This is a genomic window from Microbacterium sp. ARD31 (assembly GCF_031844425.1).
The window spans coordinates 507622-562991 of the sequence record NZ_JAUZVE010000001.1 but is presented as its reverse complement, the minus strand read 5'-3'; the positions used below and the strand labels follow the sequence as shown (position 1 = coordinate 562991).

Annotated in this window: 57 protein-coding genes and 2 tRNA genes (2 of these 59 only partly in view); 43 read left to right on the top strand and 16 right to left on the bottom strand. The window is 70.4% G+C overall.

Annotated elements, in window-relative coordinates; genetic code table 11:
* The 6 genes from Q9S36_RS02850 to serA all read left to right on the top strand — a co-directional run.
* Positions 1-1786, top strand: partial view of an acetolactate synthase large subunit gene (locus tag Q9S36_RS02850; protein WP_064001910.1) — the 3' portion only. 8 nt of this gene lie to the left of the window's left edge; 1786 of the gene's 1794 nt are visible here — the last part of the coding sequence; its start codon lies beyond the left edge, outside the window; its stop codon occupies positions 1784-1786.
* Positions 1787-1788: 2 nt separating this feature from the next.
* Positions 1789-2298 carry an acetolactate synthase small subunit gene (gene ilvN / locus Q9S36_RS02845; RefSeq protein ID WP_217530089.1) on the top strand — a complete coding sequence of 170 codons (510 nt, stop codon included), beginning with the start codon at positions 1789-1791 and terminating at the stop codon, positions 2296-2298.
* A 45-nt stretch (positions 2299-2343) separates the two neighbouring features.
* Complete coding sequence (ilvC, locus tag Q9S36_RS02840; RefSeq protein WP_311283849.1) at positions 2344-3369, top strand: ketol-acid reductoisomerase; 1026 nt, start codon at positions 2344-2346, stop codon at positions 3367-3369.
* A 107-nt stretch (positions 3370-3476) separates the two neighbouring features.
* Entirely contained in the window at positions 3477-3959 is a 483-nt protein-coding gene (locus Q9S36_RS02835; protein ID WP_311283848.1) for a DNA polymerase III subunit gamma/tau, read from the top strand.
* A 2-nt stretch (positions 3960-3961) separates the two neighbouring features.
* Positions 3962-4306, top strand: coding sequence for a hypothetical protein (locus Q9S36_RS02830; RefSeq protein ID WP_311283847.1), 345 nt, complete (start codon positions 3962-3964; stop codon positions 4304-4306).
* Positions 4307-4428: 122 nt separating this feature from the next.
* Positions 4429-6033, top strand: coding sequence for a phosphoglycerate dehydrogenase (serA, locus tag Q9S36_RS02825; RefSeq protein ID WP_311283846.1), 1605 nt, complete (start codon positions 4429-4431; stop codon positions 6031-6033).
* A gap of 77 nt (positions 6034-6110) precedes the next feature.
* Here serA and Q9S36_RS02820 read toward each other — a convergent pair whose 3' ends face one another.
* Complete coding sequence (locus tag Q9S36_RS02820) at positions 6111-6653, bottom strand: TetR family transcriptional regulator (protein WP_311283845.1); 543 nt, start codon at positions 6651-6653, stop codon at positions 6111-6113.
* 62 nt (positions 6654-6715) lie between these two features.
* Here Q9S36_RS02820 and Q9S36_RS02815 point away from each other — a divergent pair, with 62 nt between their 5' ends.
* From Q9S36_RS02815 to Q9S36_RS02780, 8 genes are all read left to right on the top strand, one after another.
* Positions 6716-8266 (top strand): MFS transporter, encoded by a 1551-nt coding sequence (locus Q9S36_RS02815; RefSeq protein WP_396653715.1) that lies wholly within the window; start codon positions 6716-6718, stop codon positions 8264-8266.
* Between the two features lie 32 nt (positions 8267-8298).
* Positions 8299-9351, top strand: a complete 1053-nt coding sequence (locus Q9S36_RS02810) for a 3-isopropylmalate dehydrogenase (RefSeq protein ID WP_311283843.1) — start codon at positions 8299-8301, stop codon at positions 9349-9351.
* Between the two features lie 49 nt (positions 9352-9400).
* Positions 9401-10495, top strand: coding sequence for a branched-chain amino acid aminotransferase (locus Q9S36_RS02805; RefSeq protein WP_311283842.1), 1095 nt, complete (start codon positions 9401-9403; stop codon positions 10493-10495).
* 3 nt (positions 10496-10498) lie between these two features.
* Positions 10499-11266 carry a fumarylacetoacetate hydrolase family protein gene (locus tag Q9S36_RS02800; protein WP_064001919.1) on the top strand — a complete coding sequence of 256 codons (768 nt, stop codon included), beginning with the start codon at positions 10499-10501 and terminating at the stop codon, positions 11264-11266.
* On the top strand, positions 11259-12494 hold the full coding sequence (locus Q9S36_RS02795) for an MFS transporter (protein ID WP_311283841.1): 1236 nt from the start codon (positions 11259-11261) through the stop codon (positions 12492-12494). Before Q9S36_RS02800 ends, Q9S36_RS02795 begins: the two co-directional genes overlap by 8 nt.
* Before the next feature lie 42 nt (positions 12495-12536).
* Positions 12537-14051: a glutamate--tRNA ligase gene (gene gltX / locus Q9S36_RS02790; RefSeq protein ID WP_311283840.1), complete on the top strand. Its 1515-nt coding sequence runs from the start codon at positions 12537-12539 to the stop codon at positions 14049-14051.
* A 91-nt stretch (positions 14052-14142) separates the two neighbouring features.
* Positions 14143-14214: transfer RNA gene (locus Q9S36_RS02785), tRNA-Gln, on the top strand.
* An 83-nt stretch (positions 14215-14297) separates the two neighbouring features.
* Positions 14298-14513 (top strand): hypothetical protein, encoded by a 216-nt coding sequence (locus tag Q9S36_RS02780; protein ID WP_217530051.1) that lies wholly within the window; start codon positions 14298-14300, stop codon positions 14511-14513.
* Positions 14514-14519: 6 nt separating this feature from the next.
* Here the strand turns inward: Q9S36_RS02780 and Q9S36_RS02775 are convergent, their stop codons facing one another.
* Positions 14520-16532 (bottom strand): DUF262 domain-containing protein, encoded by a 2013-nt coding sequence (locus tag Q9S36_RS02775; protein WP_311283839.1) that lies wholly within the window; start codon positions 16530-16532, stop codon positions 14520-14522.
* A gap of 122 nt (positions 16533-16654) precedes the next feature.
* Here Q9S36_RS02775 and Q9S36_RS02770 point away from each other — a divergent pair, with 122 nt between their 5' ends.
* The 5 genes from Q9S36_RS02770 (at position 16655) to Q9S36_RS02750 (ending at position 21663) form a co-directional block, all read left to right on the top strand.
* Positions 16655-17428 (top strand): hypothetical protein, encoded by a 774-nt coding sequence (locus Q9S36_RS02770; protein WP_311283838.1) that lies wholly within the window; start codon positions 16655-16657, stop codon positions 17426-17428.
* 115 nt (positions 17429-17543) lie between these two features.
* Entirely contained in the window at positions 17544-18326 is a 783-nt protein-coding gene (locus Q9S36_RS02765) for a DeoR/GlpR family DNA-binding transcription regulator (RefSeq protein ID WP_253034246.1), read from the top strand.
* A complete protein-coding gene (locus Q9S36_RS02760; protein ID WP_311283837.1) occupies positions 18323-19303 on the top strand; it encodes a 1-phosphofructokinase family hexose kinase in 981 nt (326 codons plus the stop codon). Before Q9S36_RS02765 ends, Q9S36_RS02760 begins: the two co-directional genes overlap by 4 nt.
* The gene (locus tag Q9S36_RS02755; RefSeq protein WP_311283836.1) at positions 19296-21359 is read left to right on the top strand and encodes a fructose-specific PTS transporter subunit EIIC; all 2064 of its coding nucleotides are present in this window, start codon (positions 19296-19298) and stop codon (positions 21357-21359) included. Before Q9S36_RS02760 ends, Q9S36_RS02755 begins: the two co-directional genes overlap by 8 nt.
* Positions 21360-21393: 34 nt before the next feature.
* Positions 21394-21663, top strand: a complete 270-nt coding sequence (locus Q9S36_RS02750) for an HPr family phosphocarrier protein (RefSeq protein ID WP_064001929.1) — start codon at positions 21394-21396, stop codon at positions 21661-21663.
* Positions 21664-21735: 72 nt separating this feature from the next.
* Here Q9S36_RS02750 and Q9S36_RS02745 read toward each other — a convergent pair whose 3' ends face one another.
* Positions 21736-22374 carry an MBL fold metallo-hydrolase gene (locus Q9S36_RS02745; protein ID WP_311283835.1) on the bottom strand — a complete coding sequence of 213 codons (639 nt, stop codon included), beginning with the start codon at positions 22372-22374 and terminating at the stop codon, positions 21736-21738.
* Between the two features lie 113 nt (positions 22375-22487).
* On the opposite strand from Q9S36_RS02745, the gene Q9S36_RS02740 reads away from it, so the two are divergent.
* Positions 22488-22563, top strand: a tRNA-Glu gene (locus Q9S36_RS02740).
* Between the two features lie 61 nt (positions 22564-22624).
* Here the strand turns inward: Q9S36_RS02740 and Q9S36_RS02735 are convergent.
* The gene (locus Q9S36_RS02735) at positions 22625-23683 is read right to left on the bottom strand and encodes a DUF4349 domain-containing protein (protein ID WP_311283834.1); all 1059 of its coding nucleotides are present in this window, start codon (positions 23681-23683) and stop codon (positions 22625-22627) included.
* On the bottom strand, positions 23680-24240 hold the full coding sequence (locus Q9S36_RS02730) for an RNA polymerase sigma factor (RefSeq protein WP_064001932.1): 561 nt from the start codon (positions 24238-24240) through the stop codon (positions 23680-23682). The genes Q9S36_RS02735 and Q9S36_RS02730 overlap by 4 nt, the downstream gene beginning before the upstream one ends.
* Positions 24241-24344: 104 nt before the next feature.
* Between Q9S36_RS02730 and Q9S36_RS02725 the strand changes: the two genes are divergently transcribed.
* On the top strand, positions 24345-25430 hold the full coding sequence (locus tag Q9S36_RS02725) for a TerC family protein (RefSeq protein ID WP_311283833.1): 1086 nt from the start codon (positions 24345-24347) through the stop codon (positions 25428-25430).
* 8 nt (positions 25431-25438) lie between these two features.
* Here the strand turns inward: Q9S36_RS02725 and Q9S36_RS02720 are convergent, their stop codons facing one another.
* Positions 25439-26749, bottom strand: a complete 1311-nt coding sequence (locus tag Q9S36_RS02720) for an LLM class flavin-dependent oxidoreductase (RefSeq protein ID WP_311283832.1) — start codon at positions 26747-26749, stop codon at positions 25439-25441.
* Positions 26746-28062 carry a PLP-dependent transferase gene (locus Q9S36_RS02715; RefSeq protein WP_311283831.1) on the bottom strand — a complete coding sequence of 439 codons (1317 nt, stop codon included), beginning with the start codon at positions 28060-28062 and terminating at the stop codon, positions 26746-26748. Before Q9S36_RS02715 ends, Q9S36_RS02720 begins: the two co-directional genes overlap by 4 nt.
* Before the next feature lie 226 nt (positions 28063-28288).
* On the opposite strand from Q9S36_RS02715, the gene leuC reads away from it, so the two are divergent.
* From leuC to Q9S36_RS02685, 6 genes are all read left to right on the top strand, one after another.
* Positions 28289-29731 (top strand): 3-isopropylmalate dehydratase large subunit, encoded by a 1443-nt coding sequence (leuC, locus tag Q9S36_RS02710; protein ID WP_311283830.1) that lies wholly within the window; start codon positions 28289-28291, stop codon positions 29729-29731.
* 1 nt (position 29732) lies between these two features.
* Positions 29733-30329 (top strand): 3-isopropylmalate dehydratase small subunit, encoded by a 597-nt coding sequence (gene leuD / locus Q9S36_RS02705; RefSeq protein WP_311283829.1) that lies wholly within the window; start codon positions 29733-29735, stop codon positions 30327-30329.
* A 65-nt stretch (positions 30330-30394) separates the two neighbouring features.
* The gene (murA, locus tag Q9S36_RS02700) at positions 30395-31759 is read left to right on the top strand and encodes a UDP-N-acetylglucosamine 1-carboxyvinyltransferase (protein WP_311283828.1); all 1365 of its coding nucleotides are present in this window, start codon (positions 30395-30397) and stop codon (positions 31757-31759) included.
* A complete protein-coding gene (locus Q9S36_RS02695; protein WP_217532066.1) occupies positions 31756-32526 on the top strand; it encodes a 1-acyl-sn-glycerol-3-phosphate acyltransferase in 771 nt (256 codons plus the stop codon). The genes murA and Q9S36_RS02695 overlap by 4 nt, the downstream gene beginning before the upstream one ends.
* Positions 32516-33658: an NAD(P)H-dependent glycerol-3-phosphate dehydrogenase gene (locus tag Q9S36_RS02690; RefSeq protein WP_311283827.1), complete on the top strand. Its 1143-nt coding sequence runs from the start codon at positions 32516-32518 to the stop codon at positions 33656-33658. Before Q9S36_RS02695 ends, Q9S36_RS02690 begins: the two co-directional genes overlap by 11 nt.
* Complete coding sequence (locus tag Q9S36_RS02685) at positions 33564-34643, top strand: D-alanine--D-alanine ligase family protein (RefSeq protein WP_311283826.1); 1080 nt, start codon at positions 33564-33566, stop codon at positions 34641-34643. Before Q9S36_RS02690 ends, Q9S36_RS02685 begins: the two co-directional genes overlap by 95 nt.
* A 6-nt stretch (positions 34644-34649) precedes the next feature.
* Here Q9S36_RS02685 and Q9S36_RS02680 read toward each other — a convergent pair whose 3' ends face one another.
* The gene (locus tag Q9S36_RS02680; protein ID WP_253035172.1) at positions 34650-35126 is read right to left on the bottom strand and encodes a DUF3515 family protein; all 477 of its coding nucleotides are present in this window, start codon (positions 35124-35126) and stop codon (positions 34650-34652) included.
* A 22-nt stretch (positions 35127-35148) separates the two neighbouring features.
* On the opposite strand from Q9S36_RS02680, the gene thiL reads away from it, so the two are divergent.
* A complete protein-coding gene (gene thiL / locus Q9S36_RS02675) occupies positions 35149-36120 on the top strand; it encodes a thiamine-phosphate kinase (RefSeq protein WP_311283825.1) in 972 nt (323 codons plus the stop codon).
* On the opposite strand, the gene rsmD is transcribed toward thiL, so the two are convergent.
* Positions 36090-36677, bottom strand: a complete 588-nt coding sequence (gene rsmD / locus Q9S36_RS02670; protein ID WP_253035174.1) for a 16S rRNA (guanine(966)-N(2))-methyltransferase RsmD — start codon at positions 36675-36677, stop codon at positions 36090-36092. The genes thiL and rsmD overlap by 31 nt on opposite strands.
* Positions 36678-36721: 44 nt before the next feature.
* On the opposite strand from rsmD, the gene Q9S36_RS02665 reads away from it, so the two are divergent.
* The 6 genes from Q9S36_RS02665 to mutM are packed head-to-tail and all read left to right on the top strand — an operon-like array spanning position 36722 to position 41846.
* Positions 36722-38869 (top strand): ATP-dependent DNA helicase RecG, encoded by a 2148-nt coding sequence (locus tag Q9S36_RS02665; RefSeq protein WP_311283824.1) that lies wholly within the window; start codon positions 36722-36724, stop codon positions 38867-38869.
* Between the two features lie 38 nt (positions 38870-38907).
* Positions 38908-39405: a pantetheine-phosphate adenylyltransferase gene (gene coaD / locus Q9S36_RS02660; protein WP_311283823.1), complete on the top strand. Its 498-nt coding sequence runs from the start codon at positions 38908-38910 to the stop codon at positions 39403-39405.
* 56 nt (positions 39406-39461) lie between these two features.
* Positions 39462-40019 (top strand): DUF177 domain-containing protein, encoded by a 558-nt coding sequence (locus Q9S36_RS02655; RefSeq protein WP_253035192.1) that lies wholly within the window; start codon positions 39462-39464, stop codon positions 40017-40019.
* A gap of 2 nt (positions 40020-40021) precedes the next feature.
* On the top strand, positions 40022-40231 hold the full coding sequence (rpmF, locus tag Q9S36_RS02650; RefSeq protein WP_018188062.1) for a 50S ribosomal protein L32: 210 nt from the start codon (positions 40022-40024) through the stop codon (positions 40229-40231).
* Between the two features lie 10 nt (positions 40232-40241).
* Positions 40242-40934, top strand: a complete 693-nt coding sequence (gene rnc, locus Q9S36_RS02645) for a ribonuclease III (protein WP_217532050.1) — start codon at positions 40242-40244, stop codon at positions 40932-40934.
* A gap of 6 nt (positions 40935-40940) precedes the next feature.
* Positions 40941-41846, top strand: a complete 906-nt coding sequence (gene mutM, locus Q9S36_RS02640; RefSeq protein ID WP_311283821.1) for a bifunctional DNA-formamidopyrimidine glycosylase/DNA-(apurinic or apyrimidinic site) lyase — start codon at positions 40941-40943, stop codon at positions 41844-41846.
* Here mutM and Q9S36_RS02635 read toward each other — a convergent pair.
* Genes Q9S36_RS02635 through Q9S36_RS02625 form a run of 3 tightly spaced genes read right to left on the bottom strand, consistent with a single transcriptional unit; the run spans position 41843 to position 43249 of the window.
* Entirely contained in the window at positions 41843-41968 is a 126-nt protein-coding gene (locus tag Q9S36_RS02635) for a hypothetical protein (protein ID WP_311283820.1), read from the bottom strand. The two genes, mutM and Q9S36_RS02635, sit on opposite strands and share 4 nt — an antisense overlap.
* Positions 41969-42000: 32 nt before the next feature.
* Positions 42001-42933, bottom strand: a complete 933-nt coding sequence (locus tag Q9S36_RS02630; RefSeq protein WP_311283819.1) for a GNAT family N-acetyltransferase — start codon at positions 42931-42933, stop codon at positions 42001-42003.
* Between the two features lie 58 nt (positions 42934-42991).
* Positions 42992-43249, bottom strand: a complete 258-nt coding sequence (locus tag Q9S36_RS02625; RefSeq protein ID WP_311283818.1) for a hypothetical protein — start codon at positions 43247-43249, stop codon at positions 42992-42994.
* A gap of 416 nt (positions 43250-43665) precedes the next feature.
* On the opposite strand from Q9S36_RS02625, the gene smc reads away from it, so the two are divergent.
* From smc to Q9S36_RS02605, 4 genes are all read left to right on the top strand, one after another.
* Positions 43666-47172 (top strand): chromosome segregation protein SMC, encoded by a 3507-nt coding sequence (gene smc, locus Q9S36_RS02620; RefSeq protein WP_311283817.1) that lies wholly within the window; start codon positions 43666-43668, stop codon positions 47170-47172.
* Between the two features lie 74 nt (positions 47173-47246).
* Positions 47247-47603, top strand: coding sequence for an excalibur calcium-binding domain-containing protein (locus Q9S36_RS02615; protein WP_311283816.1), 357 nt, complete (start codon positions 47247-47249; stop codon positions 47601-47603).
* A 22-nt stretch (positions 47604-47625) separates the two neighbouring features.
* Positions 47626-48498, top strand: a complete 873-nt coding sequence (ftsY, locus tag Q9S36_RS02610) for a signal recognition particle-docking protein FtsY (RefSeq protein ID WP_064001951.1) — start codon at positions 47626-47628, stop codon at positions 48496-48498.
* 44 nt (positions 48499-48542) lie between these two features.
* Positions 48543-49043: a DUF2004 domain-containing protein gene (locus Q9S36_RS02605; protein WP_064001952.1), complete on the top strand. Its 501-nt coding sequence runs from the start codon at positions 48543-48545 to the stop codon at positions 49041-49043.
* A 20-nt stretch (positions 49044-49063) separates the two neighbouring features.
* On the opposite strand, the gene Q9S36_RS02600 is transcribed toward Q9S36_RS02605, so the two are convergent.
* The 3 genes from Q9S36_RS02600 to lipB all read right to left on the bottom strand — a co-directional run bounded on the left by Q9S36_RS02600 (position 49064) and on the right by lipB (position 51162).
* Complete coding sequence (locus Q9S36_RS02600; RefSeq protein ID WP_311283815.1) at positions 49064-49402, bottom strand: hypothetical protein; 339 nt, start codon at positions 49400-49402, stop codon at positions 49064-49066.
* A gap of 123 nt (positions 49403-49525) precedes the next feature.
* Entirely contained in the window at positions 49526-50524 is a 999-nt protein-coding gene (gene lipA / locus Q9S36_RS02595; RefSeq protein ID WP_217532036.1) for a lipoyl synthase, read from the bottom strand.
* Positions 50521-51162, bottom strand: a complete 642-nt coding sequence (gene lipB / locus Q9S36_RS02590) for a lipoyl(octanoyl) transferase LipB (protein ID WP_217532034.1) — start codon at positions 51160-51162, stop codon at positions 50521-50523. Before lipB ends, lipA begins: the two co-directional genes overlap by 4 nt.
* Before the next feature lie 58 nt (positions 51163-51220).
* Here lipB and Q9S36_RS02585 point away from each other — a divergent pair, with 58 nt between their 5' ends.
* Both Q9S36_RS02585 and ffh read left to right on the top strand, forming a co-directional pair.
* Positions 51221-51799, top strand: a complete 579-nt coding sequence (locus Q9S36_RS02585) for a TetR/AcrR family transcriptional regulator (RefSeq protein ID WP_217532032.1) — start codon at positions 51221-51223, stop codon at positions 51797-51799.
* A gap of 12 nt (positions 51800-51811) precedes the next feature.
* Positions 51812-53362: a signal recognition particle protein gene (gene ffh, locus Q9S36_RS02580; protein ID WP_311283814.1), complete on the top strand. Its 1551-nt coding sequence runs from the start codon at positions 51812-51814 to the stop codon at positions 53360-53362.
* A gap of 4 nt (positions 53363-53366) precedes the next feature.
* Here ffh and Q9S36_RS02575 read toward each other — a convergent pair whose 3' ends face one another.
* A complete protein-coding gene (locus Q9S36_RS02575) occupies positions 53367-54524 on the bottom strand; it encodes a glutamate--cysteine ligase (protein ID WP_311283813.1) in 1158 nt (385 codons plus the stop codon).
* Between the two features lie 185 nt (positions 54525-54709).
* On the opposite strand from Q9S36_RS02575, the gene rpsP reads away from it, so the two are divergent.
* The 3 genes in view from rpsP to rimM are tightly spaced (at most 4 nt apart) and all read left to right on the top strand, a layout consistent with a single transcriptional unit that may run on beyond the window.
* Positions 54710-55123, top strand: a complete 414-nt coding sequence (gene rpsP, locus Q9S36_RS02570; RefSeq protein ID WP_064001959.1) for a 30S ribosomal protein S16 — start codon at positions 54710-54712, stop codon at positions 55121-55123.
* 4 nt (positions 55124-55127) lie between these two features.
* The gene (locus Q9S36_RS02565; protein ID WP_253035186.1) at positions 55128-55358 is read left to right on the top strand and encodes an RNA-binding protein; all 231 of its coding nucleotides are present in this window, start codon (positions 55128-55130) and stop codon (positions 55356-55358) included.
* 1 nt (position 55359) lies between these two features.
* Positions 55360-55370, top strand: the start of a protein-coding gene (rimM, locus tag Q9S36_RS02560; protein ID WP_311283812.1) for a ribosome maturation factor RimM. The gene runs 592 nt beyond the window's last position; only the first 11 of its 603 coding nucleotides appear in the window; the start codon lies at positions 55360-55362; its stop codon lies beyond the right edge, outside the window.

Genomic DNA, 55370 nt, shown 5'->3' with positions numbered 1-55370 from the left:
TGACACCGTCGCCGCTGTGCCTCGGCCCCCGGCCGGAGGCCCGTCCACGCCCGTGCTCACCGGAGCGCAGGCCGTCGTCCGCTCGCTCGAGCTCCTGGGCGTCACCGACGTCTTCGGGCTCCCGGGCGGCGCCATCATCGAGGTCTACGACCCGCTGATGGACTCGACCGACCTGCGCCACATCCTCGTGCGCCACGAGCAGGGTGCCGGTCACGCCGCCGAGGGGTACGCCGCGGCATCCGGTCGCGTCGGCGTCGCCATCGCGACGTCCGGCCCCGGCGCCACCAACCTCGTGACGGCGATCGCCGACGCCTACATGGACTCGATGCCCATCGTCTGCATCACGGGCCAGGTGTACTCGACCCTGATGGGGACGGATGCCTTCCAGGAGGCCGACATCGTGGGCATCACGATGCCGATCACCAAGCACTCGTTCCTCGTGAAGGACCCCGCCGAGATCCCGGGCGCCATCGCCGCGGCCTTCGAGATCGCCTCGACGGGCCGCCCCGGACCCGTGCTCGTGGACATCACGAAGGATGCGCAGCAGGCCAAGGCGCCGTTCGTGTGGCCGCCGAAGATCGACCTGCCCGGCTACCGGCCCGTCACCAAGGCGCACGGCAAGCAGATCCAGGCCGCGGCGCAGCTGATCTCCGAGGCCAAGAAGCCCGTCCTCTACGTGGGCGGCGGTGTGGTCCGCGCGGGAGCCGCCGGTGAGCTCCGTCGCTTCGCCGAGGCGACCGGCGCCCCCGTGGTCACGACGCTCATGGCGCGCGGCGCGTTCCCCGACTCGCACCCGCAGCAGTTGGGCATGCCCGGCATGCACGGCACGGTGCCCGCTGTGCTCGCGCTGCAGGAGTCCGACCTGATCGTCGCCCTCGGTGCCCGGTTCGACGACCGCGTGACCGGCAAGGCGGCCCTGTTCGCCCCGCACGCGAAGGTCGTGCACGTCGACATCGACCCCGCCGAGATCTCCAAGATCCGCTCCGCCGACGTCCCCATCGTGGGCGACCTGAAGGACGTGCTCGTCGATCTCGACGCGGCCTTCGCCGGTGTCGCGAAGCCCGACATCTCGGAGTGGTGGTCCTACCTCGACGGCCTCCGCACGGAGTTCCCGCTGGGAGCCGCACCGACGAGCGACGGCCTCCTCTCGCCGCAGCACGTCATCCAGCGCATCGGCGAGCTCACCGGCCCCGAAGGCGTGTTCGCCGCCGGCGTCGGCCAGCACCAGATGTGGGCCGCGCAGTACATCGGTTACGAGCGCCCGAACGCGTGGCTCAACTCCGGCGGCGCCGGCACGATGGGCTACGCCGTGCCCGCGGCCATGGGCGCGAAGGTCGCCCAGCCCGACCGCACGGTGTGGGCGATCGACGGCGATGGCTGCTTCCAGATGACCAATCAGGAACTCGCCACCTGCGCGATCAACGACATCCCGATCAAGGTCGCGATCATCAACAACTCCTCGCTCGGCATGGTGCGGCAGTGGCAGACGCTCTTCTACGACGGCCGTCACTCGAACACCGACCTCAACACGGGTCACGACACCATCCGCATCCCGGACTTCGTCAAGCTCGCCGAGGCGTACGGCTGCCTCGCGATCCGCGTCGAGAAGGAGGAGGACGTGGATGCCGCGATCCGCACCGCCCTCGAGACCAACGACCGCCCGGTCGTGATCGACTTCGTCGTGAGCGCCGACGCGATGGTGTGGCCGATGGTGCCCCAGGGTGTCAGCAACAGCTACATCCAGTACGCACGCGAGCACGCGCCGGCCTTCGAGCAGGGGGAGTGACGATGAGCAAGCACGTCCTGAGCCTCCTCGTCGAGGACAAGCCCGGTCTCCTCACCCGCGTCGCCGGCCTCTTCGCGCGCCGCGGCTTCAACATCGACTCCCTCGCCGTGGGGGTGACCGAGGTGCCCGGACTCTCGCGCATCACGGTCGTCGTCGACGTCGAGGAGCTGCCGCTCGAGCAGGTGACGAAGCAGCTGAACAAGCTCGTCAACGTCATCAAGATCGTCGAGCTCGACTACGCGACCTCCGTCCAGCGCGAGCACATGCTCGTGAAGGTCCGCGCCGACAACCAGACGCGCTCGAACGTGATCGAGGTCGTCAACCTGTTCCGCGCCTCGGTCGTCGACTACGCCACCGACGCGCTCGTCGTCGAGGTGACGGGCGACCGCGGCAAGGTCGACGCCTTCCTCAAGGCCCTCGAGCCCTTCGGCATCAAGGAGCTCGCCCAGTCCGGCATGGTCGCCATCGGCCGCGGCGGCAAGAGCATCACCGAGCGCGTCCTGCGCGGCTGACCCCACAACTTCTCTACCGACATCTACAAGGAGACACACACGAACATGGCTGAGATCCTCTACGACGCCGACGCCGACATCTCGCTCATCCAGGGCAAGAAGGTCGCCATCGTCGGGTACGGCTCGCAGGGCCACGCCCACGCCCAGAACCTCCGCGACTCCGGCGTCGAGGTCGTCATCGCCCTCAAGGAGGGCTCGAAGTCCGCGCCGAAGGCGTCGGAGGACGGCTTCGAGGTCAAGTCCGTGGCGGATGCCGCCGAGTGGGCCGACCTCATCATGATCCTCGCGCCCGACCAGCACCAGCGCGGGATCTTCAATGACGAGATCAAGCCGCACCTCGCCGCCGGCAAGACCCTCGCCTTCGCCCACGGCTTCAACGTGCGCTTCGGCTACATCGAGGTCCCCGACGACGTCGACGTCATCCTCGTCGCCCCGAAGGCCCCCGGCCACACGGTGCGCCGCGAGTTCGTCGCGGGACGCGGCATCCCCGACATCATCGCCGTCGAGAAGGACGCCTCCGGCCAGGCCTGGGACGTCGCCCTCTCGTACGCGAAGGCGATCGGCGGCACCCGCGCCGGGGTCATCAAGACCACCTTCACCGAAGAGACCGAGACCGACCTGTTCGGTGAGCAGGCCGTCCTCTGCGGTGGTGTGTCGCAGCTCGTCCAGTACGGCTTCGAGACGCTGTCCGAGGCGGGATACCAGCCCGAGATCGCCTACTTCGAGGTGCTCCACGAGCTGAAGCTCATCGTCGACCTCATGTGGGAGGGCGGCATCGCCAAGCAGCGCTGGTCGGTCTCCGACACGGCCGAGTACGGCGACTACGTGTCGGGCCCGCGCGTCATCGACCCGCGCGTCAAGGAGAACATGGCCGCCGTCCTCGCCGACATCCAGTCCGGCGCGTTCGCGAAGCGTTTCATCGACGACCAGGACAACGGCGCCGTCGAGTTCCAGGATCTCCGCTCCAAGGCCGCAGCCCACCCGATCGAGGCGGTCGGCAAGGACCTGCGCGCCCTGTTCGCGTGGAAGCAGCAGGACGCCGACTACACCGAAGGCTCCGCCGCGCGCTGACCTTCGGCATCCAGCCCTCGGCGCATCCGCCGGGACCGGCTTTTCGTGAGCCACGGAGGCCCGACCCTTACAAGGGGTCGGGCCTTCGGCGTCGGTAGACTCGGAGCGTGGCTTCCGACCCTCACGACGACGAGGACGCCTTCCGCTGGGAGGGCGACGATTCGCCGACGCGTCCCGAGCGCACCGGCGCTGCGCTCCCCGACGGCTGGCGTGCCGTCGGGAAGGGGAGTGAGACCACTCCCGGCGACGACGTCGCCCCCGCGCCGGAGGCGGTGACGACGGCGGACGAGGATGCGGAGCCGGCACCCCTCGGCAACGTCGCCCTCGTGTCTCTGGGGCTCCTCGGCGGCATCTACTTGCTCTACACCGTGGGGTGGCTGCTCGGGAGCTCGCGGCTGGCGGCGGCGACGTCGTTCTGGCTGGAGCCGGCGGCCGTCGTGCCGGCGCTGTGGGTCGCGGTCGCGGCCCCCGCCCTCTGGTTCGGCGGCGTCATGCTGCTCACCCGCGCGTCCGCCGCGTGGGTGAGGTTCGCGTGGCTGGTCGTGGGCGTGTTCCTGCTCCTGCCGTGGCCCTTCGTGATCGGAGTCTGATCGTGACGACCTCGAACCAGGCGGTGCGCCGCGGTCCGTCCTGGCTGCCCGCCGCCGTCGCCGGTGTCTTCGGCCTGTTCTACGCGTACGCGGTCTGGACGGCCGTCGCCTTCCTGCTCGCGCAGGCCACGGGCGTCGAGGGCCTCAACGGCGGCGGGTGGGCGATCCTGCTGTTCTCCGTCGTCTTCCCGATCATCGTGTTCGTCGCCGGGGTCGTCCTCGCGCGGCGACGCCCGGTACTCCACCTCGCGGTCGTCCTCCTCGTGGGGCTCGGTCTCGTCGCCGTGTTCTGGCTGAACATCCTCACCTACGCGATCACGAACGGGAACTCGCTCGTCGGATCGTGACGGGTGTCACACGGTCGGGGGCGGTCGTGGGTCTTCGCTAGGCTGGGCGTGCCGCGTACCGTCGTCGGTCACCTCTCGGCCGGCTCCGTGGCGATCCACCCCCGCGTACCCGAAGGTCTGCCGTGCCCAAGCCTGTCGTCCTCATCGCCGAAGAACTCTCTCCCGCCACGATCGAGGCCCTCGGCCCCGACTTCGAGGTCCGATCCGTCGACGGAGCCGACCGTGCGGCGCTCCTCCCGGCGCTCGCGGACGCAGACGCGGTCCTCATCCGCTCGGCCACGAAGATGGATGCCGAGGCGATCGCCGCCGCGCCGTCGCTCAAGGTCATCGCGCGCGCCGGTGTCGGCCTCGACAACGTCGACATCAAGGCGGCCACCAGCGCCGGCATGATGGTCGTCAACGCCCCGACGTCGAACATCATCTCCGCCGCCGAGCTCACCGTCGGCCACATCCTGAGCCTCGCGCGTCACATCCCGGCGGCGCACTCCTCCCTCGCCGCCGGCGCCTGGAAGCGCTCGTCGTTCACGGGCACCGAGCTGTACGAGAAGACGGTCGGCATCATCGGCCTCGGGCGCATCGGCGCTCTCATCGCGGCCCGCGTGCAGGCCTTCGGGGTCTCCGTGGTCGCCTACGACCCCTACGTCACGCCGACGCGTGCCCAGCAGCTGGGTGTGCAGCTCGTCAGCCTCGACGAGCTGCTGCGGACGAGCGACTTCGTCACGATCCACATGCCCAAGACCCCCGAGACGACGGGCATGATCGGGGCCGCGCAGTTCGAGATCATGAAGGACTCGGCCTATGTCGTGAACGTCGCCCGCGGCGGCCTCATCGACGAGGAGGCCCTGTTCACCGCGCTGACGACGGGCCAGATCGCCGGCGCCGGACTCGACGTCTTCACGAGCGAGCCGCCCGCCCAGGATGGCACGGCCTTCCCGCTGCTGTCGCTCCCGAACGTCGTCGTGACCCCGCACCTCGGGGCCTCGACGGAGGAGGCTCAGGAGAAGGCCGGCGTCTCGGTCGCCAAGTCCGTCAAGCTCGCGCTCGAGGGCGACCTCGTGCCCGACGCCGTCAACGTCGCCGGTGGCGTCATCGACCCCTTCGTGCGCCCCGGCATCGCGCTCGTCGAGCAGCTCGGCCAGATCTTCACCGGGCTCGCACCGAGCGCACTGACGAGCCTCGACATCGAGGTGCGCGGCGAACTGGCCGACTACGACGTGAGCGTCTACCGCCTGGCCGCGCTCAAGGGCATCTTCACCAACATCGTGAGCGAGAACGTCTCGTACGTGAACGCGCCGCTCTTCGCGGAGCAGCGCGGCATCGAGACCCGCCTCATCGTGGAATCCGAGAGCCCGCTGTACCGCAACATCACGATCTTGCGCGGCACGCTGTCCGACGGCACCGTCCTCACGGTCGAAGGCACCCTCGCCGGCACGCGGATGGTGCCCAAGGTCGTCGGCATCAACGGCTACGAGGTCGAGGTGCCGATCAGCCGGTACCACGTCGTCATGCGCTACGCCGACCGCCCGGGCATCGTCGCGATCTACGGCCAGAAGCTGGGCGAGGCGGGCATCAACATCGCCGGCCTGCAGGTCGCGCGACCGGACGCCAGCGGCCGAGCGCTGTCCGTGCTGACGGTCGACTCGCCGATCCCCGAGGCGATGCTCGACGAGCTGCGCGACGCCGTCGCCGCCGACCTGTTCCGGCAGATCGAGCTCAGCGAGGTCTGACCCGTCTCGGCATCCGCTCTTCCCCTGTCACGACGCGCCGCGCGCGGCGGCGGTTTGCGACGGGGGAGCGGATGCGGCTAGCGCGCGGCGCGCTCGACGAGGGCGATCAGCGCGTCGAGCTCGGCGCCGCGGGGGAGAGGGCCGGGGAGCGCGCCCGTCGCGAGCGCGCTGTTGAAGTACAGGCCGTCGCTGACGAGCAGCACGAGCTGCAGCGCGGTCTCGTCGCGGGTATGGGGGCGGAGGGCCTCCTCCCAGAGCTCCCGCACCCGACGGAGGGCGTCGGAGGCCTCGGCGTGGCCGGTCTGCGCCAGGCGGGAGGCCGCGATTATCGCGCGATCCAACGGCGACCCGGTGTGCACCGACGTCCGCACGAAGGCCGCGATGACACCTTCGGGAGCCCGCAGCATGTCCTCGACGTCAATCTCGACGAGGCGCCGCATCCGCTCCAAGAGGGCGGCTTCGAGCGCGTCCTTCGACGCGTAGTGGTAGAGCAGGCCGCCCTTGGAGACCCCGGCGGCGGCGGCGACGGCATCCATCGTCGCCCCCCGGGCGCCGCCGTCGATGAGCGCCGCCTCGAACGCGTCGAGGACGCTCTCCTTGGCTTTCGGTGGTCTGCCCATGCTCCGATCCTCTCGCGGGTGAGCGCCTGATTCTGTTACTATACCGGCTGGACGGTGTACTAATGATGACGTTGACGGAAGAGATCCGAACGGCCGACGCGGCGGGTACGAGGCAGGGATGGCGCGGGTGGGCGGCGCTGGCCGTGCTCATGCTGCCCGTGCTCCTGGTGTCGGTCGACAACACGGTGCTGAGCTTCGCGCTGCCCGAGATCGCGCGCGACCTGACCCCGACGAGCGCGCAGCAGCTGTGGATCATCGACGTCTACCCGCTCGTGCTCGCCGGCCTCCTCGTGACGATGGGATCGCTGGGCGACCGGTTCGGCCGCCGCCGCATGCTGATGATCGGCGCGACCGGGTTCGCCGCCGTCTCGGCGCTGGCCGCTTTCGCCCCCTCGGCCGAGCTCCTCATCGCCGCGCGCGCGACGATGGGCCTGTTCGGCGCCATGCTCATGCCGTCGACGATGTCGCTGCTGCGGAGCATCTTCACCGACCGCGACCAGCGGCGCCTCGCGATCGCCGTGTGGGCGTCGATGTTCTCCGCCGGATCCGCGCTGGGGCCGATCGTGGGCGGTGTGCTCCTCGAGCACTTCGCGTGGGGTTCGGTGTTCCTGCTCGCCGTGCCGGTCCTCATCCCGCTGCTGGTGCTCGCGCCCCTCCTCGTGCCCGAGAGTCGCGACCCGCACCCCGGTCGCATCGACCCCGTCAGCATCGTCCTCAGCATGGCGACGATGGTGCCGGTCGTCTACGCGATCAAGGAGGTCGCCGTCCACGGTCCGGGGCCGCTCCCGCTGGTGCTCGTGCTCGTCGGGCTGGCCTTCGGGTGGGTCTTCGTGCGCCGTCAGCTGCGCTCCGAGAGCCCGATGCTCGACATGCGCCTGTTCCGTCGCGGCGCGTTCACCGGCGCGCTCCTCGTGAACCTGCTGAGCGTGGTCGCCCTCGTCGGCTTCCTCTACTTCGTGACCCAGCATCTGCAGCTGATCGTCGGGTTGAGCCCGCTGCAGGCGGGCCTCGCCCTCGTGCCCGGCCTCGCGCTCATGATCGTGTCGGGTCTCGCCGTCGTGCCGGTCTCCCGCCGGGTGTCGCCCCGGGTGGTCGTCCCCGTCGCCCTCGCCCTGTCGGTCGCGGCGTACGTCGTGATCGCGGTGTCGACGGATGCCGCGGCCCTCGGCATCCTCATCGGCGCCTTCGCGCTGCTCGGCATCGGCATCGGTGCGGCCGAGACGGTGTCCAACGAGCTCATCCTCGCCACCGCGCCGCCCGCGAAGGCGGGAGCGGCGAGCGCCGTGTCCGAGACTGCGTACGAGCTCGGTGCCGTGCTCGGGACCGCGGTGCTCGGCGGCATCCTCACCGCCCTCTACCGTGCCGGACTCGTCCTCCCGGACGTTGTGCCGGCGGGTGCGGCTGCGGCGGCGCGCGAGACCCTCGGCGGGGCGGTCACCGTCGCGGACGGACTCCCGGGCGCCCTTGGCGACCGCGTCGTCGAGGCCGCGGCATCCGCCTTCGATGCGGGCGTGGGCGTCACCTCGATCATCGGAGCCGTCCTGGTCGTCTGCGCGGCCGTCATCGCGGCCACTACGCTGAAGGGAACCCGCACCCCTCGCGTCGAGGACTGACCGCGCGGGTTCCCCCGAGAACGAGGAGAGCGATGTCGCGCGTCGTGAAGCTGGCCGTCATCCCCGGAGACGGCATCGGTCCGGAGGTCGTCGCAGAGGCCGAGAAGGTGCTCGACGCCGTGACCGAGGGGGCCGAGGTGATGTTCGAGAAGACCCGGTTCTCCCTGGGCGCCGCCCGCTACCTCGAGACGGGTGACACCCTGACCGACGAGGACCTCGCCGCGATCGCCGCGCACGACGCCATCCTCCTCGGTGCCGTGGGCGGGATGCCGGGGGACCCCCGTCTGAAGGACGCGAACATCGAGCGGGGCCTGCTGCTGAGGCTGCGTTTCGCGCTGGACCACTACGTCAACCTCCGCCCGTCGGTCCTGTACCCGGGCGCCTCGGGTCCACTCGCGGAGCCGGGGGACATCGACTTCGTCGTGGTGCGCGAGGGCACCGAAGGCCCCTACGTGGGCAACGGCGGCTCGATCCGCACCGGCACGCTGCACGAGATCGCGAACGAGACCTCCGTGAACACGGCGTTCGGGGTCGAGCGGGTCGTCCGGTTCGCCTTCGCGCAGGCGCAGAAGCGCCGTCGGAAGCTGACCCTCGTGCACAAGACCAACGTGCTCGTCCACGCCGGCGGCATGTGGAAGCGGATCGTCGACGAGGTGGCCGCGGAGCACCCGGACGTGGCCGTAGACTACCTGCACGTCGACGCGGCGACGATCTTCCTGGTCACGAACCCGGGCCGCTTCGACGTGATCGTCACCGACAACCTCTTCGGCGACATCCTGACCGACTTGGCCGGCGCCGTCACCGGAGGCATCGGTCTCGCCGCTTCGGGGAACATCAACCCCGACGGCGCGTTCCCGTCGATGTTCGAGCCCGTGCACGGTTCCGCGCCCGACATCGCCGGACAGCAGATCGCCGATCCCACCGCTGCGATCCTCTCCGTCGCCCTGCTGCTCGACCACCTCGGACTGCAGGGTGAGGCCGAGCGCGTCACCCGCGCGGCCCGCGAGGACATCGAGAGCAGGGACGGCACCGCCCGCACGACCGCGCAGGTCGGCGACGCCATCACCGCACGCCTCCGGGCGTAATCTGAGTGGATGCGCGCCGCGCAGACGCCGCGCGAGGAACAGGACTGACATGACCCTCACCGACTCGACCGCAGCCCCCCTCACCTTCTCGGTGACGAAGAACCTGGCTGCGGCATCCCCTTCCGCCCGCGAGGAGATCCTCGCGAACCCCGGCTTCGGCACGAACTTCACCGACCACATGGTCGACATCTGCTGGTCGTCGAAGGGCGGCTGGCACCGGCCCCGCGTCTCGCCCTACGGGCCGATCTCGCTCTCGCCGGCGGCCGCTGTGCTGCACTACGGCCAGGAGATCTTCGAGGGCATCAAGGCGTACCGTCACGCGGACGGCTCGATCCACACGTTCCGGCCCGAGGAGAACGCGCGGCGCCTGCAGCGCTCCGCGCGCCGCATGGCGCTCCCCGAGCTCCCCGTCGACTACTTCCTGCAGTCGCTGCGCGAACTCATCGCCGTCGACGGCGACTGGGTGCCCGCGGGCGCCGACCAGAGCCTCTACCTGCGGCCGTTCATGTTCGCGAAGGAGGCGTTCCTCGGTGTGCGCCCGGCCGAGAAGGTCGCCTACTACCTGATCGCGAGCCCCGCGGGTGCCTACTTCAAGGGCGGCGTGACCCCCGTGAAGATCTGGCTGAGCGAGGACTATGCCCGCGCCGGCAAGGGCGGCACCGGCGCGGCCAAGACGGGCGGCAACTACGCCGCGAGCCTCCTGCCGCAGGCCGAGGCGTACGAGAAGGGCTGCGACCAGGTGGTCTTCCTCGACGAGGACGGCAACGTCGAGGAACTCGGCGGCATGAACGTCGTCTTCGTCATGAAGGACGGCACCCTCGTGACCCCCGAGTCGGAGTCGATCCTCGCCGGCATCACGCGCGACTCGATCCTCCCACTCGCCGAGGACCGCGGGCACCGCGTCGAGCGACGTGCCGTCTCCCTCGCCGAGTGGCGTGAGGGTGTCGCCTCGGGAGAGATCGTCGAGGTCTTCGCGTGCGGCACCGCCGCCGTGGTGACCCCCATCGGCGCGCTCAAGGCCTCCGGCTTCGAGGACGCGCAGCCCACAGGCACGCTCGCCCTCGAGCTGCGCCGGCACCTGACCGATATCCAGTACGGGCGTGTCGAGGACGTCCACGGCTGGCTCACCCGGCTGGACGGCTGATCCGTGCGCATCGTCCGTTACAGCCGCAACGAGGCCATCCGCTACGGGATCATCGACGAGAAGGAGGTCGTCGAGCTCGCCGGCGACCCGATGTTCACCGGGTTCGAGACGACGGGTGAGCGGATCCCGCTCGCCGAGATCACGCTCCTCGCGCCCTCGATTCCGCGCTCGAAGATCGTCTGCGTCGGCAAGAACTACCGTGATCACGCCGCCGAGATGGGTGGGGAAGCGCCCACCGAACCGCTGCTGTTCCTCAAGCCCAACACGTCCGTGATCGGCCCCGACGACGCGATCGTGCGGCCGCCGCAGTCGCAGCGCACCGATTACGAGGGCGAGCTCGCCGTCGTCATCGGGCGGGTTGCGAAGAACGTCCCCGCCGACAAGGCGCTCGACTACGTGTTCGGGTACACGATCGGCAACGACATCACGGCGCGCGACCTGCAGCGCTCGGACGGCCAGTGGTCCCGCGCCAAGGGATTCGACACGTTCTGCCCGCTCGGACCGATCATCGAGACCGAGTTCGACCTCGACGGGGGAGCGCGCATCGTGTCGCGCGTGAACGGCGAGGTCCGTCAGGACGGTCCGATCTCCGACATGGTCCACTCGGTACCGGAGATCATCGCCTACGCCTCGGCGGCGTTCACGCTGCTGCCCGGCGACGTCATCCTGACCGGGACGCCGGCCGGGATCGGCGAGTTCCACGCCGGCGACGTCCTCGAAGTGGAGATCTCGGGCCTCGGCATCCTGCGCAACACGGCGCGGAATGCCTGACGAAGGACTGCTCTCCCTCACAACGACGGATGTCGCGCGCATCCAGCGGCGCACCGTCACCGTCCTCGCGGCGGGGCAGGTCCTCGGCGGTGTCGCGTTCGGCGCGACGGTGTCGCTGGGGGCGCTCCTGGCTGCCGACCTGTCGGGCCAGGAGTCACTGTCGGGGTTCGCGACGGCATCCGTCACCCTCGGCGCCGCGCTCTGCGCGATCCCGCTCGCCCGGCTCGCGGCGGCGCAGGGGCGGCGCCGGGCGCTGAGCCTCGGCAACCTGCTCGCCCTCGTGGGGATCGCGGTCGTCATCACGGCCGCGGCGCTCCGCGCCTTCCCCCTGCTCCTGGTCGGCGTGATCCTCATCGGCGCCGGTAACGCCGGCAATCTGCAGTCCCGGTTCGCGGCGACCGACCTCGCGGGGCAGGGGCGGCGGGGGCGCGACCTCGGCACGGTCGTGTGGGCGACCACGGTCGGGGGCGTGGTCGGTCCGCTCATGCTCACACCGGGGGAGGCCGTCGGCGGATGGCTCGGAATGCCGCCCCTCACGGGTTCGTACGCGTTCTCGATCGTCGCGCAGACCCTCGCCCTGGCGCTCTACCTGGTGGCGCTGCGCCCCGACCCGCTGAAGGTCGCGCAGCAGGTCGCGCGGTCGCGCGATCCCCGGGACCCGCAGATCGACGAGCCGGACCGTCCCGTCGTCGCCCGCTACGCCGTGTTCGCGGTGGCGGGCTCGCACGTGACGATGGCCTCCGTCATGGCGATGACCCCGGTGCACCTCTCCCACCTCGACCCCCGCAACGTGACGACGATCGTCGGCGTCACGATCGCGCTCCATGTGTTCGGGATGTACGGGCTGTCGCCGGTCTTCGGCATCCTGGCCGACCGGTGGGGGCGTCTGCAGACGATCCTCCTGGGGCAGGGCATCCTCGCCGCGTCCCTCGTGACGGCGGCGGTCGCCCCGAACTCGTCCACCGCGGTCCTGATCGCTCTGCTGTTGCTCGGTCTCGGGTGGAGCGCGGCGACCGTGGGCGGCGCGGCGCTGCTGACCGAGGCGACGCCGACCGAACTGCGTCCCCGCAGGCAGGGGCGCAGCGACACGGCGATGACGCTGTCGGCGGCGATCGGATCGGTGCTCGCGGGCGGCATCCTGAGCCTCATCGGCTACGGAGGGCTCGCCCTCGTCGCCCTCGCGGTGGTCGTCGCGATCACCGTCCTCTCGCCCTACGCGCGGCGCTGAGGGCGCGGGGCGGGAGCGGCGCCGGTCGTAGACTTGACGGCGATGTCCACTGCACCGCACCCCCTCACCACGACCGCCTCCGGCTCCGACGTCCGCGTCCGGTTCTGCCCCTCGCCGACGGGGCTCCCGCACGTCGGGATGGTCCGCACCGCCCTGTTCAACTGGGCGTACGCGCGGCACACCGGCGGCAAGATGATCTTCCGCGTCGAGGACACGGATGCCGCTCGCGACAGCGAGGAGAGCTATCGTCAGCTCGTCGACGCCTTGACCTGGCTCGAGATCGACTGGGACGAGGGCGTCGAGAAGGGCGGCCCGCACGAGCCGTACCGGCAGTCGCAGCGCCACGACATCTACCGCGAGGTGCTCGACAAGCTGATCGCGACCGGCGCCGTGTACGAGTCGTACTCGACGGCCGAGGAGATCGACGCCCGCAACGAAGCCAACGGCCGCGCGAAGCAGCTCGGCTACGACAACTTCGACCGCACGCTGACGGACGAGCAGAAGGCCGCGTTCCGCGCGGAGGGGCGCGAGCCCGCCTGGCGACTGCGCGTGCCGGACGAGGACGTCACTTACGTAGACCTCATCCGCGGCGAGGTCACCTTCCCGGCCGGATCGTTCCCCGACTTCGTCGTCGTGCGCGCCGGCGGCGTGCCGCTCTACACGTTCACCAACCCCGTCGACGACGCCCTGATGGGGATCACCCATGTGCTCCGCGGCGAGGACCTCATGCCCTCCACCGCCCGTCAGCTCGCCCTCTACAGTGCGCTCATCGACGCGGGGGTGACGACCTTCGTGCCCCGCTTCGCGCACATGCCGCTCGTGCTGGGCGAGGAGGGCACGAAGAAGCTCTCCAAGCGCGACCCGAAGGCCGACCTTTTCCTGCAGCGCGAGAAGGGTTTCATCCACGAGGGGCTCCTGAACTACCTCGCCCTCCTCGGCTGGTCGATCGCGCCGGACCGCGACGTCTTCTCGCGCCAGGAGCTCATCGAGGCGTTCGACATCGTGAACGTGAACCCCAACCCCGCCCGCTTCGACCAGAAGAAGGCCGAGTCGATCAACGGTGACCACATCCGGATGCTGGAGCCCGCCGACTTCGCGTCGCGTCTGGTCCCGTACCTGGTCGGCGCCGGCGTCGTCAGCACGCCTCCCACTGACGCGCAGCGCGAGCTGCTCGCGAAGGCGGCCCCGCTCGTCCAGGAGCGGATGCAGATGCTCGGCGACGCTCCGGGGCTGCTCGGATTCCTCTTCCGAGACGTGGAGGCGTACGACGAGGACGCGGTGAAGGGACTGCCCGCGAACACCGCCGAGGTGCTCGCCGCCTCTATCGGCGCGCTGCAGGCGGTGCCCGAGGATGCCTTCACCGCCGAGCCGATCCAGGCGGCACTGGCGGCATCCCTCATCGAAGGGTTGGGCCTGAAGCCCCGCGTCGCCTACGGACCCGCGCGCGTCGCACTGAGCGGCCGGCGCGTCTCGCCGCCGCTGTTCGAGTCGATGGAGCTGCTGGGCAAGTCCGTCACGCTCGACCGTCTCGAGCGCCTGCGCGCCGAGCGGAGCTGAGACGCGACGCGCTCGGGATGCGCGTCCGGTTTGGCCGGGGCGGCACCGTGGGCTAAGCTTGATCCTCGGTACGACTCCGGTTGAAACCCGGTGGGGTATGGTGTAATTGGCAACACGGCTGATTCTGGTTCAGTTGTTCTTGGTTCGAGTCCAGGTACCCCAGCAAGGAAAAACCCCCGCTCCGGCGGGGGTTTTGCTTTGCTGGAGCCGGTGCGCGGATCAGCGCAACAGGCGCACAATGGTCGCATGGGACTCTTCACGCAGCGACCCGAAGAACCGTCGGAATGGGCAGGGCTGCCCGCCGAACCGATGGAGCCACGAAACCCCGTGGAGCGGCTGGGAGACGGGCCCGCGGTCTCGGACTGGTCTCCGGACCTGCTCTCCGTGTCGCCCGCCACGGCGACGTGGATCGAGATCCCCGTCGATCCCGCACCCGAGCCGGACGGCGCCGACGGGGACTGAGCCTGCTCAGCGCATCGCGTCGCCGATGTAGGAGTATTTGACGAAGACCTCCGAGGCCCACCCGGCCTCTTCGAGCACTCCCTGCACGGCGGTCAGCATGTACTTCGAGTCCCAACCGAGGTAGAGGTACCGTCCCTCGTCGAGGGTGTCCCACTGGCCGTTCCAGGCCATCGCCGGGTAGACCGGGCCGCCCTGGCGCGCGCTGTAGTCGACGACGCTCTGCCGCGAGTCGGCCCAGAGCCTCGCGAACACGCGGTTGAACAGGTAGCGGACGTCCCGCACGTCCCAGTGCTCGCCGCGGTACTCGACGTAGTCGAACTCGCGCTGCCAGCCGCGGGGCCAGCCGCGCCGCTTCTTGGCGTCGAGGATCGGCGTGAGGTTGTCGTCGTCGATCCCCACCACGGCGGGGCGGCGCCACGCGTCCATGAAGCGCGCGGTCAGCTGCTCGGTGCGTTCGGCGATCCGAGCCGTCGTCCAGGTCTCGGCATCCGCGATCCGACGCGTGAACTCGAGGCCGCTCGACGCGTAGGCACTCCGCTTCGCGGGGAAGGAGGCGTCGAACACCCGATCGGCGGCGTCCTCCTCGAGGAGCGTCAGGTTGCCGAGCGTGTTCACGAGGGCGCGGTGCGCGTTCTGCTCGTCGTCGCTGAGGTCGGCCCAGCGCCGGACGCCGTCGCCGGTCCACTCGTCGGAGGGCGCCACGGGGAGGACGTGCTCGAGGACGACGTCGGCGTCGTCGTCCACCCCCGCCAGGCGCGCGAGGACGAAACCCGCGTGGGGGAGTTCGCCGTAGCGCAGACCCACCCGGGTCCGCTCGTCCGAGGGCGTGATGCGGGCGATGGCGAGCACGAGCGCCTCCATCCCCTCATCTGCCGCGCGGCAGAAGCGCGCGACGAGCCGGTCGACGGACAGGCCGACGACGGTCCGGCGCAGCAGCAGGGACTCCACATGCGTCAGGGCGAGCGACAGATCGGATGCCGAGAGTTCACCGTGCAGGTGGTCCCGGTACAGCCGCATCGCGAGGGGATACATGCCGCGGCCCAGCGTGTTGATCGCGGCGAAATGGCGTGCGATGCCCGCATCCGTTGCCGAGCCCGGTTCGAGCAGGAGCCGGTAGATCTCGGACAGCTCACGCCACTCTTGCGCGCGGGCACGCAGCGTCGTCCGATCCAAGCGCGGGAACTCGTGGCGGAACGCGTCGTAGACACCGCGCTCGCCCTCGACGAGCACCTCGCGCCCCGTCAACATGACGAGGTAGTCCCGCCAGAAGGCACCGATCTGCTCGCCCGTGTTCGCCTCGATCGCGAGCCAGTACTCGTTCTCGATCTCGCTCTGCTCGGCGTGCGAGAGGCCCATCAGCACGTAGTTGTGGATCAGCTCGTGGTCGCGCAGCGGTTCGCCCGTCGAGTTGAGGCTCTCGAAGATCTGCTGCGCGTTCGCCTGCCCGCCGAGGGTGATCGACACGTGCTCCAGCTTGCGCAGGCCACGCCAGATGTCGGCGGCCTCGTCGGGCCGGATCTGGCTCCGGAAGAACGCGTAGTTGTCATCGAAGCGCGACACGCGGTCGGTGTCGGCGGGGGAGCGGCGGTCGAGCACGACGCTCTCGAAGACGTCCGCCCAGGCGCGGTGGGGACGCAGCTTCGTCCGCGCCGGCTCGCCGTGACGCACCAGCACCGCCTCGAGTTCGGCGGCGAGGCCCGGATCGTCGTCGCGGAGGGTGTGGTGGAGCGCCGCCACCAGCAGCATCAGCGTCGTGACACGCTGCTGCCCGTCGATGAGGACGAGGTGGGCGTCGTCCTCCGCCGACGTGCTGGCGGTCGAGAGGATGGAGCCGATGAAGTGCGTGTGACCGTCTTCACCTGCAGCTGCGGCGCGGATGTCACCGAGAAGCTGCTCGCACCCGCCGATGTCCCAGCGGTACTGCCGCTGATAGACCGGCACGACGATCGTGGTGTCCGAGGCGGAGAGCCAATCGATCGTGTTGACGGCGGTCGCATCGACGTTCGTGGCGCTGCTCATGTTCCTCGAATCGCTCCTCGAATTTCCCGGTCGAGTCTACTGACGCTCCCAGAACGCCTAGGTAGGCTGGCCTAAGTCGGGCCTGTAAAAACTTCGCTCGTCCGACAGAAAGGTTGATCCGCATGGGTTACATCAAGAGTGCTCTGCTCGAGGAGACCGGCTACGCCGTCCTCGACATGTACGGCAAGCACATCGATCCGAAGGAATGGCTCGACGTCGAGTACGTCGACTGGAAGTCGTCGGGGGACACCCGCTTCGCACCGCTCGCCTCGGCCAAGGGTGAGATCGAGTGCAACGGCTTCTGGAACCACCAGCCGCCGCGCACCGACAAGGACGGTGTCTGGATCCCCTCGCAGACCGAGAAGGCGCCCACGCTCACCGAGCGCGCGCTCGAGCCGGGCTCGAACGTCGGACGCTGCCGCATCATCGAGCTGCAGCCGAACACCTACGCCGACGCGCTCTACAACCTGCACCAGGACGACAACAACCGGCTGAACCCCGACGGCACCGGCTGGGTCGTCCGCAGCTTCTTCAACCTCACCGACGACAAGGACAGCTTCTTCGTCCTGCGTGACAACCGCACCGACCCGAGCGGCGAGACCCGCATCGCCCTGCCCGCCGGCGCGCAGCTCGTCATCGACACGCAGCGTCTGTGGCACGCCGCCTACCACCCCGGCGACGCCCCGCGGTACTGCCTCATCACGTCGTGGGAGTCGGGCCCCGAGCTCGACGCCTACATGGAGAAGTACAACGGCGTGAACAGGGTCGAGAGTGTTCCGCTCGACCAGGAGACCATCGACGCCGCGCAGGCCGAGCAGGAGCGGCGCATCGCCGCCCGCGCCGCCGCGCTCGCGGCTCGCGGTCAGCGCGAGGTCCTCGCGATGAGCGAGGCCTGACCCGCCTCTCCCTGACGACGCCCCCGGTCCTCGGCCCGGGGGCGTCGTCGCATGAGCGGTTCTTGTTTCGTGTGGTTTTGTGTTGTACCGTGTGGTCTTGTTCGAGGAGGACCACATGTACGCAACGGAGCGCCAGCAGCAGATCGAGCAGCTGATCGCCACGGACGGGCGCGTCGCCGTTCTCGACCTCGCGGATCGCTTCGGGGTCACCACCGAGACGGTCCGTCGCGATCTCGCCGCCCTCGAGCGTGTCGGCCTCGTCCGCCGCGTCCACGGCGGCGCCGTCCACCGGGCTCGCGCGAGCACCGCCGAGGTCTCGGTCGCCGAGCGGGCGGGACAGCGCAGCGGCGCGAAGCAGACCATCGCCCGTGCCGCCGTCGACCTGCTCGGCGCCGAGCTCGACGGCGCCCTCTACCTCGACGCCGGCACGACGACCGGGGCCATCGCCCAGCTCCTCGCGACCGGACCGCACCCCGCCGGCGACCTCGAGGTCGTCACGCACTCCATGTCGGTCGCCCACATCCTCGCCGGCGCCCCCGCCGTGGGACTGACGGCCATCGGCGGGCGGGTGCGCGGGCTCACCGCAGCCGCCGTCGGAGCGCAGACGGTGGAGGCGATCGGCCGACTCCGGCCCGACATCGCCTTCATCGGCACGAACGGCGTCTCCGCGGCATTCGGCCTCAGCACGCCGGATCCCGACGAGGCGGCCGTCAAGCGCGCCATCGTCGCGTCGGCCCGCCGCATCGTGGTCGTCGCCGACGGCGACAAGTTCGACGCCGAGCTCCTCGTCTCGTTCGCGTCGCTGACGGACGTCGACGTCCTCCTGACCGACACGGCGCCGGCGGGAGCCCTCGCCGCCGCCCTCCGCGACGCCGACGTGGAGGTGCAGGTCGGATGATCGTCACCCTCACCACCAACCCGTCCCTCGATCGCACGATCTCCCTCGCCGCGCCCCTGCAGGTGGGCGAGGTGCAGAACGCGCTCGGCGTTCGCGAGGATGCGGGCGGCAAGGGGATCAACGTCGCGCGGGTGGTCGCCGCGGCATCCCGTCCCACCCTCGCCGTCCTGCCGCTCGATCCCCGCGATCCGTTCGCGGGCGCCCTGGCGGCCACCGGCATCCCGACGCGGACCGTCGCCCACGACGGCGCCACCCGCGCGAACATCACGATCGCCGACCACGCCGGGACCACGACGAAGCTGAACCTGCCGGGCGCCGCGTTCACGGAAGAGGATGCCGCGGCCCTGACCGCCGCGGTCGTCGCCGCGTCGGAGGCCGCGTCGTGGCTGGTGCTCGCCGGATCGCTCGCGCCGGGCCTGCCCGTGGACTACTACGTGAGCGTGATCGAGGCGGTCCGTGCGGCCTGGGGACCCTCCGCTCCGCGCATCGCGGTCGACACCTCGGGGCCGGCCCTGGCCGCCGTCGTCGCCGCCGGGCGCCCCGACCTGATCAAGCCCAACGACGAGGAACTCGCCGAACTCACCGGTCGCGGCCTCGACGCGGAGCTCGAGCTCCCCGACGCCGTTGCGCGGATCGCGCGCCGGCTGGTCCCGGCATCCGTCGCCGCCGCCCTCGTGACGCTCGGGGGCGACGGAGCCGTCCTCGTCACCGCCGACGGCGCGTGGCACGGCGCACCGCCCCCGACGCGCGTGCGCAGCACGGTGGGGGCCGGCGACAGCTCGCTCGCCGGCTACCTGCTCGCCGAGACGACCGGTGCCGCACCGGAGGAGCGCCTGCGCTCCGGCATCCGCTACGGATCCGCGGCTGCGTCGCTTCCGGGCACCCAACCTCCCACCCCCCACGACCTGTCGACCGGCGCGGTGCCGGTGCGACTCCTCGCGCAGGACAACCCGACCACTGGAGGTCACCGTGACTGAGATCATCACCGCGGAACTCGTCAGTATCGACGAGCCGCTCGGCGCCGACAAGCGCGCCGTCATCGACGCCCTAGCCCAGCGCGTCGCGGCGCAGGGGAGGGCCACCGACGGCGCCCGCCTGGCCGACGACGCCTGGGCGCGCGAGGAGAAGGACGAGACCGGCCTGCCCGGCGGCATCGCCATCCCGCACGCGAAGAGCGCCGCCGTCACGCAGGCCTCTCTGGCCTTCGCGCGGCTGAACCCCGGCGTCGACTTCGGTGCCGAGGACGGCGGTGCCGACCTCGTCTTCCTCATCGCCGCTCCCGACACCGCCGCCGAGGAGCACCTCGCCGTGCTCTCCAAGCTCGCCCGCAGTCTCATGCGCGACGACTTCACGGCGGGCCTGCGCGCCGCATCGACGGCCGACGAGGTCGTCGCCATCGTCCGCGACGCCATCTCGGACGCGCCCGCCGCCGAGGCCCCCGCCTCGCGCGCCGAGGCGCGCGCCGCGGCACCGGCCGCCGCCGCCTCCGCCGACGACGCGCTCCTGATCGACGGCCGCCCCGCGCGCATCGTCGCGGTCACGGCGTGCGCCACCGGCATCGCCCATACCTTCATGGCCGCCGACGCGCTGACGGCGACGGGGCAGAAGGACGGCGTCGACCTGACCGTCGAGCCGCAGGGATCGAGCGGCTACAAGGCCATCGACCAGCGCATCATCGACGAGGCCGACGCCGTCATCTTCGCCGTCGACGTCGACGTCCGCGAGCAGGCGCGCTTCGCCGGCAAGCCGGTCGTCCGGGCCGGGGTCAAGCGCGGGATCGAGCAGCCCGCCCAGATGATCCGCGAGGCCGTCGCGGCCGCGAAGAACCCGAACGCCGCGCGCGTTCCGGCCGCGTCGGGCGCGAACGCGACCCGCGAAGCCGCACCCACCTCGCTCGGCGGCGCGATCCGCCGGGCGCTGCTGACGGGTGTCAGCTACATGATCCCGTTCGTCGCCGGCGGCGGTCTGCTGATCGCACTCGGCTTCGCTCTCGCGGGCTACCAGATCGCCTCGCCGCACGAGGGAGCCGACGTCAACAACGCCATCTACGCCCTGCAGAACTTCACGCTGTGGAACCTCCCGCCCGAGGGGCTCGGGTACTACCTCGGTGCGGTCGCCTTCCAAATCGGTGGCCTCTCCTTCGGGTTCCTCGTCCCTGCCCTGGCCGGTTACATCGCCTACGGCATCGCCGATCGCCCCGGCATCGCGCCCGGTTTCGTCGCCGGTGCCGTCGCCACCTTCATGGGTGCCGGCTTCATCGGTGCGATCGTCGGCGGTCTGCTCGCCGGTCTCGCGGCGTGGTGGCTGAACCGCCTCGACGTGCCGCGCTGGCTGCGCGGTCTGATGCCCGTCGTCATCATCCCGCTGCTCGCCTCGATCTTCGCGTCGGGTCTTCTGCTGATGGTATTCGGCGGCCCGATCGCCGCGCTCAGCGTGGCGCTGAACGAATGGCTGGGAAGCCTCACCGGCGCCGGCGTGATCCTGCTGGGCGTCATCCTCGGTCTCATGATGTGCTTCGACCTCGGTGGCCCCGTCAACAAGGTCGCCTACGGCTTCGCCACCGCGAACCTGGCACAGGGCATCGCCGGCGACGAGCGCTACCTGCAGATCATGGCCGCCGTCATGGCGGCGGGGATGGTCCCGCCGCTCGCGATGGCGCTCGCCTCGACCGTCCTCGGCCGCAAGCTGTTCACGGCGCCCGAGCGCGAGAACGGCAAGGCCGCCTGGCTGCTCGGCGCCGCCTTCATCTCCGAGGGGGCGATCCCCTTCGCGGCTGCCGACGTGTTCCGTGTCATCCCGGCGATGATGCTCGGCGGTGCCGTGACCGGTGCGCTGTCGATGGCCTTCGCGGTCACCTCCCGCGCTCCGCACGGCGGCGTGTTCGTCTTCTTCGCGATCGACAACTTCTGGCTGTGGCTGGTCGCGATCGCGGCGGGCACCGTCGTCAGCGCCGTCGCCGTCGTGGTCCTGAAGCGCTTCGTCCGCCGCCGCCCGATCGAGGCGGATGTGCCCGCCGTCGCCGCCACGGCATAGTCTCGATACACCGACTCAAGGAGGAAGATCCACCATGGCCGAACGGACCGCAACCGTCGCGAGCAGCTCCGGACTGCACGCCCGCCCCGCAAAGCTCTTCGTGCAGGCGGTCAAGGAGACGGGCGTGCCCGTCACGATCGCCGTTCCCGGTGGCCCCGACCAGAACGCCGGCAGCATCCTGACCCTCATGGGTCTCGGTGCGACGCAGGGCACGGTCGTCACGCTCAAGGCCGAGGGCGAGGGCGCCGAGGAGGCGCTCGACAAACTCGTCGCCTTCATCGAGACGGATCACGACGCCGAGTGAGTCTCGACCCCCACGAACGACGGATGCCGCGGAGCGCAAGCCCCGCGGCATCCGTCGTTCGTGCGTGCGATGTCAGAGGTCGGTCGATTCTCCCGGATCGAGGGTGACGAACTCGCCGCCGTTCTGCTCGGTCGCCCACTTCAGCCGGTCACGGTGCATCGCGAGACCCGCGCGGGAGAGCGTCATGTCGTGCGTGCCGAAGGCGCGGCGCGGCTTCACGGCGAGCACGTAGTCCATCGCCTCGCCGATCTTCAGCCACGGGGCGCCGATGGGCGCCGCGAGCAGACCGACTTCGACGCCCTCGGGGACGGCGTAGGAGTCGCCAGGGTAGTAGAACTCGTCGTTGACCAACACACCGAGGTTGTCGATGACGGGGATCGACTCGTGGATCACGCTGTGGGTGCCGCCGAAGAAGCGGAGTCGGAAGGGACCCAGCTCGAGTTCGTCGCCGACGTCCACCGCGGTGACGTCGTAGTCGGATGCCGCGGCCACGACACCCGCAGGCCCGAAGATCGGCACACCCGGCGCCTGGGAGAGGACGGCGTCGAGCTGGGCGGGGGTCCAGTGGTCCGGGTGCTCATGCGTGAGGATCACGCCGACCAGACCGTTCAGATCGTCGAGGGGCAGGGTGAAGGAACCGGGGTCGATGAGGAGGGTCTTACCCTCGCTGTCGAGGCGGAGGCAGGCATGTTCGTGCTTCGTGACGCGCATCGTCCCAGTCAACTCACGAAGGGGGGCGTGAGCAAGGGGGCGCCGATTTTGCACCGCTGTGAACGTCATGCATAATTGAACGGTTGCCTCCGCAGGGAGGGAACGAAAAGTACGGCCCCATCGTATAGCGGCCTAGTACGCCGCCCTCTCACGGCGGTAACGCGGGTTCGAATCCCGCTGGGGTCACCAGACAGACGACACCCCCGACCACCAGGTCGGGGGTGTCGTCGTTTCGGCGCGTCGCGGGATCTCAGGCCTCCGGCGATCCACTCCGCACCCGTGCTCGGCGTCGTGCCCGGCGCACCACCTGGACGACGGTGAGGATGATGCCGGCGACGACGAGCCAGGGGAGCAGGAATCCCAGACCCAGGACGATTCCGTTCAGTGTCGCGACGAGCGCGTTCCATCCGGTCGCGAAACCGTCGCCGAAACCCTGCGGCTCGGCGGCGACGACCTCACCCGGCTCGGTGACGGTGATCGTGGCGCTCGAGAGGGCGACGTCGTCGGCCAGCGCGTCGGACTGCGCCCGCAGCGAGTCGAGCTCCGCCTGCCGCTGCGAGAGCGCCTCCTCGGCGGTCAGCAGGTCGGCCGTGGTGGCGGCATCCGAGATCAGCGACTCCAGGCGGTCGACGGAGGTCTGCAGCGCCGAGATCCGTGCGCGGAGGTCGGTCGACTGGGCGGTGACGTCCTCTCGCGAGATCTCCGAGGACCGGACCTCGCCCACGTCGTCGAGATCGGCGAGGAAGTCGCTCAGCGTGTCCGCCGGCACGCGCACGGTGATCCAGGTGCCGTCCGCAGAGGAGGTCGCGACGTCGCCCGACGACTCCGCGGACGGTGCAGCCGAGACGTTCATCGACTCGACGTACCCGCCGGCCGCGTCAGCGCGGTCACCGATCTCCCTGGCGGCGGCGGCCGGGTCTCCTGCTTCGAGGACGGTCGAACTGGTCGCGACGACCTCGCGCCCGGTGGCGGCGGTCGAGCCGTTCTCCTCCGCGCCACCGCCCCCGTCGCCCCCGAGTTCCCCGTTCGCTTCGGGTGCGACGGCGCCGCCGGCACCCTCGTCGTACAGCCCCACGGATCCGCCCGCGCTGCTGCTCGCGCCCGTGCCGCTCAGAGCGGGTCCGACGAACCCGGCGACCACGATGACCGCGGCCGCGGCGCCCGTGTAGCCCCAGGCGCGACGCCGCCGGCGCTGCGACTGCTCCGTCGAGCGCGAGACCTCGGCGCGGATGTCGGCGAACAGCGCGGCCTCGATGTCGTCCTGCCGCTCGGGTGTGAGCTCGGGGAGCTCGAGGTCGGGCCCTGTCATGATCCCTCCGATCCGACGACGGCGCGCAGCTTCGTGCGCACCCGCGAGAGGCGGTTGCGGACGACCGCGTGCGAGATCCCGAGCTCCGCGGCCGCGGCGGCGTATGCGTAGCCCTCCGTCGCGCACAACCGGAAGATCTGCTGGTCGAGGGGGGAGAGGGTCCCGAGCTCCGCCATCACACGCTCGGCCAGGTCCCCGCCGATCACCTGATCCTCGACGTCGACGGTAGCCGGGAGCGTCTCCTCGACCGCCCCGGCGGTGTGCAGCCGGTCGCGGCGCTGCCGCCGCATCCGGTTCGCGCTCTGGAACCGGCAGATCGTGACGAGCCACGGCAGCAGCGATTCGCTGACGAGATCGAGCGTCGGCAGTCGCCGCCACGCGACCAGGAAGGTCTCCTGCATGACATCCTCCGCATCGGCCGTGTTCCCGAGGAGGCCATGGGCGAGCCAGTACACCGGCCTCGCGTAGGCGCGGTACAGCTCGCGGAAGGCCTGCTGATCGCCACCCGCGGCGGCGGCCACCAGGTCCGCGTCACGCCTCGCGAGCGGGTCGGCCATGGCATCCTCGTTCGTTCTGTCGATGGGGGAGTGTCGCGTCACGGGGGATCGTCTCAGGCACCTCAAAAGGTACTCTGGGGGACGCCCCCGCGTGAAAGGCCCTCATGGAGCTCCCCCTCTGGTTCGAGGTCGGCTCGCTGGTCGTGCTGACTCTCATCCTCGTCGCCGACCTGCTGCTGATCATCAAGCGTCCGCACGTCCCCTCGACGAAGGAGTCGACGCTCTGGGTCGTCTTCTACGTGGCCCTCGCGCTCGTGTTCGCGCTGATCATGCTGGTCGTGACGGACGTCGACTACGCCGGTCAGTTCGTCGCCGGCTGGCTGACGGAGTACAGCCTGTCGATCGACAACCTGTTCGTGTTCGTCCTCATCATGAGCCAGTTCTCCGTGCCGCGAGCGGCGCAGCAGAAGGTGCTGATGGTGGGCATCATCATCGCGCTGATCCTGCGCGGCATCTTCATCCTCCTCGGTGCCGCGATCATCGAGCAGTTCAGCTGGGTCTTCTACCTCTTCGGGCTCTTCCTCATCTACACGGCCTGGAAGCAGGCCTTCTCGAGTGAGGACGACGAGGACGAGGAGAAGAAGGAGAGCTTCGTCGTCCGCCTGCTCCGCCGTCGCATGTCGATCAGCGAGGAGTACGACGGCGCGAAGGTGCGTACCGTCATCGACGGCAAGAAGGTCTTCACGCCGATGATCATCGTGTTCGCCGCCCTCGGCATGACCGACCTGCTGTTCGCGATCGACTCGATCCCTGCGATCTTCGGCATCACGCAGAGCGCCTTCATCGTCTTCACCGCGAACATCTTCGCCCTGATGGGCCTGCGGCAGCTCTACTTCCTGCTCGGTGGTCTGCTCGACCGGCTGAAGTACCTGCACTTCGGCATCGCGTTCATCCTCGCCTTCATCGGCGTCAAGCTCGTCCTGCACGCGATGCACGAGAACGAGCTGCCGTTCATCAACGGCGGCGAGCACATCGAGTGGGCGCCGGAGATCTCCACCTGGGTGTCGCTCGGGGTGATCGTGGCCTCGATGGTCGTCGCGACTGTCGCCAGTCTCGTCGCCGCGCGTCGGGAGGGGTTGCGCGAGCCCCTTCCGGCGACGGGACCGACGCCCGTCGGCCACGCCGAGGACGTCGCCGCCGAGCAGGGCACGCCTTCGACCGTCGACCCCCGCCCGTCGCGGGAGGACTGAGGGGCGCCTCAGAACGGTCGCAGGTTCGCCCGGAGGGTCGGTTCGTACTCCCGGCGCAGGATGCCGCGGCGTCGCAGGATCGGGACGAGCTCGTCGAGCGTGCGGTGCACGGTCACGGGGTGCAGGTCGCCCCAGAGCAGCACGCCGTCGTTGCCCCACGCGCCGTACTCCTCGATGCGGTCGGCGAGCTCGTCGGCGGTCCCGACCCAGCCGGAGCCGTCGCTCAGACGGCCGAGGCGTGCGTGCGCCGCGAGGATCCGTCGCAGGGGTGCGTCGTCGTCGTGGTCGCCCACGAGTCGGCGGATGCTGCCGTGCGAGACGTGATCCCCGAAGATCCCCCGATCCAGGGGCCGGTCGAGGTCCAGGGTCGTCAGGTCCGTCTCGAGGTCGCTCGACTGCCGTTCCGCGATCCGTCGGAGCGTCGCATCGTCCGGTTCGAGCGAGGCGGCGACGATCCGGTCCGCCTCCTCGGCGGAGGAGACCACGACCGGCTGGATGGCGAAGAGGATCGTGATGTCCTCGGCCAGCCGACCCGCCGCGACCGCGGCGTCGTGGATGCGGCTGCGGTAGCCGCGGACGGAGTCCTCGGTCATCGACGCGAGAGCGAGCTGCACGTCGGAGTTCGCCCCGGCGAAGCCGAGGCCCCGCGGTGAGCCGCCCGGAGACACGATGACGGGTTCCCCGTCAGTGAACGGGATCGCGTTGAGGGGGCCGTCGAACGCGTAGTACTCACCGCGGTGGATCGTGGGTTCGAGCAGAGTCCCGTCCGCGTACCGACCGGCGGCGGGATCGGCGATGAGCGCTCCGTCGGGCCAGCTCCGCCAGAGCGCCCGTACCGCCGACATCCACTCCTCGGCGCGGTCGTACGCAGCGTCGTGACCGAGCTGCGAAGAGGTCGAGAAGTGGCGGGCGCTGCCGGTGTCGGTGACGACGTTGAGTCCGAGCCGGTGGCCGCTGAGGTGCTGCAGCGTCGCGAACTGCCGGGCCGCCGTGTACGGGAGGGTTGCGGCGGGGTTCACCGTGGGCACGATCCCGATGCGTTCGGTCGCCGCGAACAGGTACGGAGCCAGCAGCAGGGGGTCGAGCTTCGGACCGCCGAAGGCCTGGCGCACCCGCAGGTCGATCGTCTCGGCCGAACCCAGCGACGGCGCGTCCTCGATGATGAGCAGATCGAACCCCGCCTGCTCGAGGGTCCGGACGGCGTCCTGGTACAGCGCGGGGGAGGTCCAGTCGTACCCCCAATCGAGGTACGGGTGGCCCCATCCCTGCGGGCCGAAGCCGCGCGCGAGGAACCACCCGAAGTGCTGCGGGCGGCTCATGCGAGCACCGCCGCATCGTCCCGGACGGCGGATGCCGCCGCCGCGAGCGCCTGGTCCAGATCGGCCAGCAGGTCGTCGAGGTCCTCGATGCCGATGGACAGCCGCAGCGTGCCGGGGTGGACGCCCAGGGCCGCGCGCTCGGCGGGGGAGCGCCGGGCGTGACTGGTCGTCGCCGGATGCAGCACGAGCGAGCGGACGTCGCCGAGGTGCGTCATGTGGGTGATCACCGAGACCGCTTCGACGAACGCCCGCGCAGCCGGCAGCCCGCCGCGGAGCGTGACGGTGAAGACCGAGCCGTACCCGCCGCGGAGGGAGTTCCGCGCGAGGTCGTGGGTGGGGTGCGAGGCGAGCCCGGCGTAGTCGACCGACGCCACCTCGGGGCGGTCGGCAAGCCACCCGGCGACGGCGAGCGCGTTCTCCGATTGGCGCTGCACGCGGAGGCTGAGCGTCTCGATGCCCTGACCGATGAGGAATGCGGTCAAGGGGGAGGGCGTCGGCCCGTACCGCGGTGCGACGCTCTCCCGCAGGTGGGCGATGCGCGCGCGCCCGCCGTAGCGCTCCCAGACGCTCGGCGTGCCCGCGCCGCTCTCGACGAGGTGCGGGAAGAGGCGGCCGGAACGGGATGCGTCGAACCGTCCGTCGTCGACGATCACGCCCCCGAGCACGGCGCCCTGCCCGGCGAGGAACTTGCTCGCCGAGTGGACGACGATCGCGGCGCCGTGTTCGAGGGGACGCAGCAGATACGGCGTCGCGAACGTGTTGTCGACGATGAGGGGGATGCCGGCGGCGTCGCCGATCGCGGCGACCGCCGCGATGTCCAGGACGTCGTTGCGGGCGTTGGCGATCGACTCGCCGAGGAGCACGCGCGTCTCCGGGCGGATCGCGCGGCGCCAGGCATCCGGGTCCTGGATGTCGTCGACGAACGTCGTCTCGATCCCCAGTCGGGCCAGGTTGTCGACGAGCAGGCCGCGGGTGCCCTCGTAGATGTGCGTCGAGCTGACGATGTGCGATCCGGCGCTGACGAGCCCGAGCAACGCGACGGCGAGGGCGGCCTGTCCCGACGCGAGGAGGACCGCCTCGGCACCGCCCTCGAGCGACGCGAGCTTGCGCTCGACGGCGTCGACGGTGGGGTTGCCGGTGCGGGTGTACCCGTACCCGTCGCCGGCCCCGAAGTGGACGGCGGCGTCGTCGAACGAGTCGAAGGTGAAGCCTGCCGTGAGGTGGATCGGCAGGGCGCGCGGGGTCGCCGGCGCGGCATCCGTCCCCACGTGGACCTGTCGCGTCGTGAACCCTCCGGTGGTCCGCTCCGTCATCGTCGTCTCCCGTCCCTCAGGGCACACAGCGTGCCACGGGGCGGCGCGCGAGCCCCGATCGTGAGACGCGGTGTTACGCCGCCGGCTCGTCTCGCCCCGTCCGGGCCGGTGGTAGTCTGGCGCGGTGCGGACCGCTCGACTCCTTATCGGCCGCGACGAGACCTCGCTCTGAGCCCTCTCTCGTCGCGGAGGCTGTCGCGGGCGCCATCCGACATCAGGAGACACCATGAGCACGATTCCCGACCGTCCGCGGACCCTCGCCGAGAAGGTGTGGGACGACCACCTCGTCGTGAAGGGTGAGGACGGCAGTCCCGACCTCATCTACATCGACCTCCACCTCGTCCACGAGGTGACCAGCCCGCAGGCCTTCGACGGTCTCCGCGCCGAAGGTCGCCCGGTGCGCCGCCTCGACCTCACGATCGCGACCGAGGACCACAACACCCCGACGCTCGAGATCGACAAGCCGATCGCCGATCTCACGAGCCGCACCCAGATCGAGACCCTGCGCCGCAACGCCGAGGAGTTCGGGGTGCGGCTGCACTCCTTGGGCGACAAGGAGCAGGGGATCGTCCACGTCGTCGGCCCGCAGCTGGGACTGACGATGCCGGGCATCACCGTCGTGTGCGGCGACTCGCACACCTCGACGCACGGTGCGTTCGGCGCCATGGCGTTCGGCATCGGCACGAGCGAGGTCGAGCACGTCCTGGCGACCCAGACCCTGCCGCTGAAGCCCTTCAAGACGATGGCCATCACCGTCGAGGGCACCCTCAAGCCGGGGGTCAGCGCGAAGGACATCATCCTGGCGATCATCGCCAAGATCGGGGCCAACGGCGGGCAGGGGTACGTCCTCGAGTTCCGCGGCTCCGCCATCCGTTCGCTCTCGATGGAGGGCCGGATGACGATGTGCAACATGTCCATCGAGGCCGGCGCCCGCGCGGGGATGATCGCGCCCGACGAGACGACGTTCGCCTACGTCAAGGACAAGCCGCACGCACCGCAGGGCGCGGACTGGGACGAGGCGGTCGCCTACTGGCGGACCCTGCCGTCAGACGAGGGAGCCGTGTACGACGCGGAGGTCTTCCTCGACGCCGACGAGCTCGAGCCGTTCGTCACCTGGGGCACCAACCCGGGTCAGGGCGTGACCCTGAGCGGTGTGGTCCCCGATCCGGCCGAGATGACCGACCCCAACGAGCGCGCCGCCGCGGAGCGCGCCCTCGAGTACATGGACCTGACCCCCGGGACCCCGCTGAAGGACGTGCAGGTGGATGCCGTCTTCATGGGCTCGTGCACGAACAGCCGCATCGAGGATCTCCGCCAGTTCGCGTCGATCGTCCGGGGCCGGACCAAGGCGGACGGGGTCCGCGTCATGGTGGTGCCCGGCTCGGCGCGCGTCCGGCTGGAGGCCGAGGCGGAGGGGCTCGACAAGGTCTTCACCGACTTCGGCGCCGAGTGGCGTTTCGCCGGATGTTCGATGTGCCTCGGGATGAACCCCGACCAGCTCGCCCCGGGGGAGCGGTGCGCCTCGACGAGCAACCGCAACTTCGAGGGACGCCAGGGCAAGGGCGGTCGCACGCACCTCGTCTCGCCCCAGGTCGCCGCCGCGACCGCCGTGCTCGGCCGCCTCGCGAGCCCGAGCGATCTCGACGCACTCGCACTGACGGAGGCCTGACATGGAGAAGTTCACCCGCCACACCGGTGTCGGCGTCCCGCTGAAGCGATCCGCGGTCGACACCGATCAGATCATCCCGGCCGTCTACCTGAAGCGCGTCACCAAGACCGGCTTCGACGACGCGCTGTTCGCCAACTGGCGGCAGGACCCCTCATTCGTCCTCAATCAGGACGCGTACCGGAACGGCTCCGTCCTCGTCGCCGGACCCGACTTCGGCACCGGGTCGAGCCGTGAGCACGCTGTGTGGGCCCTCCGCGACTACGGCTTCCGTGTGGTGTTGAGCACCAAGTTCGCCGACATCTTCCGCGGCAACGCCGGGAAGCAGGGACTCGTCACGGGTGTGGTCACCGAGGACGTGCTCGAGGCGATCTGGGCGGCCCTCGAGGCGGAGCCGGGGCGCGAGGTGACCGTCGACCTCGAGACACGCACGGTACAGGTCGGCGACGTCCAGGCCCCGTTCGACATCGACGATTACACTAGGTGGCGGCTTTTCGAAGGGCTCGACGACATCGGGCTCACCCTGCGCAGCGAAGACAAGATCGCGCAGTTCGAGGCGCGCCGCGAGGCGTGGCGGCCGCGGACGCTCCCCGTCCGCTGATCGGCCCGCGCCCCGCACAACGGGGCCGACCACGCTTCCTCGACACCAGTAATGAGGTCCCACCGATGAACACACTTCTCCGCGACTCCGCGTCGACTCCCGCCAGCGGCGGCAGCACCGGTCAGACGCTCCGGATCCGCGGTGGTCGCCCGCTGCGCGGCCGCGTCGAGGTGAAGGGGGCGAAGAACCTCGCCACGAAGGCGATGGTCGCCGCCCTCCTGGGGGAGACGGCGAGCATCCTCCGTGACGTGCCGGACATCAGCGACGTCCACGTCGTCCGCTCACTCCTCGAGGTCCACGGCGTCCGCGTCGAGGACCTGGAGGACGGCGTCCTCCGACTCGACCCGAGCGGTGCCGTCTCGGCGCACATGGAGGAGATCGACGCGCACGCGGGGGCCTCCCGCATCCCGATCCTGTTCTGCGGTCCGCTGCTGCACCTCCTCGGCCAGGCCTTCATCCCCGACCTGGGCGGATGCCGCATCGGCGACCGTCCGATCGACTTCCACCTCGACGCCCTCCGCTCGTTCGGTGCCATCGTCGACAAGCTGCCCAGCGGCATCCGCCTGTCGGCTCCCGACGGCCTGCACGGCGCGAACATCGAGCTGCCCTACCCGAGCGTCGGCGCGACCGAGCAGGTGCTCCTGACCGCGGTTCGCGCCAAGGGCACGACGGAGCTGCGCAACGCCGCCATCGAGCCCGAGATCATGGACCTGATCGCAGTCCTCCAGAAGATGGGCGCGATCATCTCCTACGAGCCCAACCGGGTCATCTTCATCGAGGGCGTCGAGTCGCTGCGCGGGTACGACCACCGCAGCATCTTCGACCGGAACGAGGCGGCGTCCTGGGCGGCGGCCGCCCTCGCGACCGACGGCGACATCTTCGTCGGCGGCGCCAAGCAGCAGGAGATGCTGACGTTCCTCAACGTCTTCCGCAAGGTGGGCGGCGACTTCGACATCGCCGAGGACGGCATCCGCTTCCGTCGCGGCGGCCCGCTGAAGCCCGTCATGGTCGAGACCGACGTGCACCCCGGCTTCATGACCGACTGGCAGCAGCCCCTGATCGTGGCGCTCACGCAGGCCGAGGGCGAGTCCGTCGTCCACGAGACGGTGTACGAGAACCGTCTCGGCTTCACGCGTGCCCTCGTCCAGATGGGCGCCGACATCGTGGTGCACCCCGACGGCATCGCGAGCTCCGAACGCCGCGTGCCGCGTCGGGCGCTCGAGCAGGCCGCCGTCATCAACGGCCCGACCCCGCTGCACGGCGCCGACGTCGTCGTGCCCGACCTCCGCGGCGGGTACTCCTACGTCATCGCCGCCCTGGCGGCCGAGGGCGAGTCGACCGTGCGCAACATCGGGATCATCCGTCGCGGCTACGAGAAGTTCCTCGAGAAGCTGACCGATCTCGGCGCCGACTTCGACGTCACGGAGTGAGCGCGGTGGCTCCTCGTCGCCGCGCCTCCCCGGAGAAGACCCGCCCGAGCGTCTTCTGGCCGGCGGCGATGATCGTCGTACCCGCGACCGGCTGGTTCGCGAAGATCGAGATCGAGGGCGGCGAACACCTTCCCCGCGAGGGCTCCTACATCCTCGCGCCCAACCACTACAGCGAGTTCGATCCGGTGATCCTCGCCGTCGCGACATGGCGGCTCGGCCGTGCCCCGCGCTTCATGGCCAAGGAGAGCCTGTTCCACGTTCCCGTTCTCGGCTGGCTGCTGCGGGCGACGGGGATGGTGCCGGTGGCCCGGGCATCCACCTCCGCCGCGGCGAAGCAGACCCTCGCGCAGTCGAACGCCCTGGTGGCGGCGCAGCGCGGCGTCATCGTCTACCCGGAGGGGTCGCTCACGCGCGACCCCGACATGTGGCCGATGCGCGGCAAGACCGGCGCCGTCCGGCTCGCGCTGTCCGCGCCCGAACCGCTGCCGGTCATCCCCGTGGCGACGTGGGGCGTGCAGGAGATCCTGCCGCGGTACGGCCGTCTGCGCCTGTGGCCGCCGCGTCGCCGCGTCCGCGTCCTGCTGGGCCCGCCCGTCGACCTGTCCGCCTTCACCGACACCACGCTGGCGACGCTCACCGCGGCGACGGATGCCGTCATGCGCGACATCTCGATCCTGCTGGGACGCCTGCGCGGCGTCCAGCCTCCCGCCGAGCGGTGGAACCCGGCCCAGCACGGTCAGAAGGAGACGGGTCGCCTTGACTCCTAGGGAAGCGTCGCGCCGCGAGGCAGCGGCGCCCCGCGTCGCCGTGCTCGGTTCCGGAAGCTGGGGGACGACCTTCGGCAAGGTGCTCGCCGACGGCGGCGCGGACGTCGTCATGTGGGCCCGCCGCGCCGAACTCGCCCACGAGATCCGCGAGGGCAAGCGCAACTCGCAGTACCTGCCCGGAATCAACCTGCCGCGCGGGCTGTCGGCCACCCACCACCTCGCCGAGGCGCTCGACGGTGCGACGCAGGTCTACATCGCGATCTCGAGCCAGGCGCTCCGGCAGAACCTGAAGGGCGTCCGCCCTCTGCTCGCGACGAACGACGCACCGATCGTGTCGCTGATGAAAGGCGTGGAGAAGAAGACCGGGCTCCGGATGAGTCAGGTCCTCGAGCAGGAGCTCCACTGCGACCCGGCGCGTATCGCCGTGGCATCCGGACCCAACCTCGCCCTCGAGATCGCACGCGAACAGCCGACGGCAGCCGTCATCTCGTCGTCGAGCCAGGAGACCGCCGAAGCCGTCGCCCGCATCTCGCGCAACCGCTACTTCCGCACCTTCGTGAACACCGACGTCATCGGGACCGAGTTCGGCGGGGTGCTGAAGAACCTCATCGCCGTCGCCATCGGCATCGTCGACGGAGTCGGCTACGGCGAGAACACCAAGGCGTCGATCATCACGCGCGGTCTCGTCGAGATGACCGATTTCGCCGTCGCGCAGGGCGCGCAGCCCGAGACCCTGCAGGGCCTCGCCGGTCTCGGTGACCTCATCGCGACGTGCCAGTCCCCGCTGAGCCGCAACAACACGGCGGGCCGGCTGCTCGGCCAGGGGTACAGCTTCACCGAGGTCGTCAAGCAGATGGACCAGACGGCCGAGGGGCTCGCGTCGGTGGCACCGGTGCTGCAGTTGGCCCGCGAGGCCGGCGTCCACATGCCGATCGTCGAGCAGGTCAAGATGGTCCTCGACGGCACGATGAATCCGCGCGACATCGCACCGCATCTCACGACGGATGACGACGAGCCCACCGAGGAGAGGACTCAGAATGGTTCAGGCGGCAGTGGTTCTGCTCTTCGGCGGGCGTTCCAGCGAGCACTCGATCAGTTCCGCCACAGCGGGGGGCGTCCTCCGCGCGATTGATCGCGAGCGCTACCGGGTCATCCCGGTCGGGGTCACCCGCGAGGGCGCGTACGTCCTCGAGGACGACGATCCCGACAAATTCGCGCTGAACGCCGATCGGCTGCCGGAGGTCGTCGACAACGGCACCCGCATCGTGTGGCCGGAGTCGACCGTCGAGCGGGAGCTCTCGGTCCGTCGCCCCGACGGGACCGTCGAGTCCCTGGGGGATATCGACGTCGTCTTCCCGATCCTGCACGGCCGCTTCGGCGAGGACGGCACGGTGCAGGGGTTCCTCGAGCTCCTCGACCTGCCGTACGTCGGTGCGGGCCTGCTGATGTCCGCCATCGGCATGGACAAGCACACCACCAAGAGCATCCTTCAGGCGGCCGGGGTGCCCGTCGTCCCGTGGGTCACGGTGACGCGGGCGGGCCTCGAGCGCGACGGTGACCTCTGGCGTCGCCGCATCCGCGGCCTCGGACTGCCGGTGTTCGTCAAGCCCGCGCGTGCGGGATCGAGTGTCGGGGTGTCCAAGGTGTCCGACTGGGACGAACTGGATGCCGCGCTCGAGACCGCCTTCGCGGAGGACTCGAGCGTGCTCGTCGAGCAGGCCGTCACCGGCCGCGAGATCGAGTGCGGCGTGCTGCAGGGGCGCGACGGCGGCGACCCGCGAGTCAGCGTCGCCGGCGAGATCGTCGTCAGCGGTCGGGACTTCTACGACTTCGAGGCGAAGTACCTCGGCGCCCCCGGCATCGACCTCGTCTGCCCCGCGGAGCTCCACGACGGCGAACTCCGCGAGATGCAGCGGATCGCCGCCCGTGCGTTCGAGGCGGTCGGAGGGCAGGGGCTATCGCGGGTCGACTTCTTCTACACCGGCACCGAGTTCTTCGTGAACGAGGTGAACACGATGCCGGGGTTCACGCCGATCTCGATGTTCCCGACGTGCTGGATCGAGAGCGGGCTGAGCTATCCCGAGCTCATCACCGAGCTGATCGAACTGGCGCGCTGATCCATCTCACGGGACGACGTCGGATGCCGCGACGCACTGTCCCGTGGTCTCGAACCGCTTCGTGATGAGGCGGCTGACGGCGCTCACCGGACCGCTCGAGCTGACCTCGTCGTAGTTGATGATGAGCTGGATCGCCGGTTCGCGGCCGTAGGTCGTGATGCGGTACAGCGGTGCCCGCGAGTCGTCGACGACCCAGTCGACACCGTCGACCGTCACGCAGGGAAGCTCCGACGGACCGAGGGGCGGGACCCCGCACGCGAGCTGCACGGTCGTGGGGTCGCCCCAGGCGGCGGTCGACTGCGCGTCGGTCCAGCGCCGCGGCTGGTCGCCCAGGTCGTCGGGCAGCCGCACCATGACCTCCGCGCAGCGCGGGTCGTCGGCTCCGGGGGCGGCCTCGACCGCCACCGTCGACGAGCACCCCGACAGTGCCGCGACACCGGCGACGAGGAGGGCGAGCGCGACGGTCGAGCGGGTCCGGGGCATCGCTCCAGGCTACCGTGGAGCCATGGGTGAGCTCCGTGTGCGCGACGTCTCCGAGGCGGAGCTGCTGCGCCGCATCCTGCGCATCCTCGGACCGCTTTCGCGCGCCGAGGTGGGCCCCGGTGACGACGCCGCGGTCCTGGCCGTCCCGGGCGGCCGCGTCGTGGCGACGACCGACACCCTCGTCCACGGTCCCGACTTCCGATTGGCGTGGACGTCGCCGCGGGACCTCGGATACAAGGCCGCCGCCGTCAACCTCGCCGACGTCGCCGCGATGGGTGCGCGTCCCACGGCTCTGCTCGTCGCCCTGGCCCTGCCGGACTCCCTCCCGGCCGCCTTCGTCGACGACCTCGCGACAGGGTTCCGCGACGCGCTCGACGAGCTGGCACCCGGGTGCGCAGTGGAGGGCGGGGACCTGACCGTGTCCGACACCCTCACCGTCGCCGTCACCGCCCTGGGCGTCCTGGACGGCGTCTCGCCGGTGCTCCGCTCCGGAGCGCGGCCGGGTGACGACGTCGCCGTCGCCGGCGGCCTCGGCGCGGCGGCCCGCGGCCTCCGCCTGCTGTTCACCCGCTTCCGCGACGACGAGGGACGCCCGGTCGCCGTCGACCTCGCTGTCCTCACCGAGCAGGAGCGGCGGGACCTCTCGGCTCAGCTCCGGCCGCAGCCGCCGGTGCGGCTGGGGCTCGCTGCCGCGCGAGCCGGCGCGACCGCCCTCATGGACGTCTCGGACGGACTCGTCCTCGACGCGACCCGACTGGCGGACGCCTCCGAGGTGACGCTCCTCATCGAGGCGGACCTCGGTGACGACGCGCTCTCCGGCGGCGAGGACCATGCGCTGCTCGCGTGCTTCCCGGCCGGCACCGCGCCTGCCGGCTTCACCGTGATCGGTCGTGTCGCGCAGCGGCGGGAGGCGCCCGTCCTGATCCGGGGCGTCGCGCCGGACGGTCTCGGCGGGTGGGATCCCTATTCGGACTGGGACGCGGCGCTCGGCTGACCCGATCGCGCGAGCCACCACAGCGTCGTGTCGCCGTACTTCTTGCTGCGGTCGACGACGAGACCGTCGGGCAGGAGCGGCTCTCCGGAGCGCGTCGCGCGTTCGACGACGACCGTCGCGGCGGGGGTGAGCCGCGGCACGAGCAGCCCGAGCGTCGTCGACACCTCGGCATCCGTCATGTCGTAGGGCGGGTCGACGAACACGAGGTCGAACGCGGGTCCGCCGGCCCGCAGGAACGTGTCGGCGGCGGACCGGTGCACGGTCAGCCGGCGCCCCGGGAGGCTGGGCCCCACGGCGCGGACGTTGCGGTCGATGACGGATGCCGCGCGCGGCGCGCGCTCGACGAGGTCGGCCGACGCGGCCCCGCGGCTCACCGCCTCGAGACCCAGCGCTCCCGACCCCGCGTAGAGGTCGAGCACGGCAGCCCCGGCGAGCACGTCGCCGGCGTCGAGGGCGCCGAAGAGCGACTCGCGCACGCGCTCGCTCGTCGGCCGCGTGCCGGCGCTCGGCACGACCAAGGGCAGTGAGCCGGCGTCTCCCGCGATGATCCTCGTCACCCCGCCACGATAGCGGCGTCCGCGCCCGCTCCTAGACTCGAGGCATGCCGTCGTACTCGCTCGCCACACCGCTCGCCGAGGCGGTCGGCGACACGCTGGCGAAGGGGCTGCGTCGAGCGTTCCAGATGACCACGGTGGGCGACCTGATGGCGCACTACCCGCGACGCTTCGCGAGCCGCGGCCAGTTGACACCGATCGCCCAACTCCCGGTCGGCGAGCTGGTGACGATCGTCGCCGAGGTGCTCTCGGCGACGACACGGCAGATGCGCGGTCGTCGCGGCGAGATCGTCGAGGTCCTGATCGGCGACGGCAACGGCACGATGTCCCTGACGTTCTTCGGGCAGTCGTGGCGGGTGAAGGACCTGCGTGCCGGGCGCCAGGGGATCTTCTCGGGCAAGGTGGGGGAGTACCGGGGGCAGAAGCAGCTGACGCATCCCGACTACGAGCTCTTCGACGACGAGGGCACGGCCCGGCTGAGCGCCGAGGCGTGGCACAACGTCCCCATCCCGATCTACCCGGCCACGAGCACGTTCTCCAGCTGGCAGGTCAAACGCTGCGTCGACCAGGTGCTGACCGGGCTCGGCGAGGTGCCCGAACCGCTCCCCGACGCCTTCCGCGCCGCGCAGGGCCTGCTCGACGCCCGGACGGCGCTCGTGCGCATGCACGCACCGGAGTCCTTCGACCAGATCGGTCCGGCGCGCGAGACCCTGCGGATGCACGAGGCGTTCGTCCTGCAGGCGGCGCTCCTGCAGCAGCGGCAGTTCGTGCGCATGATGTCGGCGACCGCGCGCCCCGCGGGCGACCTCCTCGAGCGTTTCGATGCCGCGCTGCCCTTCGAGCGCACCCCCGATCAGCACACAGTGGGCGACCGCATCGCGGCGGACCTCGTCGGCGAGTGGCCGATGAACCGGCTCGTGCAGGGGGAGGTCGGCTCCGGCAAGACGCTCGTCGCGCTCCGCGCCATGCTCCAGGTCGCCCAGTCGGGCGGCCAGTCCGCGCTCATCGCCCCCACCGAGGTGCTGGCGGCGCAGCACGTCCGCTCGATGGCACGCATGCTCGGACCCGCGCTCGCACCGGAACTGATGCCGACACTCCTCACGGGTCAGCAACCCGCCGCGGAACGCCGTCGCGCCGCCCTGCGGGTGGCGTCGGGCCAGGCGCGCATCGTCGTCGGGACGCACGCGCTCCTCAGCGAGTCGACGACGTTCGCCGACCTGGGTCTCGTCGTCGTCGACGAGCAGCACCGGTTCGGCGTCGATCAGCGCGAGACCCTCCGCGCGAAGGGGAGTTCCCCGCATGTCCTCGTGCTCACGGCGACGCCCATCCCTCGCACCGTCGCGATGACGGTGTTCGGCGACCTCGACGTCTCGACGATCCGGACGATGCCGGGCGGCCGGGCGGGCATCTCCACCTTCGTCGCGCCGGTGGGAGAGAAGCCGGGATGGTTCGCGCGCGTCTGGGAGCGCGTGGCCGAGGAGGTGCGGCTCGGACGGCAGGCCTTCGTCGTGTGTCCGGCGATCGACGCGTCGACCGAGACGGACGAGGACGAATCCGTCGAGGAGGCCGAGCCCGGCCGCACCCGCTGGGGCGTCCTGCAGGCGGCAACGCTCCTCGAGAGCCACCCCGACTACCGCGACATCCGCGTCCAGATCCTGCACGGCAAGATGCCCGCCGATGAGAAGGATGCCGTGATGCAGGCGTTCGCCCGCGGCGACATCGACGTGCTCGTCGCGACCACCGTGGTCGAGGTCGGCGTCGACGTCCCCAACGCGTCAACCATGGTCATCCTCGAAGCCGACCGCTTCGGGGTGTCCCAGCTGCACCAGCTCCGCGGTCGCGTCGGCCGCGGTGCGGTCCCCGGGCTCTGCATCCTCGTCACCGAGGCCGATCCCTACACCCCGGCCCGCGCTCGCGTGGAGGCGGTCGCGGCGACGACGGACGGTTTCGAACTCGCCGAGGTCGACCTCGACCTGCGGGGCGAGGGGGACGTGCTGGGCGATGCGCAGTCGGGCGTCCGCTCGTCGCTGCGACTGCTGCGTGTCGTGGCGGATGCCGATCTGATCGCCACCGCCCGCGCCGAGGCCGAGCGTCTTCTCGCGGAGGACCCGGCCTTGGATCGCCACCCGGGCCTCGCTGCGGCCATCTCCGGGCGCGTGAGTCACCGCGAGCGCGCCGCCCTCGCGAAGAACTGACCCCCTCCACGTCGCGTCGCATCGTTAGGCTCGTCGATATGAACAACCGGATCGCCGTCGTGCCCGGCTCCTTCGACCCGCCGACGCTCGGCCACCTCGATGTGATCCGACGCGCGGCCGCCCTCTACGACCAGCTGCACGTCCTCGTGGTCCACAACCCGGGGAAAGAGGCGATGCTCCCGATCGCGCAGCGACTGACGCTGCTCGAGCAGTCCATCGCCGAGAGCGACATCGACGGTGATGTCGTCGTGGCGGCATGGAGCGTCGGGCTGCTGGTCGATTACGCGACGGACGTGGGCGCGGGGGTGCTCGTGAAGGGGATCCGTTCGCAGGTGGATGTCGCCTACGAGACGCCCATGGCGATCGTGAACCGCCACCTCGCCCACGTGGAGACCGTGTTCCTGCTGCCCGATCCCGCGCACGCGCTCGTCTCGAGCTCGCTCGTGCGCCAGGTGGCCTCGCTCGGCGGTGACGTGTCCCCGTTCGTCCCGGCTCCGGTCGCGCGATTCCTCGACACGGGAGCCCACCCCGCCTGATCCGGCCCGCCGGCGTCCGCGCACGCGTACGATGGACGACCGTGGTCAGAAAGCGTGTGAGCGGTCCGTTCGTCCTCCCCGTCCGCGACATCGTCCGGGCTCCCGGTGAGATGCGCGAGTTCGAACTGCGGGTCCCCGCTCCGGAGAAGTGGGGAGAAGGCCTCGCCTTCGTCCGCGCCGGGGGAGAGGTCGAGGTCGACGTCCGTCTCGAGTCGGTGCACGAGGGCATCCTGGTCACCGCCGAGATCGCCACGACCTACGACGGCCAGTGCAGCCGTTGCCTCGTAGACCTGACACACCCCCTCGAAGTCGAGTTTCAGGAGCTCTTCGGGTATTCTGGGGATGAAGCGACTGACTTCGAGGTTCAAGACGACCACGTGGATCTTGAAACTCCTGTCAGGGATGCGATCGTCCTGTCGCTTCCGTTCCAGCCGGTGTGTCAGCCGGATTGCCCCGGACTAGATCCGTCCACGGGCGAGAGGCTGACCGGAGCACCGGTCCCGGAGACTCAGATCGACCCGCGCTGGAATGCGCTGGCCGCCTTGTCGGCCCGAACCCCAGACCACGACGACGAGGCCACGCGCCCCGACGCCGACGACACAGAGAAGAGCTGACCATGGCAGGTAACCCCCCGAAGCGGAAGGTCTCCCGCTCCAACACCCGTTCGCGCCGCGCGCAGTGGAAGGCCGAGGCCCCCACGCTCGTCAAGACCATCGAGAACGGCAAGGTCGTCTACAGCCGTCCCCACCAGGCGAAGGTCGTCACCGACTCGCAGGGTACGGAGCTGTTCCTCGAGTACAAGGGCCGCAAGGTCGCCGACATCTGATCGTCGCGTCGTGACGGACGCCGCCACCGATCACTCGGTGCTCACACACAAGCTCGGGGTCGAGATCGACCCCGAGCTTGTGTCGCTTGCGTTGACCCATCGTTCGTACGCGTACGAGCACGGCGGTATCGCGCACAACGAGCGTCTCGAGTTCCTCGGCGACTCGATCCTCGGCATGGCCGTCACCGTCCACCTCTATCGGACGCACCCCGACCTGGATGAGGGATCCCTCGCCAAGCGGCGGGCGAGCGTCGTCTCGACCGTCGCTCTCGCGGAGGTCGCCCGCGGCATGGGCCTCGGTGCGCACCTGCGGCTCGGCCGGGGCGAGGACCAGACCGGCGGGCGCGACAAGGATTCGATCCTCGCCGACACCACCGAGGCGCTCATCGGGGCCGCCTACCTGTCCGCCGGTATCGAAGCGGCGACCGCTCTCGTCCTGCGCCTGGTGTCCCCGTTGATGGCGGACCCCGAGCGGTACGGCGCAGCGATGGACCCGAAGACGAGCCTGCAGGAACTCGCCGCGCGCCTGGGCTACGCGGCACCGACGTACACCGTCGAGGCGGCGGGGCCGGATCACCACCGGGTGTTCACGGCGACGGTGGCCGTGGGCGAGGTCGCGCGGACCGGCGGCGGTTCGAGCAAGAAGCAGGCCGAGATGGCGGCAGCGCTCTCGGTCTGGCGCGAACTCTCCGCGCGGGCCTGAGTCCCCGTGCCCGAACTGCCCGAAGTCGAGGTCGTGCGCGCCGGTCTCGTCCCCGCTCTCGCCGGCGCTCGCCTCGACGCCGTCACCGTTCTGGACGCCCGGTCCCTCACCCGTCACCCGGGCGACGCACTCGACTTCGAAGCGCGGCTGACGGGTCGGCGCGTCGACGCCGTGGTCCGCCGCGGCAAGTTCCTCTGGATGCCGCTGGCGGATGCCGGTACGGAACCGGCCGAGGCGATCGTCGGTCACCTGGGGATGAGCGGGCAGATGCTGCTGCGCGAGCCCGGCACACCGACACTCCGCCACGAGCGGATTCGCTTCGATGTGCGGCATCCGACCCACGGTGAGATCGCGATGGTCTTCGTGGACCAGCGGACCTTCGGCTCCCTGGCGATCGATGGGCTCGAGCGCACCCTCGACGGGGCCGCGGCAGGACGGGGGAGCGACATCTCGCTCGTCCCCACGCAGGTGGCGCACATCGCGCGGGATCCGCTGGACCCCGCGTTCGACGATCGCGCGTTCCGGACCGCGCTCGGTCGGACGCGCTCCGCAGTGAAGCGTGCACTGCTCGATCAGACCGTCGTCAGCGGAATCGGGAACATCTACGCCGACGAGGCGCTGTGGGCCGCGCGGCTGCATCCGGAACGCCCCGCGAACGAGCTCCCGACGCGCGCAGTCACCCGCCTGCTCGGCGAGGTCCGGGCCGTGCTGGACCGGGCCCTCGCCGAGGGCGGGACGAGCTTCGACGCGCAGTACGTGAACGTCAACGGACAGGCGGGGTACTTCGCCCATTCCCTGAACGCCTACGGGCGGACGGGTCAGCCCTGCCCGCGCTGCGGCACGCCGATCGTGCGGGTGAGCTTCACCAACCGATCGAGTCACTACTGCCCGCGGTGTCAGCGACGCAATTAGTCGAGGACCTTTTTCCAGGCACCGATGTACGCCGCCGGCTCGAAGCCGATCGTCTCGTTGATGCTGAGCATCGGACGGTTCTCCTCGGCGTTCCAGGTGACGATGCGGGAGGACCGGGGCATGACCTCTCGCCACCGGAGGATACCCGCGCACTTCACCAGCTGCCCGAGGCGGTGCCCCGATGCTCACGGAGCACGAGGGTGTCCATCTGCTGTGTCGGCGCGGTCGGGTCGACGCCGGAGCAGAGCTCGTTGAACGCGACGACCGTGCCGGTCGCCTCATGGACGGCCACGGTGACGAGCACCGTCTGTCCGCCGTCGACGAAGCGGGCGTCGTGGCGCGCGAGGCGCTCGACGTCCCAGGTCTCCTCGTCGATCTCGAGCCCCGCCGCCGGGGCGTCCGTCGACATCCGCGACTTCGCCCAGGCGAAGCTCTCGCGGTAGGCCTCGGGAGTCGGGAGCATCCACTGCTCCACGCGGTAACCGTCGGCATGCGATCGGGCGTCGGCGAGGAGGTCTCGTACGGTCGGCAGTGCGGGTTCGATCTCGAGCACGCTTTTCCGGTCGACTTGTTCGAGCGTGTACCCGTGGCGTCGGAAGTAGCGCGCGGGACGGTCCAGCGGGATCTCCCCGTAGCCCGTCGGAGCGGCGAGCCGTTCCGAGGTCGCACCGGCGTCGGGCTCGGGGTGCTCGGCCCATGCCTGCAGGACGGTGCGTCCCGCGTCACGGGCGGTGCCCTCGACGACGGCGTGAAGCGCACCGCCGATGCCCCTGTTCTGGACCCGCTCGAGGAGTTCGACGGTCCAGTAGGCGACCTGCGACCCCTCCTCGGCGGGGAGGTCGACGATGACGCGCCCCACCACCTGGTCCTCGACCAGAACGATCCAGCTGCGCTTGTCGTTGTCCGGGTCGGGTTGGAAGTGGGGGAGCAGTTGGGCCGGTGTCACGGCTTCATCGTCGTTGTCGCTGATCTCGCGGTAGATCTCGTTCCGGACGTCGACCATGGCGATGAAATCGGCGGCATCCGAGGCATCGCCGGTGGCCGGTACGACCAGGGGGCGCAGTTCGAAGGGGACTGACGCGGTCATGAGGGACTCGTTTCTGAGAGGTAGGGGGCCGCGAACGGGTTGCGGCCCCCCGGGGGTGTCATCGACGCGGAGCGAGGAGCGCACGACGGCGTTCCCACTCGGCTTCCCGCGCCTCGCGAGCGAGACGCTGGGCACGGCGGGCATGGACGGCCTCGCGATCCGGGCCGGGGCGCGTGCTCCACAGGAGCAGCGCGACGGCCAGTCGCAGGGCGATCCGGTCGAGGAACGTCTGACGGGCGGAGGTGCCCGTCGAGGTGGGATGCTGCAGCGCGGCGAGGACCGCCGAGGTGCGCTGCGGCGCGGTGAGGGTGGACATGAGTGATCTCATTTCGGAAGGGATGGATGCCGCGGAGCGCGGCGGAGGATCGTGCCGCAGCACGAGAGGACGCGGGACGCACGGGCAACGAGGCCCGGCATCCGGGAGGGGACGGACGGAGTCCGCCCTCAGGGCGTGGCAGAGTTCACCGTCCGAAGACGGGATCCGTGACGGCTGTCAGCGGCCGGAACGGATGCGGTCTGCCACCGCGGCGCCGAAGGAGACGGTCCCCAGCGCGCACGGGAACGCGGTGGACGCGATTCCGGTGGGTGTCATTTCGATGATCATGTCAGGGGACCTCCTTTCTCAGACTTCTGACGCGAGCACTGACACTAGACCCGGCCCGCGCGCGGCGTCAAGGGGGAAACGGGATTCGTCCGCTAGCGTGGACGGGACGACGACCCCGGAGGACCCGTATGCACCTGAAGAGCGTGACGCTCAAGGGGTTCAAATCCTTCGCGCAGCCGACGACCTTCGCCCTCGAGCCCGGCGTCACGTGCATCGTCGGTCCCAACGGATCGGGCAAGTCGAACGTCGTCGACGCCCTCGCCTGGGTGATGGGCGAGCAAGGGGCGAAGACCCTCCGCGGCGGCAAGATGGAGGACGTCATCTTCGCCGGGACGGCGACACGAGGTCCCCTCGGCCGCGCGGAGGTGCAGCTGACGATCGACAACGCCGACGGCGCGCTGCCGATCGAGTACAGCGAGGTCACGATCAGCCGGACCCTGTTCCGCAACGGGTCGAGCGAGTACGCCATCAACGGCGAGACCTGTCGGCTCCTCGACGTCCAGGAGTTGCTGAGCGATTCGGGGCTCGGGCGCGAGATGCACGTCATCGTGGGTCAGGGGCGACTCGACACCGTCCTGCAGGCGAGTCCCGAGGATCGGCGCGGCTTCATCGAGGAGGCCGCCGGCATCCTCAAACACCGTCGCCGCAAAGAGAAGACGCTCCGCAAGCTCGAGGCGATGGAGGCGAACCTCACTCGGCTGAGCGACCTGGCCGGCGAGCTGCGGCGTCAGTTGAAGCCGCTCGGCAAGCAGGCCGAGGTCGCGCGCGAGGCGGCCACGATCGCCGCGGTCGTGCGCGACGCGAAGGCGCGCCTCTACGCCGATGAGATGTCGCGCCTCCGGGCGGAGCTGGCGGATCACGCCCGAGCCGAGCACGAGCGTCACGCCGAGCGGCTGGTCCTGCAGGACCGCGCCGACGCCTTGCGTCGCCGCATCGACGAGCTCGAGAACGACCAGCGCGCCGAGGCGGTCGATCGGGCGCGCGCCGTCACGTTCGAACTCGGCCGTGTCCAGGAGCGACTGCGCGGGCTCTACTCGCTCGCCGGCCAGCGTCTGTCGCTGCTCGACGACGACGGCGACCAGCCGGACACCGGGACCACCGTCACCCAGGCCGTCATCGACGACGCACGTCGGGAGATCGACGAGATCGCGTCGGGTCTCGGTGCCGCGCAGGATGCCGCCGCCGCCGCCGCGCGCGACGTCATCCGGGCGCGCGCCGAGCTCGATGCGCTCGACACCGACATCGCCGCGCAGAGTGCGCTGGTCTCCGAGCACGACATGCGGCTCGCCTCACTGAGAGGACGAGCCGAGGCAGCCGGGTCGAAGGCGGAGGCGCTTCGGCTGGCGGTGGAGAGGCAGCAGCGCGCCCTCGATGCAGCCGAGGAGCGTCGCGCCGACGCGGAAGGCGCGCTGGCGGCGATCGAGCCGGCGACCGAGGGTCCTGCGGACGCCGCGGTGGAGTACTCGGCCGCGTACGAGCGCGCGCAGCGCGAGGCATCCGATGCCGAATCCGAGGTGGGGTCGATACGCGACCGGTTGCACGCGGCGGAGCGGGAGCGCGAGTCGCTGCTGGCGGAGACGGCGGCTCTCGGCCGCGCCCTCGACATCCGCAACGCCGCGGCGGCGGTCGTCGATCGGGGTGGCGACGGCATCCGTGGCATCGTCAGCGATGCGATCCGCGTCTCGGCCGGCTATGAAGCGGCGATCGCCGCAGCACTCGGCGCCCTCGCCGAGGGGGTCCTCGTCGACGACTTCGAGGCCGCACGCGCGGTCATCGCGACGGTGCGCGAGCACGATCTGGGTTCGATCGACGTCGCCTTGGCCGACGGTCCTGCGGCTCCTCGCAGGACGCCCCTCGGAGCGGGGGTGACCTGGGCGGTCGACGTCGTCGAGGCGCCGGCGGGCCTCCGCGCCGTCCTCGCGGGTGTCGCGATCGCGGAGGATCTGGATGCGGCCCACGCCGCCGCCGTGTCGGCCGCCGACGCGGGGCACAGCGTCGTGGTGGTGACGCGCGCGGGCGAGACCGTGACGCCGAGCACGATCCGTGCCGGTTCCGGGCAGTCGCGCTCGCGTCTCGAGCTCGCCGCCGAGCGCGACGCGGCCCGTGTCCGTCTCGACGAGGTGACGGTGGTCGCGGATACCCTGCGTGAAGCGCTGACCGACGCGCAGGCTGCCTGGGATGCGGCGCGCCAGCGTACCCGTGACGCCCTCGCCGCGCTGCGCGAGCACGACTCCGCTCTCGCGGCCCACGCGGAACAGCTCAACCGTGCGACCGTGCGTCTGGAATCCGCGGTGGCCGAGTGCGACCGGCTACGCGCCGGCCTCGCTCAGGCCGAGTCGGCGGCCCGGGATGCCGAGAACGCGGCACGGGCCGCGACGGAGGCCTTCAGCGCCGCCGAGGAGATGCCGCGTCCGATCCTGGATGCGTCCGCCCGGGACGGTCTGCTCGATGCGCTCGAGTCGGCTCGGGCGCGCGAGATGGACACACGCCTCGACGTCGAAACGCTCCGGGAACGGGTGCGTGCCGCCGAGAGCCGCGTGATGCAACTCGAACGTCAACGCGAGAAGGAGCGCGCAGCAGCCGAAGCGGCCGCCCGTCGAGCCGTGATCCGACGCGCGCAGCGGGCGATCGCATCCGAGGTCGTCGGTGCGCTGCCGCCCGTCCTCGACTCGATCGACCGGTCGACGGCGCAGGCGCGGGTCGAGCTGGAACGCGCGGAGCAGACGCGGACGGCGCTGACGGCCGAGTTGGCCGAGCTCCGGAAGGAGGATGCGGCGGCTCGCGAGAGGCTGAATCGCCTCACCGAGTCGGTGCACGGCCTCGAGCTGCAGATGCACGAGAAGCGGCTGCATGTGCAGAGCCTCCTCGACCGGGTGCAGTCCGAGCTCGGCCTCTCCGAGGATATTCTCCTCGCGGAATATGGTCCCGACGCCACCGTCCCGGGAGCGGAGGAGGGCGAGGCGTCGCCGTTCGACCGCTCGGCGCAGATGCGCAGATTGCAGGATGCGGAGCGCAAGCTGGCGCAGTTGGGTCGCGTGAATCCTCTTGCCCTGGAGGAGTTCGCCGCGCTCGAGCAGCGTCACGCATTCCTGACCGAGCAGCTGGACGACCTCGTCCGCACCCGGACGGATCTGCTGACGATCATCGAGGAGCTCGACGAGCGGATGCAGACGATCTTCCTCGCGGCCTTCGAGGACACCAAGGTCGCCTTCGGGGAGGTTTTCCCGATCCTCTTCCCCGGGGGCACGGGCTCCATCTCGCTCACCGACCCCGACGACCCGCTCACGACCGGGATCGACGTCGCCGTCCGACCCGTGGGCAAGAAGATCGAGCGGCTGTCGCTCCTTTCGGGTGGGGAGAGGTCCCTCGCGGCGGTCGCGCTCCTGACGGCGATCTTCAAGGCGCGGCCGAGCCCCTTCTACATCCTCGACGAGGTCGAGGCCGCCCTCGACGACGCGAACCTCGGTCGCTTGCTCGGCGTGTTCGAGCAGCTGCGCGAATCGAGCCAGCTGATCGTCATCACGCATCAGAAGCGGACGATGGAGATCGCGGACGCCCTGTACGGCGTGTCGATGCGTCAGGACGGCGTGTCCGCCGTCGTGGGACAGCGCGTGCGCGAGCGGGCGGGCGTCTGAGCGCAGCGGGCGTGCGCTAGCGTGTGCGCAGCGGGGACGGTGCCGTCGTCGCCGACACCAGACAAGGGGTGGGGATGAGGATTTCGGTGCGCGCGGGAACGCTGCGGCGGAGTGCGGTGGCGACGATGCTGGCGGCGGCGCTCGTCGCAGCGCCGGCGACGGTGACTGCGGCCGCGGCCGCGCCGACGGCCGCGGCGTCACAGGTGCGGGTGATCGTGCCGGCCGCCAAGCCGCCGATCAAGACATTCAAGAACTGCACGGCGCTCAACAAGACCTACAAGGGCGGTGTCGCCCGGGCGGGGGTGACCCACAACACGGTCAGCGGCAAGAAGAAGCCGTTCACCGTCAAGCCCTACGTCTCGACGGCGCTCTACAACGCCAACAAGAAGATGGACCGCGACAAGGACGGCATCGCCTGCGAGAAGGGCTGACGCGGTCAACTAGCCTGGGTGCATGGCGGAGAGCTCCTGGTCCCTCGGTCGCGCGCTGCGCGGCATGTTCGTCAAGCCGACGATCGATGAGAACACGTGGGAGGACCTCGAGACCGCGCTGCTCACCGCCGACTTCGGGCCCGATATCACCGAACGCATCGTCGACGAGCTTCGCGAGAAGGTCGAGCGGTATCGCACGACGGATCCCAAGGACCTGCAACGGATGCTGCGCGAGACGCTCGAGGAGCACTTCGCGAAGTTCGACACGACCCTCCGGCTGACGGAGCGCCCCGCGGTGGTGCTCGTGGTCGGGGTCAACGGGGTCGGCAAGACGACGACGATCGGGAAGTTCGCGAGCTACCTCAAGCGCTTCGGACGGACGGTGGTGGTGGGCGCGGCCGATACTTTCCGCGCGGCCGCGGTGGATCAGCTCGCGACGTGGGCCGAGCGCGGGGGAGCAGCGATCGTCCGCCCGCAGCACGAGGGGCAGGACCCGGCATCCGTCGCCTTCCAGACGATCGAGCACGCGATCCGCACCGGGACCGAGATCGTCCTCGTGGACACGGCCGGTCGCCTGCACACCAAGGGCGGCCTCATGGACGAGTTGACCAAGATCCGCCGGGTCATCGAGAAGCAGGCGCCCATCAGTGAGGTCCTCCTCGTGCTCGATGCCACCACCGGCCAGAACGGGGTCATGCAGGCCGAGGCGTTCCTCGAGCACGCCGGAGTGACGGGGCTCGTCCTGACGAAGCTCGACGGCTCGGCCCGCGGCGGGTTCGTGCTCGCGGTCCAGGAGCGCACCGGCATCCCGGTCAAGCTCCTCGGTCAGGGTGAGGGGATCGGCGATCTGACCGGTTTCACGCCCCACGTCTTCGCATCCGCCCTCGTCGATTGACCCAGGCGGTCGCGCGCGACCGTCAAGGCTGGTTTCATTGATGCATGGCGATCGAGCACGACTACTTCGGACTTCTCGAGTCCGGACCCGACGGGTCGATCTTCTGGTCGGAGGTCGTGGACTTCGGTGATCAGCGGGTGACCGTCGACCTCACCGCGCCCGACCAGGACGACGTCTCGATCGACGCCCTCGACGTCGCGGCTGCCATGATCGCGGCGTTGGAGACCATCGATCTGCGTGCCCGGAACGCGATGGTCTCCGAGCTGGACGATCGCACGAGCGAGGTCACGGAGTTCATCCTCCAACAGCAGGAGATGCTCGGCGAGGACATCGAGGACCTGCTCGTCGACGTCTCGGGTGACACCCACATGGATGTCATCCGCTCCCTGCAGCTGATGAGCATGACGATCCTCGCCGACGAGCACGGAGGCAAGGACCCTTTCGCGGTGCTGGAGTATGCCCTCGACCCTGACTCGACCGACGACGTGCTCCTGGTCAACCTCGACGTCTCGGGCGCCGTCCAGTCGGTGACCAGCGCCGACTGACGGTCTGCGTCACCGGGCGATCAGCCGCGCGACGCGTGCGCCCAGTCGATCGCGTCCCGCAGGGTAGCGAGGTCCCGGTACCAGGTCTTCACCTCGGTGCGGCATCGCACCCGCTCGACGCGGGTGTCGTATTCACTGCACTCGGCGAGTGCTTCGGAGTCGGTCGGGGGGTACTCGGCGGACCCGTCGTCGTACCCGATTTCGAACCCGTTCGCGGCGTCACCGGTCGCGGACACCACGGTGTCGAGCGCGGGCTCGGGCACATCGTGCGTGGTCGGCGCGGAGGCCGTGTGGGGGAGCAGGGCGGCGAGCGCCATGGCCGCGCCGAGAGCGGTCGCGAGCGGAAGTGAAGTACGCATGAGTCTCCTTCGGTGAGGCCGGTGCATCCGGCGTCCCGAAGGTAGGAAGCGTCGCGCCGCGCGCGATCCCGTCCGTGCCAGGTGGGGGAGGGATGCGGCCTCCCCCGACCTGGGGAGGAGGCGTCAGACCGCCTGGGCGAATCCCTCGGCGTCGGCCTCGTCGGCGAGGTGCGCCAGCGCCGCCGGGATCTCGCGACCCTTCGACCGCATCGAGCGCGCCCAGAGCCGCCCGGCGCGGTACGACGAGCGCACGAGCGGTCCGGCCAGGACCCCGAGGAACCCGATGGACTCGGCGAGCTCGCGCAGTTCGACGAACTCCTGCGGCGTGACCCACCGCGCCACGGGAAGGTGACGCGGCGTGGGGCGGAGGTACTGCGTGAGGGTGATGATGTCGGTACCGGCGGCATGCAGGTCGCGCAGTGCGTCCTCCACCTCGTCGCGTTCCTCGCCCATCCCGAGGATCAGATTCGACTTCGTGATGAGTCCTGCGTCCCGCGCGCGGGTGAGGACGCCCAGCGACCTCTCGTACCGGAACGCCGGTCGGATCCGCTTGAAGATGCGGGGCACGGTCTCGACGTTGTGCGCGAAGACCTCGGGGCGCGACGCGAACACGACGTCCAGGAGCTCAGGGTCACCGTTGAAGTCCGTGGCGAGGAGCTCCACACCCGTACCGGGGTTGTCGGCGTGGATGCGGCGGACGGTCTCCGCATTGAGCCACGCGCCCCCGTCGGGCAGGTCGTCGCGCGCAACGCATGTCACGGTCGCATACCGCAGGCGCATGCGGGTGACGCTCTCGGCGACACGGCGTGGCTCGTCGGTGTCGTAGTCGGCTGGTTTGCCCGTGTCGATCTGGCAGAAGTCGCATCGCCTCGTGCACTGCGAGCCGCCGATGAGGAACGTGGCCTCCCGGTCCTCCCAGCACTCGAAGATGTTGGGACAGCCGGCCTCCTGACAGACGGTGTGGAGTCCCTCGTCCTTCACGAGTCCCTGCAGCTCCCGGTACTCGGGACCCATCTTCGCCTTCGTGCGGATCCATTCCGGCTTGCGCTCGATCGGGGTCTCGGCGTTGCGGACCTCCAGCCGGAGCATCCGGCGGCCTTCGGGTGCGGTGTTCGCGCTCATGCGGCGACCTCCGCTCCGTGCTCACGCGTGAACGCCGCGACGACGGCGGGGAGGACGTCGACGGGGGAGATGTCGCGACCGGTGACCTGGCTGAGGGTCGTCACCCCGGCATCCGCGATCCCGCAGGGGATGATGCTGCGGAACGGTTCGAGGGAGTTGTCGCAGTTCAGCGCGAAGCCGTGCATCGTGACTCCGCGCTGCACCCGGACCCCGATCGCCGCCACCTTCTCGAGCGACCCCGCTCGTTCGACCCAGACGCCACTGCGTCCGTCGACGCGCTCACCCGCGACACCGACGGTCCGGATGACCTCGATGAGCAGGTCCTCCAGCCGGCGGACGTGCGCGACGACGTCGACGGGTTCCGCAAGTCGGACGAGCGGGTAGCCCACGAGTTGTCCGGGACCGTGCCAGGTGATCTTGCCGCCGCGGTCGACGTCTACGACGGGCGTTCCGTCGACCGGCCGCTCGTGCCGTGCCGTACGCGCGCCCGCCGTGTAGACGGCTTCGTGTTCGAGGAGGAGCAGCGTGTCGGGGCGGGTGCCCGCGACGATGTCGGCGTGCAGGGTGCGCTGGAGGTCCCAGCCCTGTCGATACGGGACGAGGTCGGGGGCCATCCCTACGGTGCGGATCTCGATCACGAGGCCATCTCCTGTTTTTTGGACTGCGTGCAACAATACGCGACGATAGGCTCCTCGCATGACGACCGGCCGACCACGCGCATCCTCTCGGGAGGTGCTCTCCGAGGCGGCGTGCGAGCTCTTCCTCGAGCGCGGGTACGACGCGACATCCGTCACCGACATCTCCGTCCGCGCGGGCGTGAGCAGATCCAGCTTCTTCAACTACTTCGACTCGAAGGAAGCGATCCTGTGGTCCTCGCTCGACCGTCGGATCGACCGGTTGCACGCACGGGTGCCGCTGTCCGAACCCGTCGCCGGGCTCATCGAGCTCTGCGACGGCTTCGCGCCGGATAGCCTCGCCCTCGCGCTCGTCCACGCCGAGGCGATGGGTGTCCAGGACGAGATCGAGCGGGGAGCCGCCGTCCGTCAGGCGCGGATCGCCCGGGCTCTTTCGGCATCCTGGTCCGCGCTCGGGGCACCACCCGTCGCCGCCGAGATCGCGGGGGCCGCCCACGCTGCAGCCGTCATGATCGCCATCGACGGATGGGCCCGCTCGGGCGCCGGCAGATCGTCCCTGCCTGACGAGCTCGCCCGCGCTCTGGCGGTGGCCGCGGCCACGCTTGCGTCCCTCGCCGGCGCGTCGGCGGGTCTCGACTAAACTCGAGCCATCATGGCTACCTTCGGCACGCTCTCCGATCGTCTCACCGAGACCTTCCGCAACCTCCGCACGAAGGGCAAGCTCTCGCCCGCCGACATCGACGGGACCGTGCGCGAGATCCGTCGCGCCCTCCTCGACGCCGACGTGGCGCTCCAGGTCGTCAAGGACTTCACGGGCAAGGTGCGCGAGCGCGCCCTCGGTGACGAGGTGAACCGCGCCCTCAATCCGGCGCAGCAGGTCGTCCAGATCGTGAACGAGGAGCTCGTCGCCATCCTGGGCGGCCAGCAGCGGCGACTGCAGTTCGCGAAGCAGCCCCCCACCGTCATCATGCTTGCCGGCCTGCAGGGCTCCGGTAAGACGACGTTCGCCGGGAAGCTGGCGAAGCAGCTCGAGAAGGACGGTCACACTCCGCTGCTTGTCGCCTGCGACCTGCAGCGTCCGAACGCCGTCAACCAGCTGACCGTGGTGGCCGAGCGCGCAGGTGCCGCCATCTACGCGCCCGAGCCCGGCAACGGGGTCGGCGACCCGGTGAAGGTCGCCCGTGACGGCGTCGAGTACGCGCGCCGCCAGCAGTACGACACCGTCATCATCGACACCGCGGGACGCCTGGGCGTGGACGCGGAGCTGATGAAGCAGGCCGCGAACATCCGCAAGGCGACCGATCCCGACGAGGTGCTCTTCGTCATCGACGCGATGATCGGACAGGACGCCGTGAACACGGCGAAGGCGTTCCAGGACGGCGTCGACTTCACCGGCGTCGTGCTGTCGAAGCTCGACGGCGACGCCCGCGGCGGTGCGGCGCTGTCGGTGGCGTCGGTCACCGGCCGCCCCATCATCTTCGCGTCGACCGGTGAAGGCCTCGACGACCTGGAGGCTTTCCACCCCGACCGGATGGCGAGCCGCATCCTCGACCTCGGTGACATCCTCACCCTCATCGAGCAGGCGCAGCAGGCGTTCGACGAGGAGGAAGCACAGCGCGTCGCGCAGAAGCTCGCGACCGAGCAGTTCACCCTCGAGGACTTCCTCGAGCAGCTGCAGCAGGTCCGCAAGATGGGCTCGATGAAGAAGATGCTGGGGATGCTGCCCGGCATGGGCCAGATGAAGCAGCAGATCGAGAGCTTCGATGAGCGCGAGATCGATCGCACCGAGGCGATCATCCGGTCCATGACCCCCGCCGAGCGCCGGAACCCCACGATCCTGAACGGATCCCGGCGGCTCCGCATCGCGCGCGGCTCGGGGATGACGGTCACCGACGTCAACCAACTCGTGCAGCGCTTCGATCAGGCCGCGAAGATGATGAAGACCGTGGCTCGGGGCGGCGTGCCCTCCATGCCCGGGATGGGTGCGATCGGCGGCAAGCCGGGCGCATCGAGCAAGCGCGGCAAGAAGCAGAAGAGCAGCGGCGGGTCGCGGTCGGGCAACCCGGCCAAGCGCGCGGCCGAGAACGCGGGCCTCGCGGCGGCGAACACCGCCCCGTCGGGCTCGGGCTTCGGCCTCGGCGGCGCGCCGCAGCCGAGCGAGGCGGACCTGGCCGAGATCCAGAAGCTCTTCGGCAAGGGCTGAGAGCTCAGCCGACCGAGACGACCTCGCGCAGCGTGGGGCCGCCCCGGAACTCGCGGATGAGATGGTGGACCACCTCGCGCAGGTCTCCGTCGGCGGCATCGGCCACGCGGGTCTGACGAGCGTAGCTGGCGCCCTGGTCGAGGATCTGCGTGACCCCCGCGAACTCCTTCGCGCAGTGGAGCTCCGCGGCGAGCGGTGCGAGGGCCTCGGTCACCTCGCGCAGATGGTCGGCGACGGGACGCTGCCGGCCCGCGCGGTCGACGATGACGTCGGCATCCAGTCCGTAGCGTGCTGCCCGCCACTTGTTCTCGCGGACGAACCACGGCTGGATGGTGGGGAGCGGGCGACCCTCGTCGATCATGCGCGAGAAATGCTCGGCCAGCACCTGGACCAGGGCGGCGACGGCGGCGAGCTCGGGCAGCGTCGACATCCCGTCGCAGGCGCGGATCTCGATCGTGCCCCATCGCGGCGCCGGTCGGATGTCCCAGCGGACCTCGGTGGAGTCCGCCATGACGCCGGTCCGCTCCATGTCCGCGAGGTAGGCCTCGTACTCCGCCCAGGACTCGAGAGGCCAGGGCAGCCCCGCGGTCGGGAGCTGCTGGAAGACGAGGGCGCGGTTGGATGCGTAGCCCGTGCGGTCGCCTGCCCAGAACGGGCTGGAAGCGGACAGGGCCTGCAGGTGGGGGAGGTAGGCGGAGAGGGCGTTGATCATGGGGAAGACCTTCGCGACGTCTTCGACCCCGACGTGCACGTGGATGCCCCAGATCATCATGTTGCGCCCCCACCACTGGGTACGCTCGATGAGCTTGTGGTACCGGGTCTTATCGGTCACCTGCTGGTCGTACCACCGGGCGAAGGGGTGGCTGCCCGCGCACAGGAGCTCGATGTCGCGGGGATCGGTGACGGTGCGGACCAGGGCGATCGCATCGGCGATGTCGTCCACGGCTGCGGCCACCGTGTCGCCTACGCCGCTGGTGACCTCGATCGTGTTGGTGAGCAGTTCACCGGTGACGGTGTGACGCTCGTGACGGGTCTGCTCCTCGATCTGGTCGAGGATCGCGGGCGCCTCCGGGACCAGATCGCCGGTGGTCCGGTCGGCCAGCATGATCTCCCACTCGATCCCGACGGTCGAACGAGCGGATGTGGCGAAGGTCACCGTCATGGGGCCAGTGTGTCACGCGCGTCCGGCGGTTCGCGGCATCCCTCCGCATCTGGCAGAATGGACGGTTGGACCGCCTTGCCCGACCCTCTATCCGGCTCGGAGGTCCACCGCAGAGCTCCCGCCGGGTGTGCACCCCACGCTCCAGGCGACGTTCATCATCACTCGCAACACCATTCAGGAGAATTGTGGCTGTCAAGATCCGTCTGAAGCGCATGGGCAAGATCCGTGCGCCGTACTACCGCATCGTCGTCGCCGACTCGCGCACCAAGCGCGACGGCCGCGTGATCGAGGAGATCGGCAAGTACCACCCGACCGAGCAGCCCTCGTTCATCGAGGTCGACTCGGAGCGCGCGCAGTACTGGCTCTCCGTCGGTGCGCAGCCGACCGAGCAGGTCGCCGCCATCCTCAAGCTCACGGGCGACTGGGGCAAGTTCAAGGGCGACAAGGACGCCGTCTCCACCGTGAAGACGGCGGAGCCCAAGGCGCCGTTCGAGCTCGACTCGTCCAAGAAGTCGGTCATCAAGCCGAAGGCGGAGAAGAAGGCCGAGGCGCCCGCCGCCGACGCCGAGGCCGCCGACGACGCGACCGAGTCCGAGTAAGACCTTGCTGGCCGCCGCGCTCGAACACATCGTCAAGGGGATCGTCGATCACCCGGACGACGTCACCATCGCCTCCAGCTCGTCGCCCCGCGGCGAGGTGCTGGAGGTGCGTGTGCACCCCGACGACCGGGGTCGTGTGATCGGGCGCGGCGGACGCACGGCGAAAGCCCTGCGTACCCTCATCTCCGCTCTGGCCGACGGTACGCGCGTCCGCGTCGACGTCGCGGACGACTGACGTGTCGGCGAA

Excerpts from the sequence above, each read along its gene's own strand:
- Q9S36_RS02605 (WP_064001952.1), top strand. The coding sequence starts at position 48,543 with ATGGCGATCGAGCACGACTACTTCGGACTTCTCGAGTCCGGACCCGAC.
- gltX (WP_311283840.1), top strand. The coding sequence starts at position 12,537 with ATGTCCACTGCACCGCACCCCCTCACCACGACCGCCTCCGGCTCCGAC.
- Q9S36_RS02680 (WP_253035172.1), bottom strand. The coding sequence starts at position 35,126 with ATGCCCCGGACCCGCTCGACCGTCGCGCTCGCCCTCCTCGTCGCCGGT.
- leuD (WP_311283829.1), top strand. The coding sequence starts at position 29,733 with ATGGAGAAGTTCACCCGCCACACCGGTGTCGGCGTCCCGCTGAAGCGA.
- Q9S36_RS02600 (WP_311283815.1), bottom strand. The coding sequence starts at position 49,402 with ATGCGTACTTCACTTCCGCTCGCGACCGCTCTCGGCGCGGCCATGGCG.
- coaD (WP_311283823.1), top strand. The coding sequence starts at position 38,908 with ATGAACAACCGGATCGCCGTCGTGCCCGGCTCCTTCGACCCGCCGACG.
- ilvN (WP_217530089.1), top strand. The coding sequence starts at position 1,789 with ATGAGCAAGCACGTCCTGAGCCTCCTCGTCGAGGACAAGCCCGGTCTC.
- ftsY (WP_064001951.1), top strand. The coding sequence starts at position 47,626 with ATGGCGGAGAGCTCCTGGTCCCTCGGTCGCGCGCTGCGCGGCATGTTC.
- Q9S36_RS02765 (WP_253034246.1), top strand. The coding sequence starts at position 17,544 with ATGTACGCAACGGAGCGCCAGCAGCAGATCGAGCAGCTGATCGCCACG.
- Q9S36_RS02575 (WP_311283813.1), bottom strand. The coding sequence starts at position 54,524 with ATGACGGTGACCTTCGCCACATCCGCTCGTTCGACCGTCGGGATCGAG.
- Q9S36_RS02750 (WP_064001929.1), top strand. The coding sequence starts at position 21,394 with ATGGCCGAACGGACCGCAACCGTCGCGAGCAGCTCCGGACTGCACGCC.
- Q9S36_RS02715 (WP_311283831.1), bottom strand. The coding sequence starts at position 28,062 with ATGACGGAGCGGACCACCGGAGGGTTCACGACGCGACAGGTCCACGTG.
- ilvC (WP_311283849.1), top strand. The coding sequence starts at position 2,344 with ATGGCTGAGATCCTCTACGACGCCGACGCCGACATCTCGCTCATCCAG.
- Q9S36_RS02685 (WP_311283826.1), top strand. The coding sequence starts at position 33,564 with ATGGTTCAGGCGGCAGTGGTTCTGCTCTTCGGCGGGCGTTCCAGCGAG.
- Q9S36_RS02635 (WP_311283820.1), bottom strand. The coding sequence starts at position 41,968 with ATGCCCCGGTCCTCCCGCATCGTCACCTGGAACGCCGAGGAGAACCGT.
- Q9S36_RS02665 (WP_311283824.1), top strand. The coding sequence starts at position 36,722 with ATGCCGTCGTACTCGCTCGCCACACCGCTCGCCGAGGCGGTCGGCGAC.
- Q9S36_RS02615 (WP_311283816.1), top strand. The coding sequence starts at position 47,247 with ATGAGGATTTCGGTGCGCGCGGGAACGCTGCGGCGGAGTGCGGTGGCG.
- Q9S36_RS02810 (WP_311283843.1), top strand. The coding sequence starts at position 8,299 with ATGTCGCGCGTCGTGAAGCTGGCCGTCATCCCCGGAGACGGCATCGGT.
- Q9S36_RS02625 (WP_311283818.1), bottom strand. The coding sequence starts at position 43,249 with ATGTCCACCCTCACCGCGCCGCAGCGCACCTCGGCGGTCCTCGCCGCG.
- leuC (WP_311283830.1), top strand. The coding sequence starts at position 28,289 with ATGAGCACGATTCCCGACCGTCCGCGGACCCTCGCCGAGAAGGTGTGG.
- Q9S36_RS02745 (WP_311283835.1), bottom strand. The coding sequence starts at position 22,374 with ATGCGCGTCACGAAGCACGAACATGCCTGCCTCCGCCTCGACAGCGAG.
- Q9S36_RS02795 (WP_311283841.1), top strand. The coding sequence starts at position 11,259 with ATGCCTGACGAAGGACTGCTCTCCCTCACAACGACGGATGTCGCGCGC.
- Q9S36_RS02730 (WP_064001932.1), bottom strand. The coding sequence starts at position 24,240 with ATGGCCGACCCGCTCGCGAGGCGTGACGCGGACCTGGTGGCCGCCGCC.
- murA (WP_311283828.1), top strand. The coding sequence starts at position 30,395 with ATGAACACACTTCTCCGCGACTCCGCGTCGACTCCCGCCAGCGGCGGC.
- ffh (WP_311283814.1), top strand. The coding sequence starts at position 51,812 with ATGGCTACCTTCGGCACGCTCTCCGATCGTCTCACCGAGACCTTCCGC.
- Q9S36_RS02720 (WP_311283832.1), bottom strand. The coding sequence starts at position 26,749 with ATGAGCCGCCCGCAGCACTTCGGGTGGTTCCTCGCGCGCGGCTTCGGC.
- Q9S36_RS02815 (WP_396653715.1), top strand. The coding sequence starts at position 6,716 with ATGATGACGTTGACGGAAGAGATCCGAACGGCCGACGCGGCGGGTACG.
- Q9S36_RS02775 (WP_311283839.1), bottom strand. The coding sequence starts at position 16,532 with ATGAGCAGCGCCACGAACGTCGATGCGACCGCCGTCAACACGATCGAT.
- Q9S36_RS02585 (WP_217532032.1), top strand. The coding sequence starts at position 51,221 with ATGACGACCGGCCGACCACGCGCATCCTCTCGGGAGGTGCTCTCCGAG.
- Q9S36_RS02760 (WP_311283837.1), top strand. The coding sequence starts at position 18,323 with ATGATCGTCACCCTCACCACCAACCCGTCCCTCGATCGCACGATCTCC.
- Q9S36_RS02725 (WP_311283833.1), top strand. The coding sequence starts at position 24,345 with ATGGAGCTCCCCCTCTGGTTCGAGGTCGGCTCGCTGGTCGTGCTGACT.
- Q9S36_RS02770 (WP_311283838.1), top strand. The coding sequence starts at position 16,655 with ATGGGTTACATCAAGAGTGCTCTGCTCGAGGAGACCGGCTACGCCGTC.
- Q9S36_RS02805 (WP_311283842.1), top strand. The coding sequence starts at position 9,401 with ATGACCCTCACCGACTCGACCGCAGCCCCCCTCACCTTCTCGGTGACG.
- Q9S36_RS02820 (WP_311283845.1), bottom strand. The coding sequence starts at position 6,653 with ATGGGCAGACCACCGAAAGCCAAGGAGAGCGTCCTCGACGCGTTCGAG.
- lipA (WP_217532036.1), bottom strand. The coding sequence starts at position 50,524 with ATGAGCGCGAACACCGCACCCGAAGGCCGCCGGATGCTCCGGCTGGAG.
- smc (WP_311283817.1), top strand. The coding sequence starts at position 43,666 with ATGCACCTGAAGAGCGTGACGCTCAAGGGGTTCAAATCCTTCGCGCAG.
- Q9S36_RS02735 (WP_311283834.1), bottom strand. The coding sequence starts at position 23,683 with ATGACAGGGCCCGACCTCGAGCTCCCCGAGCTCACACCCGAGCGGCAG.
- Q9S36_RS02630 (WP_311283819.1), bottom strand. The coding sequence starts at position 42,933 with ATGACCGCGTCAGTCCCCTTCGAACTGCGCCCCCTGGTCGTACCGGCC.
- rpmF (WP_018188062.1), top strand. The coding sequence starts at position 40,022 with ATGGCAGGTAACCCCCCGAAGCGGAAGGTCTCCCGCTCCAACACCCGT.
- Q9S36_RS02780 (WP_217530051.1), top strand. The coding sequence starts at position 14,298 with ATGGGACTCTTCACGCAGCGACCCGAAGAACCGTCGGAATGGGCAGGG.
- thiL (WP_311283825.1), top strand. The coding sequence starts at position 35,149 with ATGGGTGAGCTCCGTGTGCGCGACGTCTCCGAGGCGGAGCTGCTGCGC.